50 protein-coding genes are annotated in these 46,743 nt (G+C 71.1%); 12 read left to right on the plus strand and 38 right to left on the minus strand.

Annotated features, from left to right (window positions below):
* Positions 1–117 precede the first annotated feature (117 nt).
* The 4 genes from QCD68_RS07815 to QCD68_RS07830 all read right to left on the minus strand — a co-directional run bounded on the left by QCD68_RS07815 (position 118) and on the right by QCD68_RS07830 (position 5,669).
* Positions 118–2,664 carry an OpgC family protein gene (locus QCD68_RS07815; RefSeq protein ID WP_301222614.1) on the minus strand — a complete coding sequence of 849 codons (2,547 nt, stop codon included), beginning with the start codon at positions 2,662–2,664 and terminating at the stop codon, positions 118–120.
* Positions 2,652–3,062 carry an ATP-binding protein gene (locus QCD68_RS07820; protein WP_111075821.1) on the minus strand — a complete coding sequence of 137 codons (411 nt, stop codon included), beginning with the start codon at positions 3,060–3,062 and terminating at the stop codon, positions 2,652–2,654. Before QCD68_RS07820 ends, QCD68_RS07815 begins: the two co-directional genes overlap by 13 nt.
* Entirely contained in the window at positions 3,059–5,083 is a 2,025-nt protein-coding gene (locus QCD68_RS07825; RefSeq protein WP_301222615.1) for a glycosyltransferase, read from the minus strand. Before QCD68_RS07825 ends, QCD68_RS07820 begins: the two co-directional genes overlap by 4 nt.
* A 262-nt stretch (positions 5,084–5,345) precedes the next feature.
* A complete protein-coding gene (locus tag QCD68_RS07830) occupies positions 5,346–5,669 on the minus strand; it encodes a hypothetical protein (RefSeq protein ID WP_253467519.1) in 324 nt (107 codons plus the stop codon).
* Positions 5,670–5,691: 22 nt separating this feature from the next.
* Between QCD68_RS07830 and QCD68_RS07835 the strand changes: the two genes are divergently transcribed.
* Positions 5,692–6,108: a hypothetical protein gene (locus QCD68_RS07835; RefSeq protein WP_301222616.1), complete on the plus strand. Its 417-nt coding sequence runs from the start codon at positions 5,692–5,694 to the stop codon at positions 6,106–6,108.
* A 7-nt stretch (positions 6,109–6,115) separates the two neighbouring features.
* Here QCD68_RS07835 and QCD68_RS07840 read toward each other — a convergent pair whose 3' ends face one another.
* The 5 genes from QCD68_RS07840 to QCD68_RS07860 form a co-directional block, all read right to left on the minus strand.
* Positions 6,116–6,439 (minus strand): hypothetical protein, encoded by a 324-nt coding sequence (locus QCD68_RS07840; RefSeq protein ID WP_290157754.1) that lies wholly within the window; start codon positions 6,437–6,439, stop codon positions 6,116–6,118.
* 38 nt (positions 6,440–6,477) lie between these two features.
* On the minus strand, positions 6,478–11,898 hold the full coding sequence (locus QCD68_RS07845; RefSeq protein WP_301222617.1) for a DUF6531 domain-containing protein: 5,421 nt from the start codon (positions 11,896–11,898) through the stop codon (positions 6,478–6,480).
* 151 nt (positions 11,899–12,049) lie between these two features.
* Positions 12,050–12,331, minus strand: coding sequence for a pyrophosphorylase (locus tag QCD68_RS07850; protein WP_111075815.1), 282 nt, complete (start codon positions 12,329–12,331; stop codon positions 12,050–12,052).
* Between the two features lie 204 nt (positions 12,332–12,535).
* Entirely contained in the window at positions 12,536–14,377 is a 1,842-nt protein-coding gene (locus QCD68_RS07855) for a DEAD/DEAH box helicase (protein ID WP_111075814.1), read from the minus strand.
* Positions 14,378–14,472: 95 nt separating this feature from the next.
* On the minus strand, positions 14,473–15,231 hold the full coding sequence (locus tag QCD68_RS07860) for an SDR family NAD(P)-dependent oxidoreductase (protein ID WP_301222618.1): 759 nt from the start codon (positions 15,229–15,231) through the stop codon (positions 14,473–14,475).
* Positions 15,232–15,298: 67 nt separating this feature from the next.
* Between QCD68_RS07860 and QCD68_RS07865 the strand changes: the two genes are divergently transcribed.
* Entirely contained in the window at positions 15,299–15,871 is a 573-nt protein-coding gene (locus QCD68_RS07865; RefSeq protein WP_301222619.1) for a TetR/AcrR family transcriptional regulator, read from the plus strand.
* Positions 15,872–15,874: 3 nt separating this feature from the next.
* Here QCD68_RS07865 and QCD68_RS07870 read toward each other — a convergent pair whose 3' ends face one another.
* Complete coding sequence (locus QCD68_RS07870; protein WP_301222620.1) at positions 15,875–16,474, minus strand: MarR family transcriptional regulator; 600 nt, start codon at positions 16,472–16,474, stop codon at positions 15,875–15,877.
* 247 nt (positions 16,475–16,721) lie between these two features.
* Here QCD68_RS07870 and QCD68_RS07875 point away from each other — a divergent pair, with 247 nt between their 5' ends.
* Together QCD68_RS07875 and QCD68_RS07880 are read left to right on the plus strand one after the other, a co-directional pair.
* Entirely contained in the window at positions 16,722–18,788 is a 2,067-nt protein-coding gene (locus QCD68_RS07875) for an MDR family MFS transporter (RefSeq protein ID WP_301222621.1), read from the plus strand.
* 85 nt (positions 18,789–18,873) lie between these two features.
* Positions 18,874–19,488: a TetR/AcrR family transcriptional regulator gene (locus QCD68_RS07880; protein WP_301222622.1), complete on the plus strand. Its 615-nt coding sequence runs from the start codon at positions 18,874–18,876 to the stop codon at positions 19,486–19,488.
* Positions 19,489–19,539: 51 nt separating this feature from the next.
* On the opposite strand, the gene QCD68_RS07885 is transcribed toward QCD68_RS07880, so the two are convergent.
* The 6 genes from QCD68_RS07885 to QCD68_RS07910 all read right to left on the minus strand — a co-directional run bounded on the left by QCD68_RS07885 (position 19,540) and on the right by QCD68_RS07910 (position 24,820).
* Positions 19,540–20,166 (minus strand): LppP/LprE family lipoprotein, encoded by a 627-nt coding sequence (locus QCD68_RS07885; protein WP_301222623.1) that lies wholly within the window; start codon positions 20,164–20,166, stop codon positions 19,540–19,542.
* Positions 20,167–20,224: 58 nt separating this feature from the next.
* Complete coding sequence (locus QCD68_RS07890; RefSeq protein ID WP_301222624.1) at positions 20,225–21,037, minus strand: AAA family ATPase; 813 nt, start codon at positions 21,035–21,037, stop codon at positions 20,225–20,227.
* Positions 21,034–22,437, minus strand: a complete 1,404-nt coding sequence (locus tag QCD68_RS07895) for a Mu transposase C-terminal domain-containing protein (RefSeq protein ID WP_071301383.1) — start codon at positions 22,435–22,437, stop codon at positions 21,034–21,036. The genes QCD68_RS07890 and QCD68_RS07895 overlap by 4 nt, the downstream gene beginning before the upstream one ends.
* Before the next feature lie 6 nt (positions 22,438–22,443).
* Positions 22,444–23,046 carry a recombinase family protein gene (locus tag QCD68_RS07900; RefSeq protein ID WP_055960814.1) on the minus strand — a complete coding sequence of 201 codons (603 nt, stop codon included), beginning with the start codon at positions 23,044–23,046 and terminating at the stop codon, positions 22,444–22,446.
* Positions 23,047–23,186: 140 nt separating this feature from the next.
* Positions 23,187–23,615: a uracil-DNA glycosylase gene (locus tag QCD68_RS07905; protein ID WP_228506156.1), complete on the minus strand. Its 429-nt coding sequence runs from the start codon at positions 23,613–23,615 to the stop codon at positions 23,187–23,189.
* Between the two features lie 140 nt (positions 23,616–23,755).
* Positions 23,756–24,820, minus strand: a complete 1,065-nt coding sequence (locus tag QCD68_RS07910; RefSeq protein ID WP_240614499.1) for a TDT family transporter — start codon at positions 24,818–24,820, stop codon at positions 23,756–23,758.
* 165 nt (positions 24,821–24,985) lie between these two features.
* Here QCD68_RS07910 and QCD68_RS07915 point away from each other — a divergent pair, with 165 nt between their 5' ends.
* A complete protein-coding gene (locus QCD68_RS07915; RefSeq protein ID WP_208385475.1) occupies positions 24,986–25,918 on the plus strand; it encodes a LysR family transcriptional regulator in 933 nt (310 codons plus the stop codon).
* On the opposite strand, the gene eno is transcribed toward QCD68_RS07915, so the two are convergent.
* The 10 genes from eno to QCD68_RS07965 all read right to left on the minus strand — a co-directional run bounded on the left by eno (position 25,903) and on the right by QCD68_RS07965 (position 33,432).
* A complete protein-coding gene (eno, locus tag QCD68_RS07920) occupies positions 25,903–27,237 on the minus strand; it encodes a phosphopyruvate hydratase (protein WP_083393829.1) in 1,335 nt (444 codons plus the stop codon). The genes QCD68_RS07915 and eno overlap by 16 nt on opposite strands.
* A 145-nt stretch (positions 27,238–27,382) precedes the next feature.
* The gene (locus QCD68_RS07925) at positions 27,383–27,868 is read right to left on the minus strand and encodes an inorganic diphosphatase (protein WP_055960822.1); all 486 of its coding nucleotides are present in this window, start codon (positions 27,866–27,868) and stop codon (positions 27,383–27,385) included.
* A gap of 26 nt (positions 27,869–27,894) precedes the next feature.
* Positions 27,895–28,266 (minus strand): fluoride efflux transporter FluC, encoded by a 372-nt coding sequence (locus QCD68_RS07930; RefSeq protein ID WP_055960823.1) that lies wholly within the window; start codon positions 28,264–28,266, stop codon positions 27,895–27,897.
* Positions 28,263–28,673 (minus strand): CrcB family protein, encoded by a 411-nt coding sequence (locus QCD68_RS07935; RefSeq protein ID WP_055962328.1) that lies wholly within the window; start codon positions 28,671–28,673, stop codon positions 28,263–28,265. The genes QCD68_RS07930 and QCD68_RS07935 overlap by 4 nt, the downstream gene beginning before the upstream one ends.
* Positions 28,674–28,762: 89 nt before the next feature.
* Positions 28,763–29,518: a 2,3-bisphosphoglycerate-dependent phosphoglycerate mutase gene (locus QCD68_RS07940; protein WP_171907745.1), complete on the minus strand. Its 756-nt coding sequence runs from the start codon at positions 29,516–29,518 to the stop codon at positions 28,763–28,765.
* The gene (locus tag QCD68_RS07945) at positions 29,503–30,093 is read right to left on the minus strand and encodes a universal stress protein (RefSeq protein ID WP_228506158.1); all 591 of its coding nucleotides are present in this window, start codon (positions 30,091–30,093) and stop codon (positions 29,503–29,505) included. Before QCD68_RS07945 ends, QCD68_RS07940 begins: the two co-directional genes overlap by 16 nt.
* Before the next feature lie 304 nt (positions 30,094–30,397).
* On the minus strand, positions 30,398–31,591 hold the full coding sequence (locus QCD68_RS07950; protein WP_301222625.1) for a helix-turn-helix transcriptional regulator: 1,194 nt from the start codon (positions 31,589–31,591) through the stop codon (positions 30,398–30,400).
* A gap of 65 nt (positions 31,592–31,656) precedes the next feature.
* The gene (locus tag QCD68_RS07955; RefSeq protein WP_111075808.1) at positions 31,657–31,917 is read right to left on the minus strand and encodes a hypothetical protein; all 261 of its coding nucleotides are present in this window, start codon (positions 31,915–31,917) and stop codon (positions 31,657–31,659) included.
* Between the two features lie 112 nt (positions 31,918–32,029).
* The gene (locus tag QCD68_RS07960; protein ID WP_301222626.1) at positions 32,030–32,197 is read right to left on the minus strand and encodes a hypothetical protein; all 168 of its coding nucleotides are present in this window, start codon (positions 32,195–32,197) and stop codon (positions 32,030–32,032) included.
* A 269-nt stretch (positions 32,198–32,466) separates the two neighbouring features.
* Positions 32,467–33,432, minus strand: a complete 966-nt coding sequence (locus QCD68_RS07965) for an AraC family transcriptional regulator (protein WP_301222627.1) — start codon at positions 33,430–33,432, stop codon at positions 32,467–32,469.
* A 108-nt stretch (positions 33,433–33,540) separates the two neighbouring features.
* Between QCD68_RS07965 and QCD68_RS07970 the strand changes: the two genes are divergently transcribed.
* Positions 33,541–33,903 (plus strand): hypothetical protein, encoded by a 363-nt coding sequence (locus QCD68_RS07970; RefSeq protein WP_111075806.1) that lies wholly within the window; start codon positions 33,541–33,543, stop codon positions 33,901–33,903.
* Positions 33,904–34,046: 143 nt separating this feature from the next.
* Here the strand turns inward: QCD68_RS07970 and QCD68_RS07975 are convergent, their stop codons facing one another.
* The 9 genes from QCD68_RS07975 to QCD68_RS08015 form a co-directional block, all read right to left on the minus strand.
* The gene (locus QCD68_RS07975; RefSeq protein WP_111075805.1) at positions 34,047–34,316 is read right to left on the minus strand and encodes a GlsB/YeaQ/YmgE family stress response membrane protein; all 270 of its coding nucleotides are present in this window, start codon (positions 34,314–34,316) and stop codon (positions 34,047–34,049) included.
* A 360-nt stretch (positions 34,317–34,676) separates the two neighbouring features.
* Positions 34,677–35,099, minus strand: a complete 423-nt coding sequence (locus QCD68_RS07980; RefSeq protein WP_301222628.1) for an MFS transporter permease — start codon at positions 35,097–35,099, stop codon at positions 34,677–34,679.
* Positions 35,096–36,169, minus strand: coding sequence for an Asp23/Gls24 family envelope stress response protein (locus tag QCD68_RS07985; protein WP_301222629.1), 1,074 nt, complete (start codon positions 36,167–36,169; stop codon positions 35,096–35,098). The genes QCD68_RS07980 and QCD68_RS07985 overlap by 4 nt, the downstream gene beginning before the upstream one ends.
* Before the next feature lie 86 nt (positions 36,170–36,255).
* The gene (locus QCD68_RS07990) at positions 36,256–36,429 is read right to left on the minus strand and encodes a CsbD family protein (RefSeq protein ID WP_111075803.1); all 174 of its coding nucleotides are present in this window, start codon (positions 36,427–36,429) and stop codon (positions 36,256–36,258) included.
* Between the two features lie 110 nt (positions 36,430–36,539).
* Positions 36,540–37,103: a hypothetical protein gene (locus QCD68_RS07995; protein WP_301222630.1), complete on the minus strand. Its 564-nt coding sequence runs from the start codon at positions 37,101–37,103 to the stop codon at positions 36,540–36,542.
* A complete protein-coding gene (locus QCD68_RS08000; RefSeq protein ID WP_301222631.1) occupies positions 37,100–37,675 on the minus strand; it encodes a DUF6286 domain-containing protein in 576 nt (191 codons plus the stop codon). Before QCD68_RS08000 ends, QCD68_RS07995 begins: the two co-directional genes overlap by 4 nt.
* Positions 37,676–37,687: 12 nt before the next feature.
* Positions 37,688–38,005, minus strand: coding sequence for a hypothetical protein (locus tag QCD68_RS08005; protein WP_111075800.1), 318 nt, complete (start codon positions 38,003–38,005; stop codon positions 37,688–37,690).
* Positions 38,002–38,193, minus strand: a complete 192-nt coding sequence (locus QCD68_RS08010) for a DUF2273 domain-containing protein (RefSeq protein ID WP_111075799.1) — start codon at positions 38,191–38,193, stop codon at positions 38,002–38,004. The genes QCD68_RS08005 and QCD68_RS08010 overlap by 4 nt, the downstream gene beginning before the upstream one ends.
* Positions 38,190–38,648, minus strand: coding sequence for an Asp23/Gls24 family envelope stress response protein (locus QCD68_RS08015; protein WP_253467481.1), 459 nt, complete (start codon positions 38,646–38,648; stop codon positions 38,190–38,192). The genes QCD68_RS08010 and QCD68_RS08015 overlap by 4 nt, the downstream gene beginning before the upstream one ends.
* A 342-nt stretch (positions 38,649–38,990) precedes the next feature.
* Between QCD68_RS08015 and QCD68_RS08020 the strand changes: the two genes are divergently transcribed.
* The 3 genes from QCD68_RS08020 to QCD68_RS08030 all read left to right on the plus strand — a co-directional run bounded on the left by QCD68_RS08020 (position 38,991) and on the right by QCD68_RS08030 (position 43,127).
* Entirely contained in the window at positions 38,991–40,340 is a 1,350-nt protein-coding gene (locus QCD68_RS08020; RefSeq protein WP_301222632.1) for an alpha/beta fold hydrolase, read from the plus strand.
* Positions 40,337–41,926, plus strand: coding sequence for a GMC family oxidoreductase (locus QCD68_RS08025; protein ID WP_253467476.1), 1,590 nt, complete (start codon positions 40,337–40,339; stop codon positions 41,924–41,926). Before QCD68_RS08020 ends, QCD68_RS08025 begins: the two co-directional genes overlap by 4 nt.
* A 193-nt stretch (positions 41,927–42,119) precedes the next feature.
* Complete coding sequence (locus tag QCD68_RS08030) at positions 42,120–43,127, plus strand: helix-turn-helix transcriptional regulator (RefSeq protein WP_301222633.1); 1,008 nt, start codon at positions 42,120–42,122, stop codon at positions 43,125–43,127.
* 42 nt (positions 43,128–43,169) lie between these two features.
* On the opposite strand, the gene QCD68_RS08035 is transcribed toward QCD68_RS08030, so the two are convergent.
* Positions 43,170–43,880: a TerD family protein gene (locus tag QCD68_RS08035; protein WP_301222634.1), complete on the minus strand. Its 711-nt coding sequence runs from the start codon at positions 43,878–43,880 to the stop codon at positions 43,170–43,172.
* A gap of 197 nt (positions 43,881–44,077) precedes the next feature.
* Here QCD68_RS08035 and QCD68_RS08040 point away from each other — a divergent pair, with 197 nt between their 5' ends.
* The gene (locus QCD68_RS08040) at positions 44,078–44,590 is read left to right on the plus strand and encodes a DUF427 domain-containing protein (protein WP_301222635.1); all 513 of its coding nucleotides are present in this window, start codon (positions 44,078–44,080) and stop codon (positions 44,588–44,590) included.
* Entirely contained in the window at positions 44,587–44,904 is a 318-nt protein-coding gene (locus QCD68_RS08045) for a hypothetical protein (RefSeq protein WP_146248215.1), read from the plus strand. Before QCD68_RS08040 ends, QCD68_RS08045 begins: the two co-directional genes overlap by 4 nt.
* A gap of 27 nt (positions 44,905–44,931) precedes the next feature.
* Here QCD68_RS08045 and QCD68_RS08050 read toward each other — a convergent pair whose 3' ends face one another.
* Both QCD68_RS08050 and QCD68_RS08055 read right to left on the minus strand, forming a co-directional pair.
* The gene (locus QCD68_RS08050; protein WP_111075790.1) at positions 44,932–45,225 is read right to left on the minus strand and encodes a hypothetical protein; all 294 of its coding nucleotides are present in this window, start codon (positions 45,223–45,225) and stop codon (positions 44,932–44,934) included.
* A gap of 293 nt (positions 45,226–45,518) precedes the next feature.
* Positions 45,519–45,962, minus strand: a complete 444-nt coding sequence (locus tag QCD68_RS08055; RefSeq protein ID WP_301222636.1) for a MarR family winged helix-turn-helix transcriptional regulator — start codon at positions 45,960–45,962, stop codon at positions 45,519–45,521.
* A 37-nt stretch (positions 45,963–45,999) separates the two neighbouring features.
* Between QCD68_RS08055 and QCD68_RS08060 the strand changes: the two genes are divergently transcribed.
* On the plus strand, positions 46,000–46,635 hold the full coding sequence (locus QCD68_RS08060) for an MBL fold metallo-hydrolase (protein ID WP_301222637.1): 636 nt from the start codon (positions 46,000–46,002) through the stop codon (positions 46,633–46,635).
* The last annotated feature ends 108 nt before the right edge of the window (positions 46,636–46,743 follow it).

Raw genomic sequence — 46,743 nt, forward strand, 5'->3', positions numbered from 1 at the left:
CGGGAGGCTCGTCACCAGCTGGTGACGGGCCTCCCGTCCGTCTCGTGGCCCGGTTGGTGCCGGGTGTGTGCCGCTGCCGGGCGTGTGCCGCTGCCGGGTGTCAGCCGCTGCCGGATGTCAGCGCGGGATGACCGAGAACAGGAACTTCCGCCGGATCATGTACCAGCTGAGCAGGATCAGCGCGGTGTGCACGGCGGTGCCGATCCAGACGTTGCCGTAGTCGAGGGGCAGCGACGCGATCACCAGCGCGAAGAAGACCTGCCACACGAACACGTAGAGGCTGGCCTGCCCGAGCGGGATCCACAGCCACCCGATGACGGCGTTCACGGGCTTCCAGAACACGGTGAGGATCGCGTACGACACGATCGCGAAGAACGCGATGTCGATCAGACGGCCCCACTGCAGGTCCACCCGCTGGTACGCGGTGTTGTAGAGGTCCTGGTACATCGAGGCCGGGAACGGAGTCGGCGTGAAGTCGAAGCGGTCGCCGGCCCAGACGTAGACCAGGAAGGCTGCGTACCCGCAGATCAGCACGCCGATCAGGACCTTGCCGAGCCGGCCGGTCAGCGCCCGGGTGATCTGGCGTCGGTAGTACCCGAGGACCAGTCCATGCGTGAAGACCACCTGCCAGGTCAGCAGCGGGAACACCGCGTCGAACTGCGAGTTCAGCGGTTTGAAGTCGGGGTTCACCGCCTGGAAGACGTAGAGCGCCCAGCTGACGACGAGCAGCGCCCACCAGTAGCCGCGTCGGATCACCCACATGAACACCGGGATGAACAGGCTGAGCACCACGAACAGGCCCATGATGTTGAACGGCCACGGGCCCATCTCGAGCAGCAGGAACTGCCGGATCGCGTACCAGGGCGGCGGGTACGCCAACAGCTGCATCGCGTTCGGGTACAGGTCGTAGACGCGACCCTCGGCCTGCACGCCGTCGAGACCCGTGCCCCGGTCGGTGAAGGTCGTGATCGCGTCCGTGTTCAACAGCGGCACGAAGCTCAGTGCGAAGACGATGAGGATCACTGCGAGCGTGACGAGGTACTGCTTCCGGGCACGCTTCCACGCACCGATCGCCGACGCCCACTCGCCGAACCGGGCGATGCCGAGCGGGTAGACCATGCCGAGCACCATGCCGGAGAGGAACACGAACATCTCGGCACCGGTGATCGCGCCGACCGCGTGCAGCGTCAGGTACGAGTACGGGCCGGAGACCTCGATGTGGGTGATCACCACGGCGAGGATGATGAACCCGCGGAACAGGTCGAGTCGCAGATCGCGCCCCGGCTTGCCGTCGTCCGGGTAGCGCCAGCTGGGCACGAGCCGTCCGACCAGCCCGCTGACCACGAACACGAGCGCCAGGCCCGCCGCCAGCCAGACGATCCACGCCATCTGGTCGCCACCGGTGTCGAGCTGCTGGTTCGTCGCGGCGGCGCCCTGCTGCGGGGTGACCCGGTCGGTGACCGGACCGAACACGAACTGGTCGGCGTCCTGGAGGTCCGTGCGGAATGACCCGGCGATCCCCGGGGCCTTCGCGAAGCGCCAGTCGGCCACGCGGTTGCCGGCCTCGGGTTCCCGACGGTTCGCCTCGATGTACGTCACCCCGCGGATCTCGGGGGTCTCCCGCACCTCGGCGAACACCTGCCGCCACCAGCTCTGCTTCACCTGCAGCTCGCCGGCACCACCGAGGGAGTGGTCGTAGAGCGCGCCCGTGTCGAGCAGCATCGGGCGGTCTCGGTCGACGGCGAACCGGTCGACGAAGGACCGGGGCTGCTGCTGGTCGTAGCCCCAGCGTTCGGCGAAGCGCTGTGCGACCTCGTCCGACGCCGGCACGTCGTTGCGCGTCAGCGGGACGTCACGGCCGGCTGCCTCGGTCGCCTTGCCCTTGCCGAAGAAGAACATCGACAGGCCGACCCAGTCGACGGACGACGCCCCGGGCCAGTACGGCTCGTAGGGGTCGTCGGCGGCGGTGAGCCGGCCGTCGCCGTTGGTGTCGAGCTTCTCGGTGTCGGTCGCCGACAGGTCCGCCAGACGGCCCGCGGACGAACCGAACGGGTAGCCGGCGCCGTAGGAAGGCGACCACACCATGCGGGCATCCGAGTCCCCGGCGTGCACCTGCTTCGCGACCGTCCGGAAGGCCCGCACGAACTGCGTCGGCTGCTGTCCCCAGCGCACCCACGTGCCGTTCATCTGCGGGGCGAAGCGGACCAGGAGCTGGGTGTCGTACTGCCGGTGGGCTCGCTCGAACAGGGTGTTCGCGCGACGGGCGTCGGCGGTCGTCAGGGATCCGAGCGACTGGTCGGGCACCAGGCTGACGACCAGCACGGCACCCTGGGCCGCGGCGGCCCGGGTGGAGCGGAGGAACTGCTGCTGAGCACCTGCGTCGAGCGGGTAGGCGATCTCGACGCCGTACATCGACGGGGTCGCACCGAGGCGGCCCTCGTAGCCGTCGGGAGCGTCGGAGCCCCAATCGAGGTCGGGGCCGAACCAGGTCCGGCCGGTCGGCGGGTCGACGGCACCCCGCGGGCCGGCCGTCGGAGTACTCGTCGCGGCGGCCGTCGGGGTGCTCGTCGCGGCGTTCGCCGGCAGGGCTCCGCCGAGCAGGAGCACGCCGATGACCATGAGGAAGGCGACGACCCGCGCCCCGAGCTGTGTCACCGGTCGCACACCAGCACCCAGACGTTCCGCCCACCCTCGTGGTGGTGTTCGAGGCGGTCGAGCGCCGCGATCGCCAGGGCCAGGCCGCGCCCGCCCTCGTCCTCCGGGTCGGCCATCGTCACGGCGCTGAGGTCGATGTCCACGGGCATGCCGTTGTCCGACAGCACCGCGACGAGCTCGGTGTCGTGGGCGGTCAGGTCGAGGACGAACCGACGCCCCTCGTGCGGGTCCGACCGGCGGGTGTGCTCGATGACGTTCGCGGCGACCTCCACCAGGGCGGTCTCCAGTCGGAACCGCAAGGTCGGGTCGTCGATCCCCTGGCCGTCCCACCACGCGGCGAAGGTGTCCTGCACGGTGTCCAGCGACGCCGGGACCGCGGGGACGTCGATGCTCGCGTGCGTGCTCACAGAGGTCCTCCGACCGTCGTGGACTCGTGTTCCAGGGCCACCGGGGCGTCAGGGCCCTTGTAGCGGACCGCCCGGATCACGATGCTGAAGATGAAGAGGTCGAAGACGACCCACGCGGTGTTCACCAGGGGCGCGATCCCCTCCGCCTGACCGGTCAGGTACCGGATGCCGATCATCACCAGAGCCGCGGCGAGCGCCGCCATCGCGATGAGCTGCGGCTTCACGAGGTCCCAGCGCGGCTTGGCGGCACTGGCGTCGCGGACCTTCGGCGTCACGCGGAAGCCGAGCGGCCGGCCGCGGAAGACGTTCTCGAACGCGCTGGTGACCGACTCGATCCACACCGGGAAGAGCGCCAGCGAGTACTGCTGCCCGCGCCACGTCGGTCTGCCCGCGGCGACCACCCAGAACAGCAGCTGGTTGAGCACCAGGAACGGGATGAGCCGGGCGAAGAAGTCGGTGCTGTAGGCCTGGACCGGCACGACGCCGAACGACAGGCAGAGCACCGGGGCGGCGATGTACACCACGGCGGCGAAGCCGGACAGGTAGCTCCACATCGTCGAGAAGTACATCAGGCGCTGCCCGAACGACAGGCCCTTCTGCACCAGGGGGTTCTCGCGGAAGAAGACCTGCATGGTGCCCTGTGCCCAGCGGAGCCGCTGCACGAGCATCGTCTCGAGGTCCTCCGGCGCGAGCCCCTTCGCCAGGATCTCGTCGTGGTAGGCCGAGCGCCAGCCGAGGCCGTGCAGACGCATCGCGGTCGCCATGTCCTCGGTCACCGAGATCGTGGCCAGCGGCATGATCGCCTGCGCCTCGTCGTCGCGGTTCACGTCGAGCGCCCGGGCGAGCACCGCGATGGACTCGATCGCGGCCACCGGCGACGCACCCCGCTGCCCGAGGACGTCGAGTGCGGCGTCGTCGAGGCCAGCGAAGGTGTTCGCGTCGGTCGACATCGCCGCGAGCTCCTGGAGGTCGGCGCGCACCGACTCGAGGTCGGCGGCGGCGAACCGGAACGCGATCGCGTCGATGCCGCGCTGGAAGCGGTAGGTCACGTCACCGAGCGGCTCCCCGGACGCGATCTCGTCCCGCGCCCTGTCGACGACCGCTTCGGCGTCGTCGAGGGCGACCAGGACACGCTCGTCCGTCTCGGTCTCGCGTGCCCGCCCCAGGAGCTTCCTCGCGGTCTTGATGGTGCGCTGGACGCTCGTCTCGACCTCCCGCACGTACCGCGTGATGCCGAGCTGCATCAGCGCCTCGCGCCGGAGGATCGCGTTCGACCCGCAGAAGAACGCGGCGTTCCAGCCGTCCTTCGACTGCTGGATCGGTCCGTAGAACAGCGGCGCCTGGCTGCCGAGCGGGTCCGAGTCGGGCACGTTCTCGAACCACTGCGGGGTCTGCACGAGCGCCATCCGCTCGTCCTTGAAGTAGCCGAGGGTGCGGTCGAGGATCGAGGGTTCCGGCACTTGGTCGGCGTCGAGGATGAGCAGGAACTCCCCCTGCGTGGCGAGCAGGGCGTTGTTGAGGTTACCGGCCTTGGCGTGCCGCGGACGGTCCACCCAGTCCTTGCCTCGGGTGATGACGCCGAGCCCCGCGGCCTCGGCCGCCGCACGCATCTCGGGGCGGTTGCCGTCGTCGAGCACCCAGGTCGTGTGCGGGTGCGTGATCGCCTTCGCCGCGAGGGCAGTGCGCATCACCAGGTCGATCGGTTCGTTGTACGTGGTGATGAAGACGTCGACCGTGACGTCGGTGCTCGGCTTCGTCGGGGGCTCGCCGCGCTCGCGGAGCCTCCACGCCCCGAACGCGAAGAGCACCGAGTCGATCACGCTGTACGTCTCGGCGAGGATCAGTGGCACGGCGATCCACCACGAGTGCCAGTTCACCGAGGCGATCCAGCGCCAGCCGACGTAGTTCAGGCCGGACACCGCCGCGAGCACGGCGACGGTCCGGACGGCCAGGAGTCGGCGGCGGGGCGTGCCGACGGTCAGTCGACGACGGTCGCGTCGACCGACGTCCAGCGCCGTCATCGGCGCACCCCTGCTGACCCGTCGCTGCGGTGCACGGCGTCCCTCCTGATCCCCGAAGTCCCGCGCACGCGGTTGCCGCGCACGGGTATCCCATCCGGTGCCGTCGGCGGATCCAGGGTCCACGGGCGGCGCCGTCCGCTCGGCGTCGTTCGGGTCGACTCCGGCGTGCTGTCTTGTCTACCGCAGCGGGGCGACACCTGTCAGCAGGATGCCCCGATCTGGGGACGCCGGAGGTGCTGCTCGACGCTGTGCAGGACGGCGGTCAGAACGGCAGGTGCCGGAGCCACCAGGCCTGCGAGCGGATCCGCGCGACGAGCTCGGTGAACGTCCGCGACCGCTCGAGGTCGGGTCGGCCGTCGTCGTGCACCAGGTAGCGGTCGGAGAGCCGTCCGGACCCGGCCCCGAGCAAGGCCTCGAGATCACGGAGAACCGTGTTCCGATCCGCTCGGGTGAGTGGGACGCTCCGCAGCCGGTCCGCGGCGGCCTGGAAACGCTCGGCGTTCCGACCCCCGACGTCGTCGACCTCACGCACGAGCGGCACGATCGCGTCGACCGCATCCGCCAGTCGTTCCACCCGCCCCCGCACACCGCGAGCCTAGACTCACCCCATGTTCGGACGAACACGACGTGACGCGGAACCGGTCGACCTCAGCACGCTGGCACCCTGGCAGTCGGACGGCGTCTCGGCGCAGTGCGTGCCGCTGCCGATCGGCCGCAAGGGCAAGACCATCCCGGGCGTCATGGTCTTCGACGGGACGGTCTCACCGGTGTTCGCGGTGCGTGAGGTCCAGCAGCTCGTCGACCACGACCTCAACACCGTCGAGAACGTCATCCAGCCGCCGATCGCCTTCCTCATGTGGCCGGACGACGCCGCGGACGACTCCATCGCAGGGCATTGGCTCCGCGGTGCGCCGGCGGAGAGCCTGACCCTGCTCGTCGAGCCGCTGGAGGTGTCGCCGACGGTGCAGCTGCTGGGACCGGCACTGAAGTCGTTCCGCGAGTGGGTGCACACGCTTCCTCGCTGAGCGCAGGTCAGGCGCGGCGACGCTCGACCATCCACCGCAGGTGCGCGCCGAAGACCGACCCCGCAAAACTGCTGGTGATCCACGGCAGCAGGGCCACATCCCACCCGTCCAGGACACGGGTGAAGAGGATCATCGCGCCGAAGATGCCCACCACGAGGAGCAACGACGCAATCACCGGTCGGAGCAGTGCGAACACACTCCCTGCCCAGATGAGTCCGGCGACGAAACCCACCGCCAGGTACGGAGCGAGAACGTCGGCGTGCCCGCCCGCGATACCGATCGGGACCCCGATACCCACAACGAGCAGGCACGCCGCCGCGATCAAGTTCACCGGATGCTGTCGCTGTCCGCGCCAGCGCTTTGTCTGTGTCATTTCGGGTAGTACCCAATGTTCTGGAGCGTGTGGTGCGCGGTGTCGGTGACGATGCCCGTGACGCCGCCGACACCGGCAGACGCGTTGAGCCTGATTGCGTTGGCACCCCCGCTGAACACCCCGCTCAACGACCGGACGTTGTTCACAGCCAGGTTGTTCAACGAACTGCTTGACGACTGACCGCCAGGGACCATCGTGCCACCCGCTCCCATCGCAGCGTTCCACGTCGCGTCCCAACCCGACAGCTGCTTCCCGCTGACGAGGTCACCGGCTGCGCCGCCCGTCACGCTGCTGCTGGCGCCGAACCCGAGCGTCGCCATCCGAGCCGTCATCGAGTTGGTGGCCTGCCCGAACCGTTGCGCGAAGGTCCCACCGGCCGGGCCTGCGAGACTCCCGAGAGCGGAGCTCGCGCCACCGCCGACCATCTGGCCGACGAACTCGCGGTTGTCCCACTTTCCGTCGTGGTTGATCGCGTAGGACACCCCGCTGCTCGCGGCACCGGCGACACCGTTCACTGATGCGTTGACCGTCGCAGCGCTGACCATACGTGACGCTGACGCGGCAGTGGCGGCGCGCGCTGCGGCACGGCCTGCCACCATCATCCCGCCGCCGCCGAGGGCGCCGGTGATCCCGCCGACAGCCGTGTCGACAGCGACCTGGCCCCAGTCGACGCTGCCCTTCGTCGCCTTCTGGGAGGCGGTCGAGATCGCGCCGCTGACCATCGCGCCGGATGCCGCCATCAGCGCGATGCCGGCCGGACCGCCGACGCCGGTCGCGAGCAGCGCGACACCGAGGATGACCCCGGCGCCTCCGACGACGCCAGCCGCCACGTACTCCCAGTGACTGCCGTGCTCGTCCTGGTACGCCTGCAGGTCGGCATCCGTCGCCGGCCGGAGCCCGAGCGGGTCGACGGCGTGCAGCGGGTCGTTCCCCGCGTAGGCGTAGGGGTTGCCGGACCAGGCGGTACCGATGACCGGCGGCAACGGGTCGACCGACAGGAACCCACGGGCCGACGGGTCGTACACGCGGGCACCGAGCCACTCGAGCCCTGCGACGGCGAGCCCGCCGGTGGCGGTCAGGTCGACGCCGGCCGGGAGGCCCGTGGCCGCGTCGAGCGCGCTCCACGGGTCCGCCGTGTCGGTGGCGCGGGCAGCTCGCCACGTGGGCTGGGCCCAGTCGTCGCCGACGGCCGTGATCCCGCCCGGCAGGCCGAGGACGTGCACGCCGCCGATCGACAGCAGCGACGGGGTCGGGGACGCGGTGTCCCACCACGTCTCGGCGCCGTCGACCTCGAGCGGTTCGCCGAGCACGTCGACGCGGAGGCGGTGCGCGCCCGTCTCGGTGTACGCGGCGTCTCGCTCGACGACTGCGCTCAGGTGTCCGAGGTCGTCCCACGCGTACTCGGTGGTCGTGCCGTCGGCGGCCGTGCGGCGGACGCGGCGACCGAGCCCGTCGGAGACGTACTCGACGCGTTCGTCCGTCGCGTCGTCGGTGCTCGCGAGGAGCGTGCCGGCGGCGTCGTGCTCGTGTCGGCGCCCGGTGTCACCGACGTGCTCGGCGACGAGGCGACCGGCGTCGTCGTACGCCCACGTGGAGGACGACCCGTCCGGGTGTCCGGCACGGACGAGCTGACCGGCCTCGTCGTGCTCGTAGGTGGTCGTCAGGCCGCCCTGCACTACGGCGCGGATGCGGTCCTCGGCGTCGTGCTCGATCCGGGTGGTGTCGGCGCCGTCGGTCGTCGTGGTGGTGTGGGCGACCAGACGGCCGTTCTCCCAGCTCCAGGCGTGCACGACGTCGCCGACCGCGGCCTGGACGGGGCGTCCGGCCGGGTCGAGGACGAACGAGACGACCGGCAGGCCCACCCGCTCCACGGCGACGAGCCGACCGGCAGCGTCGCGACGGTAGGTGGTGCGGGTGCCGTCGGGCTCGGTCCGGGCCGTGCGGTTGCCGTCGGCGTCGTACTCCCACGTGACGGACCGGTCCCCGCGGCTGCGGCGGACGAGCAGCCCACGGCCGTCGTGCTGGAGTTCGTGGTCGAAGGCGCGGCCGTCCCCGCCGCTGTGGTCGGTGACCACGACGGTGCCGGCGGCGCGGTCGAAGCGGACCTCGGACACGGTCCGTCCGTCGACCGCCACGGTGTGCTGTCGCCCGGATGCGTCGAACGACCAGGTGGTGGTGTGCCCGTCGGGGTCGGTCTGCCCGGTCTGGCGGCCCGCGGCGTCGTACGTCGCCGAGGTCTCGCGGCCGAGCGGATCGGTCACGGCGACGACACGGTCAGCACCGTCGTACCGGTGGGTCGTCACACCGCCGAGCGGGTCGGTGACGCTCGTCACCCGGCCGCGGAGGTCGTGCGTGAACCGGGTCACGCCGCCGAGTCCGTTGACGGCCTCCACGAGCTGCCCGGCCGCGTCGTAGCGGAACCGCCGCTGCCCGGAGCGGACGTCCTGGGCGCTGACGAGTCGACCGGCGGCGTCCCATCGGTAGCGGGCCGTGCCGGCGCCGGGGGTGCTCCGCGTGGTCACCCGCCCGACGGCGTCGTACGCGGTGCGCTCGACGTCACCGGTCGGCAGGGTCCGGGTGACGATGCGGCCGTCGGCGTCGTACCCGAGCACCGTCCGCGCGCCGAGGGGGTCCGTGCTGGCGGACGGGCGTCCGCAGACGTCGTACTCGTAGGTCGTCCGGGCGCCGGACGGGCTGACGACGGCGAGGACACGGCCGGCGAGGTCCCGCTCGAAACGGGTCAGACCGCCCTCGCCGTCGACCAGCTCCACGGGTCGGCCGCAGCGGTCGTAGGTGATGAGTTCGGCCTGGCCGTCGTCACGGGTGGACTCGATCGGCCGGCCGTACTCGTCGTGGCGGACGATCGTGGTGCCGAAGGCGTCCCGGAGCGTCGCGACGCCCGTCGTCACGTCGGTGTCGCCCTCGACTCGGACACCGGTCGGGTCGGTGACGCCGGTGAGCGCACCGTTCCGGTCGTGGTCGCGTCGCCAGACGTTGCCCTCGGGGTCGACGGTCTCACGCAGCCGGGACAGCGGGTCGTGCACGAAGCTCCAGCGACCGCCGTCGGGCAGGTCGAGCGCGGCGACGTTGCCGAGGTCGTCGAACGTGCGGGTCACGGTGCGTCCGAGCGGGTCGGTGGTGCGCTCGGCTTCCCCGTTCGCCCCGTAGCCGTAGGCCGTGCGGGCACCGGTGGGGTCGGTCACGGCGACGATCCGGGAGCCCTCGTGTTCGAAGGTCCACTCGGCGCCGTCCGCGTCGCGTCGGGAGGTCAGGCGGCCGGCCGCGTCGTACCGGTACTCGGTGCGGGCACCGGAGGGGGTGGTCATCGCGGTCGGTCGTCCGGCGGCGTCCCGCTCGACGCGCAGCACGTCGCCGAGGGCGTTCCGGGTCGCCACGAGTTCGCCGTGTTCGTCGTGCTCGAGCTCGACGGTGACGCCGGTGGGGTCGACCGCACGTCGGAGCAGTCCGCGTTCCCAGGTGAGTTCGCTGCGCCCGCCCTCCGGGTCGACGACGACGGACGGGTCACGCTCGTCGCCGGTGTACTCGTAGGTCACGACGGAGCCGGTCTCGGTGACGACGGTGGTCACGCGGTCCTGGTCGTCGTACCCGTAGGTGATGTCAGCACCCGAGGGCGTGACCGTCCGGGTCCGCCGGCCGCGGTCGTCGACGGCGTGCACGGTGACCGAACCGTCGCGGTCGGTGACCGAGACGAGGCGACCGCGGGCGTCGTAGTGCATCGACTGCCGTGCGTCGTCCGTGTCGACGACGCCGACGAGCCGGCCCTTCGCGTCCGCGATCCACGTGTTCGACCGGGAGCCGTCCGGGTCCGAGACCACGGTGACGCGGCCGGGCAGGTAGGCGAACCGGACGGTGCGGCCGTGCGGGGTGACCTGCTCGACGACGCGACGGTCGCCGTCGTAGGTGTTGCGGGCCTCCACGACGCCGTGCTCGTCGACCACCGCGACGACCAGGCCGTCGTCGTTCCACTCGTACGAGCGGGTGCCCGTCGGACCGTGCACGTGGGTGAGCTGTCCGGCGTCGTCGTGCTCGTACTCGACGCGACGGCCGTCCGAGCCGCGCGCCACGACGACCCGGCCGTCGAGCGTCTCGACGTCGATCCAGCGGCCTCGCTCGTGCGCCAGCCGCGACACGGTCCCGTCGGCGCTCCGCTCGACCCGGACCGTCGTGCCCGGGCCGCTGCCGGCTGCCAGCCAGGTACCGGACGGCGTGAACGCCCACCAGCCGCCGTCGGAGTCGCGGACGACCAGGCGTTCGCCCTCCTGCGCGAGTCGGGCGTACTCGCCGACGGCCTGGTCCCAGCCGTCGCCGTCCCGCGGGAACCGGAGCACGCGGCCGTCCGCCTGCGTCAGGGTCGCGCCCTCGTCGTCGACGGTCAGCGCGGTCTCGAGCACGGACGCCCATCCGCGGCCGAACACGCCCACGCGGTCGTCGAGCGAGTTGTACATGCGGGTGAGTCGGAGCTGCTCGGACGCCCCGGTGAACCCGAGGTCGAGTTCCGACTCGAGGAAGTTGCCGGTCGCGGTGTTCACCGGGTCGAGCGAGTAGCCGGTCGTCGGCGGCGCACCGAAGGCCTGCGGCGGCTCGATCGTCAGCCCGGACCGGTCGGCGGACACCCCGGCGCCCTGCAGCGCGGCGGCGAGGGCGACGTCGGACACCGTGGACACCGTTCCGCTGCCACCGGCGGCCTCGAACGCGGCGGCGACGGTGTTCGCCCACGTGACGTCGGCGTCGTTCGCGGTCAGCCAGCCGTCGATCGCGCTGGCGACGCCGTGCGCGCTGATGGAGCCCCACTTGCAGCGGGACGCGAAGTCGTCGAGCTTGCCGCGGAGCGCCGAACCACGGCCGGTCAGCTGCCCGTTCAGGTCCCCGGAGCCGGTGGCGAAGGACCGGAGGTCGTCGGGACGGGCCGACGACGTCCCACCGCCCCCGCCGCCACCGGAGCCCGGCGTCGGCGTCTGCCGCGTGCCCGCGGGCGGCGTGCTGGACTGGAACACCGGCTCGGGTTCGGGCGCTTCCGACGGCGGCTTGTCCTCGCCGAACAGCCAGTCGTGACCGACCTCGAGCAAGTTGCGGTCGTCGTGCTCCTTCTGCCAGTCGCGGGCGCGCTTGCGACGCGCGTTCTCCTGCTCGGCAGCGGTCTTGAGGATCCGGACCCATCCCGCGACCTCGCGGAGGGTCCCGGTCAGCCGGGTGGCGTCGGTCGCGGCGGTCGTCGCGTTCTGGCCGAAGAGGTCGGCGAAGTGACCGCGGAAGTCCGTGGCGGCGGTCGTGACGTAGGACGCTCGACTGGCGGACTGCCCCTCGATCGTGTCCGCGGTCGACGTCAGCTCGGCGATGAGCGCGTCGGCCGTCGCGTTGTCGAACTCGAGTGGTGCTGCCCCGTGCAAGTCGCTCATGTCCCGTCCCCCGGTCGTCGTCCTGGTCGTGCTGGTCGTACTTGTCGTACTTGTCGTGCTGGTCGTCCCGGGAGCTCAGCCCGCCCCCACAGACGACAGCGGCCCGGTCCGTCGAACTGGTCGACGGCCCGGGCGCTGCGTGAACGGCTGCTTACGCGCCGCCACCCGCCGTGAAGATGTCCTGCGAGATCTTGTCGAGCTGCGTGCGGAGCTGCTCGAGTTCGGTCTTCGCCTTGTCCAGCGCAGCCTTCGTCTCGGGCCAGGTCGACCCACGGAAGTTCGACGCCAGCGGGCCGTCCCACACGTTCGAGTCGGACAGCACGCGCCCCTGGGCGTCGAGCTGCGAGATCTGGTCCGTGAAGCCACCGTTCACGATGGACTGGATCTGGCGGATGGCGGTCTTCGCCTGTTCGGTCGAAAGCACACGCGACATGGTGAACCCCTCTTCTTCTCTTCGTACCTGCACCCCCGCGCAGAAGATCCCCCGGAGGCTCTGACGTCGTCAACCATACCGGGTCGCCGGGCCGACGGGCCAGGTTCTCCACAGACATGACCGGAGGCCCGACACCAGCTGGTGTCGGGCCTCCTGTCAGACCGGTGCGCGCGTCACCACGCGACCGACTCGGACGTCACTGCGTCAGTCGCGCGTGTGGCGCGGCTTGCGGTCGTCGCCGTAGCCACCGCGGTCGTCACGCGAGCCACGGTCGTCGCGGTCGCCGTAGCGGGCGCCGTCACGACGGGTGCCGCTCTCGCGACGCACACCGCCCCGGCTGTCCGGACGGATCTCGATGAGCTTGCCGCTGATGCGGGTGTCGCGCAGACGGTCGAGGACGCCGGAGTCCATGTCGGCCGGCAGCTCCACGACGGAGAAGTCCGGACGGATCTGGATCGCGCCGAAGTCGTCGCGGCGCAGGCCGCCCTCGTTGGCGAGTGCACCGACGATCTGGCGCGGCTCGACGCGGTGGCGACGGCCGACCTCGATGCGGTACGCGGTCATCGGCACCGAGCGACGGCGGCGGTCGCCACCACCGCTGTCGCCGTCACGGTCACGATCACGGGCCGGACGGTCGTCGCGGCTGCGACGCTCGTCGCGCTCGATCTGCTGGCGCGCGCGGTCGTCCGCGGGGTCGAGGAGCAGCGGGGTGTCCCCCTGCGCCACGACGGCCAGGGCTGCGGCGACGTCGGACTCCGGCACGTCGTGGTGCTCGACGTAGTGGGCGATGATGTCGCGGAACGCGCTGACGCGGGACTCCTGCCCGAGGGCGGCAGTGATCGCGTCGTCGAAGCGGGTCAGGCGGGTCGAGTTGACGTCCTCGACGCTCGGCAGCTGCATCTGGGTGAGCGGCTGACGGGTGGCCTTCTCGATCGCGGTGAGCAGGCGACGCTCACGCGGGGTGACGAAGCTGATCGCGGCACCCGACCGGCCGGCACGACCGGTGCGGCCGATGCGGTGCACGTACGACTCGGTGTCGATCGGGATGTCGAAGTTCACCACGTGGGTGATGCGGTCGACGTCGAGCCCGCGGGCGGCGACGTCGGTGGCGACCAGGATGTCGAGCTTGCCGGACTTCAGCTGGTTGACGGTCCGCTCACGCTGGGCCTGGGCGACGTCACCGCTGATGGCGGCGGCGGCGTACCCGCGGGCGCGGAGCTTCTCGGCCAGGGTCTCGGTCTCGCTCTTCGTGCGGACGAAGACGATCATGCCCTCGAAGTCCTCGACCTCGAGGATGCGGGTCAGGGCGTCGACCTTCTGCGGGTACGACACGACCAGGTAGCGCTGCGTCGTGTTCGCCGAGGTGGTGGTCTTCGCCTTGACCGTGATCTCGGCCGGGTCGTTGAGGTACTGCTTCGAGATGCGACGGATCTGCGCGGGCATCGTCGCGGAGAAGAGCGCGACCTGCTTCGTGTCCGGCGTCTCGGCGAGGATCGTCTCGACGTCCTCGGCGAAGCCCATCTTGAGCATCTCGTCGGCCTCGTCGAGCACCAGGTACTTCAGCTCGGACAGGTCGAGGGTGCCCTTGGCGATGTGGTCCATGATGCGACCGGGGGTGCCCACGACGACGTCGACGCCGCGACGGAGGGCGGACAGCTGCACGCCGTACGCCTGGCCGCCGTAGACCGGCAGGACGTGGACGTGCTTCATGTGGGCGGCGTACTGCTCGAACGCTTCGCAGACCTGGAGCGCGAGCTCACGGGTCGGGGACAGGACGAGTGCCTGCGGCAGCTTCGAGCCGGCTTCCATGCGGGACAGCACGGGCAGCGCGAACGCGGCGGTCTTGCCGGTACCCGTCTGGGCGAGGCCGACGACGTCGCGGCCCTCGAGCAGGATCGGGATGGTGGCGGCCTGGATCGCGGAGGGGGTCTCGTACCCGATGTCCTTGACGGCCTTGAGGACGGGGTCGCTGAGCCCGAGGTCGGCGAAGGTGATCACGGGCTCCTCGTCGACGGCTTCGGCGGGGGTGGTGTTCTCGGTGCTCATGGGGAGAACGGTATCCCGTTTTCGGGCTGGACCCCAGACGGACGGGAGGCGCGTGGCGGCGTCACCACGTGCCTCCCGTCCGTCTGGGGGTCGGTTCAGACGACGGACCAGCCGCCGTCGCTCGGCAGGACCGCCCCGTTGACGTTGGCGGAGTCGTCGCTGAGGAGCCACGTGATGGCCGCCGCGAGCTGCTCCGGCTGGGCGACCGGGGGGATGGTGGTCTGCATGATCGGGCCCACGCGGTGGGCGGCGTACTCGCTCTTCATGGGCGCCTCGATGTTCGTCGCGACGGCTCCCGGGGCGACGGCGTTGGCGCGGATGCCCTGGGGACCATGGAAGAACGCGACGCTCTTGGTGTACCCGGCGATGGCGTGCTTGGACGACGTGTACGCGGCACCGGCGGCGGAGGCCTTGAGCGCGGCCTCGGACGCGACGTTCACGACGGAGCCCTTGCCGGCCGCGATCATCAGCGGCAGTACGGCGCGGGTCAAGCGCATCGGCCCGGTGACGTTGACGCTGAAGACGCGCTCCCAGGTGGCGTCGTCGACCTCGTCCGGCGGCAGGAACGCGTCCATGATGCCGGCGACGTTGGCGAGCCCGTCGATGCGGTCGCCCGCTGCGGCGATGAGGGCGTCGATGGTCGCACTCGCGGCGACGTCCCCGACGACGGTGTGCACGTCGAGGCCGCCGAGCTCGGTGCGGAGCGCGTCGAGGCGCGCGGCGACGACGTCGGTGGCGATGACGCGGCCGCCCTCCTGCGCGATGCGGGTGGCCGTGGCGCGTCCGATGCCGGATCCCGCTCCGGTGACGATGATGGTCGAGCCGGCGAACCGTCCGGCGGTGGTGTCGGTCATGGGGTCTCCTCACTGAGTCGCGCTGCCTGCGCACCACAGTTGTAGCACTCAGTGCCGAAAGGGGAGCATGAACGACCGACCTCCGGGGCGTCCGCGCACGATCGACCCCGATGCGGTGTCCCTCGTCGCCCTGCGGCTGTTCGACGAGCGCACCTACGACGCGGTGTCGATGGACGACGTCGCCGCCGAGGCCGGGGTCAGCCGCCGCTCGCTCTTCCGGCTCTTCCCGACGAAGGGCTCGCTGGTCTGGGGCGGTCTCGACGAGTTCCGGGAGCGCTTCGAGGACGCCCTCGCCAGCCGACCGTACGACGAGTCCTCGGGCGACGCGCTCCGGGCCGCCTACCGGATCGCTGCGACGTTCCCCGCCGAGGCGGTCGACCTCACGCGACGGCGCCTCCGCGTGATCCGGGCGAACCCCAGCCTCGGGCAGGAGGGTGCCTTCTTCATCACCGAGCTCGAGCACACCCTGGTGGCGTTCGTGGCCGGGCGCGACGGGGTCTCCGAGGAGGACCTGGCCGTGCAGGTGCGCTGCGCGGTGTTCGCGGCAGCGGCGGACGCGGCCCTGACCTGGTGGGCCCTGAACGGCGGCGCCGGCGGACCGGCCGAGGTCGTGGACGGGGTGCTCGCCGGGCTGGTGTGAGCCCTAGCCGGCGGCCGGTCTGTCCGGGTCGGCCTGGCCGCCCGGGGCGACCGGGCCATCCGGGGCGAGCGGGCCACCCGGGGCGGCCTCGCCACCTGCGCCGAGGACCTCGGCCGCACGGTCGTTGAACCGCGCCAGCAGCCGGGCGAGGTCGCGCAGTTCCTGCCCGTCGAACACGCTCGTGACGTCGTCGAACACCGCGTCCCCCTGCGCGTCGAGGCCGTCCAACAGGGCACGTCCGGCCGGCGCCAGTGCGAGCAGGGCCGCGCGACCGTCGTCCGGGTCCGGGGTGGTGCGGACGTAGCCGGCGTCGACGAGCCCCGCGATCCGCCGGCTGACCACCGGTCGCGACAGGCCGGTGCGCTCGGCGACGGCGGTCGAGCGGACCGCGCCCAGGCGCTCGACGGCCCGCAGGATCACCCGGGCGGTCGGGTCGAGTCCGCCGGACTGCTCGATGAGCACCGTGCGCAGCGTCTGGCGCACCCAGAGCCGGTCGAGCTGCCGACGGAGCAGCCGCTCGGCCTCGGGCCGGTCGTCGCCGGGCCGGTCGTCGTCCGGCTGTTCGTCGTCCAGCTGTTCGTCGGGGCGTTGGTCCTCGGGCACGGCGTCATCGTACGACGCGCCAACTAGTTGCTTGCAGAACGCAATCGATGTAAAGTTGCGGAGCCTGCAATGTTTCAGGTTGCGCAGCGGCCCCTCGGTGGCCCCCGCACCCGCCTCGCCTCCGCCCGACGACGCACTCGCCGTCCGGCACGTCGAACCAGAAGGACCCGCATTGTCAACAGCCACCGCACAGACGCCGGTGTCGGGCCGGAGCGCCACCACCGGTGCGCCCGGTCAGCAACCCCTGATGACCCACCGTCAGATCCTGCTCGTCATCTACGGGCTGATGGCGGGCATGTTCCTGTCGTCCCTCGGACAGACGGTCTTCGGCACCGCGATCCGCACCATCGGTGACGACCTGCACGGGCTCGACCAGCAGGCGTGGGTGACCACCGCCTACCTGATCACGTCGACCATCGCGACGCCGATCTACGGCAAGCTCTCCGACATCTTCGGCCGTCGTCCGCTCTACATCTTCGGCATCGTGGTCTTCATCCTCGGCGCCGTCCTGTCGTCGATGTCCACGTCGATGCTCATGCTCGCCGCCTTCCGCGCCGTGCAGGGCATCGGTGCCGGTGCGCTGATGTCGCTGCCGCTCGCGATCATGGGCGACATCCTCGCCCCGCGTGAGCGTGCCAAGTACCAGGGCTACTTCCTCGCCGTCTTCGGCATCTCCTCGGTCATCGGCCCGCTCATCGGCGGCCTGCTCGCCGGCGCCTCCGAGATCCTCTTCATCACCGGCTGGCGCTGGGTGCTCCTCATCAACGTGCCGATCGGCATCGCCGCGCTCGTCATGGTGATCGTCTTCCTGCACCTGCCGAAGGTGCACGACAAGCGCGACAAGCCGATCGTCGACTGGTGGGGCGCGACCTCGGTCATCGTCACCCTCGTCCCGCTGCTGCTGGTCGCCGAGCAGGGCCGCACGTGGGGCTGGGGCTCCCCCGCCGCACTCGCCTGCTACGTCATCGGCGCGGTCGGCCTGGTCGCCCTGCTGATCATCGAGTCGAAGATGGGCGACGCGGCGATCATCCCGCTCAAGCTCTTCCGCTCCGGCACGTTCTCGATGGCGACGATCATCGGCTTCCTGGTCGGCTTCGCGATGTTCGGCGCCATGCTGACCATCCCGCTGTACCTGCAGATCGTCGTCGGCCTGAGCCCGACCGAGTCCGGCTTCGCCACGCTGCCCCTGGTCGGTGGCCTGATGATCGCCTCGATCACCTCGGGTCAGATCGTCGCCCGCGTCGGCCGCTACCGGGTCTTCCCGGTCATCGGCACCGCCCTGGTCTCCGCCGGCTACGTCGTCCTGACCTTCATGACGATCGACAAGCCGCTCTGGTTCCTGATGATCGGCATGTTCCTCATCGGTCTCGGACTCGGTTCGGTCATGCAGTCCCTGACGCTCGCGTCGCAGGGCTCGGTCGAGGCGAAGGACATGGGCGTCGCGACCAGCTCGGCGACCTTCTTCCGCCAGATCGGTGGAACGCTCGGCACGGCCGTGCTGCTGTCGATCCTGTTCTCGGTGATGCCCGCCAACATCGTGCACGCCACGGCGAACAAGGCCGACCTGACCGACGCCCTCGACGCAGCACTGAACCCCACCGTCGCCAGCGCGAAGGCGAACCAGGGCGTCATGGACCAGATCTGGGACCCGATCGTCGGCCCGATCCAGGACAGCATCGACTCCGGGCTCGACCGCGGCACCACCGCCGCCAAGCAGGCCGCCGACCAGGCCGTCACCCAGCAGGTCACCGCCGCCGTCCAGGCGCAGGTCGACGCCGGCACGATCCCGGCCGCCGCCGCCGAGACCGTGATCGCCCAGCAGGTCGCCGACGCCACCCCGCAGGCGGAGACCACCGCTCTGGCGACGGCCGCCGACCAGGCGCACGCCAGCGTCGTCGACGGACAGCTCGCGGTCGACTGGAAGGACGCCGGACAGCGCGGCTACTGGGTCGACCAGGTCGTCCCGGACCTCGTCAAGCAGATCGACAAGGGTGCGAACGACGACTCGAGCGCCTCGGCCACGAACGACACTTCGTTCCTGACCGGTGCCGACCAGCGCCTGACCCGTCCGTTCATGGCCGGCTTCAACGCCTCGTCCGTCACGATCTACTGGGTCGGGCTCGCCGTGATCCTGCTCGCCTTCGTGCTGACCTGGTTCTTCAAGGTGCCGCCGCTGCGCCAGCGTTCGGCCCTGCAGGAGCAGGCGGACATGTCCGCCGAGGCACAGCTCGAAGCCGAGGCCGGCATGGCCGCGGCCGAGGCAGGCTCCTTCACCGGTCCGATGACCGGTTCCACGTCGACCCAGCGTCGGTGACCACCCGGGCCGCCCGCACGTCCGCCGACCAGTGTCGGCAGCGTGCGGGCGGCCCGTCCCTCCACTCCCCCACCGGAGGTCGCCCGTGACCACCACGGCAGCACCCGCACCCGCACCCGACAGCGCCGTCGGCAGCACCGAGCCCTGCACGCTCCGCGAACGGAAGAAGCAGCAGACCCGGCAGGCGATCCACCACGCCGCGCTGACCCGCATCACCGACCACGGCCTGGACGGCGTCACGGTCGAGCAGATCTGCGCCGATGCCGACGTCTCGCCGCGCACGTTCTTCAACTACTTCTCGTCGAAGGCCCACGCGGCCATCGGCCTGGACACCGTCGAGGTACCCGACGCCGCCCGTGACCGGTTCGCCACCGCCGGCGGGCCGCTCATCGACGACGTCTGCGACCTGGTCGCCCACACCGTGCCGCTCTCCTCGGACCGCGCCCGCGCGAAGGAGCTGCTCGTCCGCCGCCCGGAGATGACGTCGATGGTGATGCGGTGGATGGCCGAGTCCCGGCAGTCCCTCATCGCCGCCGTCAGCACCCGCACCGACGAGGACACCGCCCGCACGGCGGTCGCCCTGGTGATGGCGGCCCTGACCGAGGCGGCCCACCGCTTCAGCGTGCAGGACCAGGCGGACCTGTCCACGCGCCTCCGCGCCGTCGTCGCCGAGATGGTCGCGCTCGTCACCGACCGCTGACCGATCGGCCACTGACCGGTGGGCCGCTGACCGGCCGAGGCGCCCAGCGGGTCACGGGACGGGAGGCACGTCCCCGGTCATGACGACCCGTCCGGCCGCGTCGTCCCAGCGGTAGGTCGCGTCGGCGCGACCGCTCGCCTCGGCGTTCGACTCCCCGTCACGCGGGTACCGGTACGTGACCGACACGGCAGCGTCCGAGGTGCGCGTGACCTCCGGCGTGAAGGGGTACTGCACCTTCGTCGCCGTGCCGAGGTACGTGCCGTCGTGGAACAGCAGGATCGCCGACGGCGAGCTGCCGGTCGAGTCGGTCGGGCGCAACACGACCCACGACAGGGCCGCGCACGGGTCGTACCCGCCGCGAGCGGCCCCGGCGGTGTCCCACTTGGCCCCCTCGATGCCGGCCGGTGCGCCGAGTCGGGCGGCCGCCTGCTGGATCGCGCTGGTCGGGTCCTCGCTGCCACACGTCGGGGTGGCGGTCGGCTGCGGCGTCTGCACCGGTGCCGGCGTCGCCGCCGCGGCTGGGGTCGGGGTCGGGGTCGAGGTCGGGGTCCCCGTCGACTCCGCCGACGGCGCGACGGTCTGCGTCACCGTCTGCGTCGGTGCCGGGTCACCCGACCCGGTCGAACACCCGGTGAGGGCGATCGAGACGAGCCCGAGCGGGACGAGGCCGCGCAGCACGGCGGGACTGTGAGCAGCCTCGCTCTGTGTCGTCGTTTTCGCTGCGATCGGTGTCGGGTCAGGTGGTGCCGATGACGAGGGTGCTGCGGGCGGCCTCGACGACGTCGTTGGTGATGACGTCGAGCTCGTTGATCTTCAGGACGCGTTGGATCTGAGGGAGGAGGCGCTCAAGGAGCCGGAAGTTGCCGCGGGTGATGCGTTCGACGGCGGCGATGGCTTGCGCGTCGGTGAAGTCGTCGGGGTCGAGCGTCTTGCCGAGCTTGCGCCATTGACGTTCGAGGACGAAGAGCAGCTCGTCGTGGCCGAGCGGACGGTACTGGTGGGCGAAACCGAGGCGGCTGTAGAGCTGCGGGTAGTGGCTGAACTGCTTCTCGATGCCGGGCATGCCGATGAGGATCATCGCTATGCCGGTGCGGTCGTACTGGTCGCGGAGCCACTCGATCGCGTTGCCGGTGAGGCGTTCGGACTCGTCGATGATGATCAGCTCGAGCAGGGACGGGTTGGGGCCGTGTGCGTGGTCGAAGTGGCGACCCTGGAGCAGGAAGTGTTCCTCGATGCAGCGTTCGGTGCGGAGCATGTCGTGCCGGAGGTCGTCCTGCAGGGCGCGCATCGTGGCGGAGACCTCGGGCGTGTAGAAGACGGTGCGGGCTCGGTGGGCGGCGGCGTAGATCTTCGTGTCGTCTTCGCTGCGTGCGGCCCATCTGGCGATGAACGGGCCGATGCTGTCCCAGTGGGCGTAGCGGCGTGCGGAGAGGGTCTTGCCGACGCCAGCGGGGCCGAAGCAGACGCCGATGGTGTTCTGCTTCCGGACGGCGTCGGCGAACTCCGCGAACCGACGGTGTTCCTTCGTGATGATGAACTGGCTCGTCATGACCGGTCCTCCTCGTAGGTCATCAGTCGCGGTTGATCCGGTGCCGGTGCGGGTGCTGGTGGGGTGTGATCATCGGGTGTGGGGCGGACGATCGCGATGCGTTCGCGGATCTGCCCGCGCAGGGCTCTTCGTTGCGCGTTCCGGGCGGCCTGGATCTGCTTGAGACTGATGGTCTCGGTCTGATGCGCGGTACTGATCGCGGTGCACAGGAACGCGTCGCGGTGAAAGACACGGATCTCGGTGACGTCGCGGGGGTCGTACCGGACGCTGACGGTGCTGCCCACGAAGGGTGCGAGAGTGGTTGCGGTGTAGCGGAGCCCTTCGAAGTGGATGCCGTCTCGTTGCACGACACGCGTGGTCGGGACGGTGAGCAGGAACCCGTCGAGCTGCTCGAGGGAGTCCGGCATTCGTGGCAGCCACCCGTCTGCGATCCACGCTTCCAGTGGGCTCTTCCGGAGCTCGCGGTGGATGCGGGCGTTGTAGCGGCGGATGAACGTGTTGATGGCACTGTCGACACCGGCGAGATCCAGCGCCGGCGTCGGCGCCGGCGCCGAGGATCCGGGTGCGAGGTGGCCGGGGAGCGTTGGGAGCAGCTCGGTGTTGATGGTGCCGAAGAACCGCTCGATCTTCCCGCGGCCCTGGGGGCGAGCGACCTGCGAGTGGATGATGCGGAGGTGCAGCACGGCGGCGGTGTCGCCGATTCGGTGGCTGGTGAAGTCGGACCCGTGGTCTGTGTAGAGCACGTCTGGGATCCCGCAGACAGGCCAGTCCGGTTCCGGCTTGTGCCAGATCGCTTGCCGGAGCGCGAGCGCGGTGTTCGCGGCGGATGGGGCGCCGAGGAACACCATGTACCCGCAGACCGCGCGGGAGTAGTCGTCGAGGATCACCGTCAACCACGGCCGTTCGGGCTTGCCGTCGGGTCCGACGATGAGCAGATCGAGCATCGTGTGGTCCGCCTGCCAGATCGCGTTGGGGCGATCCGCACGACGTCGGAGCAGCAGTTCGTGCTTGTCCCGATATGACGCGGGCCCCTCAAGCGCGAGCGTCACCATCCCGGGATCAAGCCCGTTCACGATCGACCGCACAACGGAGTACGACGGCGCTGAGAGACCTCGTTTGGTGCAGTAATTGTCGACCTGGCGGTGAATCGTGGCGATCGAAGGTCGTGGCTTGGTGAGTGCGAGCCCCTCAATCAGGCGCACCAGTTCCGGTGCCGTCCGTCGGGCGCCGTGATCGGTGCGGGTGCCGTCGGCGAGAGCCGGGTATCCGCCGGTTCGGTAGCGGGCCAACCAGCGTTGCAGGGTGCGCTCAGCGACGCCCGTGGTGCGGGCCAGGGTGGCGAGCGGGATGGCGTCCTCGACGTGCAGTCGAAGGATGCCCCACCGCTCGCTCGCGTCCATAGCCAGCTACATCGTTGGGGAAGGCTTGGTTCGTCGCGCCGCGACGGGCTCGGCGTGCTTCGCGAGTGCACGGTAGATGGTGGTGCGGCTAACGCCGAGCACGTCGCCGATCTGCGCGACGGTCATGTCCTGCTGTTCGTAGAGCCGGCGTGCGGTGCGCACCTGGTCCGCGGAGAGCCGAGATGGTCGGCCGCCGGTGCGGCCGCGGGCTCGAGCGGCGGCGAGGCCGGCGTTGGTGCGTTCCTTGATGAGGTCCCGTTCGAACTCCGCCAACGCGGCGAAGACGTGGAACACGAGCCGGCCGCCGGGCGAGGTGGTGTCGATGGTCTCCTGCAGGGACCGGAACCCGATGCCGCGCTCGGCGAGAGCGTGCAGCTGATCGATGAGGTGCCGGATGGACCGGCCGAGCCGGTCGAGTCGCCAGACGACGAGAGTGTCGCCGGGGCGGAGCTGGTCGAGGAGCTTGTCGAGCTCGGGCCGGTGTTGGAGCGACCCGGACATGGTGTCGACGAACACGCGGTAGCAGCCAGCGGCGTTGAGCGCGTCGATCTGCAGCGACGCGTCCTGGTCTGTGGTGGACACGCGCGCATACCCGAGAAGGTGACCCATGAAGAGAACGTAGCGAAACTCGACCAGGAGGGGTAGTGGCGGCACGTAGATTCTGGGACTGGGTTCCGCTACAAGACACGGCGCCTCGCACCCGGACTGAGCGCCGGTACGGATAGTTGTAGCGGAATCGTTCGTATTTGTTACGTCTGCCGCGCTCGCGCGGCGAGCCGGAGTGCTTGCACGGAACGGAGGTGTTGTTCCGATCGGTGGCGGCCGTTGGCGGGAGACGGATGTGGTGCTGCGATGACCGGAAGGAGTCGGGGGTGCTCGTCCAGGGTGAAGTGTCGCATGACGCCGTCGAGGGCAACGGCCCCGTACGTGACGATCGCAGTGAGAGCGGGGAGGGCCGCGAGCAGTGTGGCGAGGGCATGCCGCCCCTCGTCGATGTCCTCGAGTCGCACGCGGTCGGGCAGTTCCCATGGGACAAGGTTCCAGCGGACGTACTCGCCGCGTGCGAGTCCGGACTCGATACGGGCTGCTCGGAACGCGGCCGCGGTCGGGCCCGGGTTGTCCTCGCTGCAGATCGCTGCGTGCGCTGCGGCGATGGTCTGGGGGCCAGGCGACTGCATCAGGACCAGGACACGGCTGAATCTGCCGCCGGATCGTGGGTCGAAGCTCGGGACGAACCGTCGGCTGCCGTCGGGCGCGGTCCGCCACGTCTCCGCGAGACAGTTCAGCGATCGAACGTCAGCGAGTTCCTCGGGGGTACTCATGCCGGCTGTGGCGGTGCCAGCAGGGTGCCACGGATGACGGATCCGTGAAAGGTGCGAAGGGCAACGGTGATCCATGCGGCGACGAGGCCGGCGTAGTAGATGACGGCGAGGACGGCAACGACGGTCAGGCCTGAGTGCAGGGCGAGCCCGTTCAGGCCGGTGACGCAGGTCCCGACGGGGAACGTGAAGGACCACCAAGTCAGGCTGAACGGCAAGTGTTCGCGGGCAGTGCGGATGGTGATCGCGAGGGCGATGACGGTCCACAGCAGCGCGAAGCCGAGCATCGCGAACCCGTACACCAGCGCCACGACCAGCAGGGCATGCGCGGTACTCGCATCGACAACGGTGGGGGCGTTCGATGCGAGGAGGTTCACCGCGGTGATCGACTGTCCGACCGGCCCGAGGACGATCCACAGAGTCGGGACCATGCCGGCGGCCCCGACCTTGTGCTGCGCGAGACGGTTCCAGATCAGCGTGATCACGACCAGCGACGTGATGAGGCTGAGGCCGAAGAAGCCGTAGCAGGACCACAGCAGCGTCTCCCGCGCCTGCCCGGCGGGGGCGTACGGCAGCAGGAGCGCACCGGTGGAGGCGGACACCATCGGCGGGACGATCGGCATCAGCCAGCCGCCGAACGCGGAGTCGGGCTTGTTCTCGTGGCGGGTGAACGCCAGGTACGGCACGAGCACTGCCGTGAGCAGTCCTCCGATGGTGCCGATGGTCCACAGGACCCAGTCGATGGTGACGGCGGCGGGCAGGCCGACCCAGTCCTTGCCGAGCAGGAGTGTCCCGGCGCCGACGGTGAGGAACGCCATCGGTGGTGCGCCGTAGAAGTGCGAGATCACCGGGTTGAGCTGGTGCCCGGCTGCAGTGCTCCGGTAGCGGATCCAGTGCAGCACCGTCGCGGTCGTGAGGGCGACGAGGAGCACCGCGGCGATCGCCCACACGACCGTCGCCGCGAGGCGCAGCCCGGGGAACTGCAGCGGCAGTGACGCAGCTGCGACAGCGACGATCCCCGTGCCCATGATCGACGCGAACCAGTTCGGTGTGAGATTCGACACGATCAGGCCTGGCCGCTCCAGGTCACGGAACAACGCCGTCTGCGGCCGTTGGGGCAGCTGGCTACCGTTCGCGGGTGCAGGGTCCGTGCGGAGCGTTGTCATGGGCCAAGCCTGCGCGAATCCTGCCTCTGGCGGTACCCGGAACCTCTTGGCAGGGCACAATCAATGATTGTGGCACTACGGCGACTCACGGACCGAACCCTCGACCTCGACACACTCGACGTGCTCGCACGCGTCGCCGAGACCGGCTCCCTCTCCGCTGCCGCTGGAGCGCTCGGCGTCACGCAACAAGCAGTGTCTGCTCGGATCCGGGTCGCCGAGCGCATGGTCGGTCACTTGTTGGTGCACCGCTCGACCACGGGGTCGGTGCTGACCGAGACCGGCAGGCTCGTCGTCGGGCTGGCCGGACCGGTCCTCGACGCGTCTCGCCACCTCGAAGCAGGAGTGGCTGCGCTGCGGACTCCCACGGGTTCGCTCGTCGTCGCAGCGTCACAGACGATCGCGGAGCTGCTGCTGCCGGGCTGGCTGCTCGAATTCCGCCGCCGCGAACCCGACGTGCGGGTGCGCCTGATCGCGGGCAACTCCGCCGCGGTGACGGACCTCGTGCAGTCGGGTGGCGCGAACCTCGGGTTCACGGAGACCCCGGTGACGGCGGCAGGTGTGTCCGCGCAGGTGATCGCGGACGATGAGCTCGCGGTCGTCGTTGCGCCGGAACATCCCTGGGCTCGGTCGACCGGGATCACTGCGGAGGTCCTGGCGGCGACGGCTCTGCTCCTGCGGGAAGAAGGTTCCGGAACTCGCGCGACCCTCGCCGCATGGCTCAGGGAGGCCGGTTTGAGCATGTCGGTTCCGGCCGCGGTGCTGGAGACCACGAGCATCATCCGGGCGAACGCGCAGGCTGGAATTGCACCGGCGGTGATGAGCCTTCGCACGGTCGCCGCCGACATCAACGACGGGTCGCTGGTGCGGGTCCCGCTCGCTGGGCCGCCACTTGCCCGGCCGTTGCGGGCGATCTGGTCGGGAGAGCCTCAGCCAGCTGGTTCTGCTTTCCTGCGCGTCGCCCACGAGGTGACCGGTCGGGGTCAGCGCAGCCCGTAGGGCAGCTCCGGATTGTTCTCCGCGATCTCGGTGAGCCGGTTGTACTTGGCGACGCGTTCTCCGCGGGCGGGTGCGCCGGACTTGATCTGTCCGGTTCCGGTGCCGACGACGAGGTCCGCGATGAACGTGTCGGTGGTCTCGCCGGACCGGTGCGACACCATGCTCCGCATCCCGAGCGAGCGTGCGACGCCGATCGCGTCGAGGGTCTGGGAGACGGTGCCGATCTGGTTCGGCTTGATGAGCGCCGCGTTCGAGAGCCCGTCCTTCCCACCGTCGCGGATGCGCTGCGGATCGGTGACGTAGAGATCATCGCCGACGATCTGGAGCATGTCGCCGAGCGCGAACGACATCGCCTTCCAGCCGCCGTGGTCATCTTCGGAGAAGCCGTCTTCGATGCTCCGGATCGGATACCGGCTGATGAGGTCGCGGTAGTAGTCGACCATGCCTGCGCGGTCGAGCCGGCGGTCCACGACCCGGTAGCTACCGTCACCGAGCGCGAACTCGTTCGCCGCCGGGTCGAGTGCGATCGCGACGGTGTCCACGCCGGGCTCGTAACCGGCGGCACTGATCGCGGCGACGAGGAGGTCGAGGGCCTCCTCGGGCGCGGCGATCGACGGGGCGAAGCCGCCTTCGTCCCCGAGACCGAGACTGCCGAACCGTTCCCGAACCAGTGCCGCCAGCGCGTGGTAGACGTCCGATCCGATCCGAACCGCGTCGGTCATGGTCTCGGCGTTCACCGGGGCGATCATGAACTCCTGGAAGTCGAGCGCGTTCGCTGCGTGCGCTCCGCCGTTGAGCACGTTGAAGTGCGGGACGGGCAGGCGGGGCGTGCTGCCGGTGACGTCTGCGATCCAACGCCAGAGCGGCAGCTCCGCTGCGGCGGCGAGAGCGCGTGCCATCGCGATCGAGGTCGCGACGACACTGTTCGCGCCGAGCCGGCGGTGGTTCGGGGTGCCGTCGAGGGCAGCGAGGGCGGCGTCGGCCTGCCCGATCGAGGTCCACGACTGGCCGGTGATCATCGGTGCGACGTCCGTCGTGATGAGGTGCAGTGCCTGGCTCACGTCGCGGCCGCCGTAGCTGCTGCCGCCGTCGCGAAGCTCGACAGCCTCATGCGCGCCAGTGGATGCGCCTGCGGGGGCGTCACCGGTGACGACGGTGCCGTCCTCGAGCTCGAGACGCACCTGGATCGTCGGGTAGCCGCGGGAGTCGAGGATCCGGGAGCCGTGCAGGCTGCTGATGGTGACGGGGCGGCTGGTGTGGGTCACGTACTCGCCCTGATGGTGGGTGGTGTGGTGGACGTTGCTGATGTAGTCGTTCACGGCGGTTGTCGCCTTTCGGGTTGGTCGTGCGGGTGTGGGCCGCGGGGAGGCGGAGGGACGACCTCCTGGCGATCACTGGGCGCCAGTTGCCTCCCCACGGCGGTTCAGGGCGCGCACTGGATGGTGTCGGGTGCGCGGGTGCCGGTCAGGGGTGCGGGGTGAACCGTTCCTGTGCGGCGCGGATGATGGCTTCGGCGTCGACACGGTTCGCCCACCCGTTGGTGGTGACGTGCTTGCCGTGCTCGATCTCCTTGTAGTGGGCGAAGAAGTGCTCGATCTCCGCCAGGACCGGCTCGGCGACGTCGGAGATGTCCTGGACGTGGTCGAAGCGGACGTCTCCGGCGGGGACGGTGAGGATCTTGTCATCGCCGCCGTTCTCGTCGACCATGCGGAGCATCCCGACCGGGCGGACGTCGATGACGACGCCGGGGAACGTGGGCCGGGGCAGCAGCACGAGCGCGTCGAGGGGGTCGCCGTCATCGCCGAGAGTGTCGTCGATCGAGCCGTAGTCCTGCGGGAACACCATGCTGGTGAACACCGCCCGGTCCAGGCGGATCCGTCCGGTGGCGTGGTCGACCTCGTACTTGTTGCCGCTGCCGCGGGGGATCTCGATCGTGATGTCGAAGTGCATGAGCTGTTCGTCTCCCAGTCGGATGGTCAAGTGAGGGTGCCGAGGGTGACGCCCCCGGCGGCTGCGGCGACGGAGACGACGAGCATCCCGAGCCCGTTCACGGCAGCCGCGGTGGTGCGGCCAGTGCGTGCGAGGCGGACGGTCTCGAAGCTGGCGGTGCTGAACGTGGTGTAGCCACCCATGAGCCCTGTTCCGAGCACCGCGACGGGGGTGGCGCCGAGGTGACCGGCGGCGCCGGTGATCAAGCCCAGCAGGAACGAGCCGGTGATGTTGATCGTCAGCGTCCCGACCGGGAGCCGGAACTGCCGACCCCGGTTGATCGCACCATCCACGAAGAACCGTGCGGCCGCGCCGACACCGCCAGCGACCGCGACGCTGAGGAAGGCCAGGGCGCTCATGATGTGGCCCCGTTCGGTCGGACCAAACCCGCGATCGCGAGGCCGCTACCGGTGGCGATCGCGCCGGCGAGGACCGTCAGGAGCGCGTACCCGGTGCCGGCCAACCCGCGGCCAGCGAGGAACAACACCGCGGTGCTGGTCGCGAGGGTGCTGTAGGTGGTGAACCCGCCGAGGACACCGGTTCCCAGAAGCAGGCGCAGTGTCCGGCGGCGACCCTCGTCAGGTCCGCGATGCGCGAGGTGTTCCAGCAGCACACCCAGTAGGAGCGCGCCGGCGATGTTGATCCAGAAGATCGCCCAGGACACCTCCTGCTGAGCGGGGAACGCGGTGCTGAGTCCGTCGCGTGCGGCGGTACCGATGGCGCCGCCGAGTGCGACGACACCGAGGTACCGCCACCGCAGATGCACTGGCCGGTCGATACGTTCCGGGTCGTTGGCGTCGATGTCTGGGTCGGGCGGGAGCTGCCCATCGGGCAGGTGCGTGTCCGTTCGGGAGGTCATGTTCCACCTTCCGCAGCGACCGCTGCCGCTGCTGCTCGTGCTGCCGGATGCAGGTACTCCCCACCCCGCGGACAGAACCCACCGTCGCCGTCGAACCGGTAGATCAGGGGTTCGCCCGTGGGGAGGTTCAGGTCCGCGAGCTCACCGTCAGTTAGGCCGTCCATGCAGGCACACAGTGCCCGCAGTGAGTTGCCGTGCGCGACGACGAGCACTGTCTGCCCGTCGCGGAGTGCCGGGGTGATGCTGTGCGACAGGACGGGTTGGACCCGGCGGATGACGTCGGAGAGTGTTTCGGTTCGACGAAGTGCCGCCCACGGCAGTCCACGAAGCGCCGGCGTCCGCCGGAGCGCCAGCCACGCGCGGATCGACATGCGTGGTGGCCGTCCCGTGCGGGTCCGACGAACAGCGAAGAACTGCTCCGCCCCCAACGCCGCTTGCGCATTCTGCTTGGACATGCCGGTGAGGGCGCCGTAGTTCCGCTCGTTCAACCGCCACGTCGACTCGATCGGCGCATCACGTCCGAGGACGTCGGTGACGAGCTCCGCCGTGTGGAGCGCCCGCTCGAGCGTCGACGTGAGCACGAGGTCCGGTCGGATGCCGGCATGCAGAAGTAGCAACCCAGCCCGATTCGCTTCGGCGCTGCCCTGTTCGGTCAGCGCGACGTCTCGCAAGCCGGTGAAGGTACCGGCAGCGTTCGCAGTGCTCTGTCCGTGGCGGAGCAGAACAAGCTGGCCGGTCACGGGGTGTCCCACGGCAGTGGGGCATCGAACCCGACCGGATCAACGGGCACTACGAGCACTGAACGGTGCTGCTGATGGGTCAGCCGTACCGCGACCGACCCCGTGAAGAACTCCGCGATTCGACCCGCTCCCGTCCTGGCCCCGACGACCAGCATCGCCGCGTCGCGGTCTTCGGCCACCTGCGACAGTGCCCGGCTCGGATCCCCGACACCCGGGACGAACGTGACGTCGACGCCGTAGGTCGTTGCGGCAGCACGTACTGCCGCCTTGTCACTGTCCGACAAGCCCTGCGGTGTCGTGTCAGCGGTGTCAGGGTCGATCGGTTCCACCATCACCGACCCGTCCGAGCGCGTACCGGCATCGAAGAGCGATGCATCCACGCTGACGCACACCAGCGTCGTACCGAAGCGCCGCGCGATAGACGACGCAACCTCGATGACCCCCGGAGCGAGGCCGGGCAGGACGCCGACGACGACCGGTCCGGAACCGATTGGTGCTGTCATGACACTCCCTACCTCAGGCGCGCAGAAGCGCGACCAGCTGAGATAGGGACTGTTGTCGACAACTGTCGAGGTTGGGTCCGGCAAGCCCCACTACCGGGTCCGAAGACACCACCATTATGCACCCGAACCCCAAGTCACGCGGGCCGTCTCGCGCACCCGCGACGTCCCGACACCGAAGGAAGCGATTCCGACGACACGGAGCGAAGCTGCCCACAGCGGGACGGAGTCGCGAACTGGTTCCCATGTGGAACATCCTGCCGGGCGCGTCCGGCGCATCCACAGACGGCGTTGAGGTCGGCAGACCGCCCAGCCGGGAGGCCCGTGGCGGGCGGGATCCGCGCCTCCCGTCCGGCAGCCGGTCACGTGGCGGACGACCACCGACGAGATGTCAGGAGCGGTCGCCGGACCGCCGCAGTGCACGCAGGTCGCGGAGGAAGGCCGTGGGCGTCGTGCCCCGCTCCTCCTTGAAGAGCTGCTGGAGTCGCCGGGGCCGGAGACCGGCGGCCGCGGCGATGTCCGCGACGGTGCAGACCTCGTCGAGGTGCGTCTCGATGTAGGCGACCGCCTGACGGATCCGCCAGGACGACCGGCCGTCGGGCCGCTGCGAGGTGGCCGCACGCAGGGTCGCCGAGGGGTCCTCGCCGAACCGGGCGCGGTAGGCGGTGGCGAAGCGGCTCGGGTTCGTGAAGCGCCAGCGGCGGGCGACCTCGAGCACGCTGTTCGGCGACTCCCCGCGGAGCAGTTCGCGCCGGACCTCGTCCAGGCGCTGGTCGCGGAGGAAGCCGTTCGGCGTGACACCGAGCGTGCGGGCGAAGACCTCCTGCAGCCCGCGCTCGCTGAGTCCGGCGGCGGCGGCGATGGCCGGCACCGAGGGGCGGTCACGCGCGTGCTCCTCGACGAAGGCGATCGCATCGCGCAGTCGGCTGGCGGTCGGGACGTCGTCCCCACGGTCGCGGAGCGGGAAGGTGTCGAGCACGACCGTCGCCACGCGGCGGTTCAGCGCCGTCCGCATCGCACCGCGCACCCGGTCGTCCATCAGGGTGGGGCTGACCTCGCCGAGCAGACGACGGAGCGGCTCGCGTCGGGCGATCCGCTCGTCCTGCTGGTCGAACAGTACCGGCCCGTCGGGCATCGGATAGCCGAGCTCTCCGGCGGTCTTGCGGAGGAACGCGTCCGAGATGTGCACGCCGTTGTAGACGGTCTCCTCGGACTCGAAGCGGTACGCCTCGGACGCCGAGGCGATGTAGGGGCTGCCGGGCTCGATCACGCGGGACCGGTCCGCGAAGTGCATCTCGAGTCGACCGTGCTGCAGCCAGAACACCACGTGGTCGTCCCGGGGGCCGATCACGCCGCCCCGTCGACCACCGCGGGCGTTCATGGTGCGGAGCGTCAGGTCGTCGTCGCCGATGACGAAGTACTCGTACCGGGTGCCCTGGCTGGCGAAGGTCTCGGTGGCGGTGGTGGTGTCCCGCCGCAGGTCCTGGCCGGAGTACTCGGTGCGGAAGATCGCGGTGTAGTCCGAGCCGCCCGCGTCCGTGAACCGCTGCTTGCGGAACCCGTTGTCGTGGTGGATCGGTGGCACGCGGCCATCTTCTCATCCACAGAACGCGGAAGTCCGAGGTTCACCCGGACTGGGGTGAGGTCCGCTCAGTTGCGGATGAGGGGTGCCCAGAACGCATCCGGGCCGTCCTGCTGCACCGCGTCGCCCTCGAACCGCCAGCCGTACCCGCCCGCGAAGTCCTGCGCGGCGGTGAGCTCGTCGACCCCGTCGTCCTCCGAGCGGTCGAACAGGTGCACGCCGTGGCCGATCGCGACACCGCTGTCGCTGATGAGCGTGAGGTCCCAGCGGCCCTCTTCGGAGCGTTCGATGCGGACGACGGCGGCCTGGTCTGCGGAGAAGTCGGACATGCCGTCGAGCCTACGCACGCCGCCGTGGGGCGGTGTCGGGCGGCCGGCTGGCGCGCGTGGTCCTCCACGCACGGTCCGCGGCGTGCGGTCCTCCGTGTGGGGTCCGCCGTGCTCAGACGACGGTGAAGAAGTCCGCGTAGGTGGGTTCGGCGGGCGTGGACCCGGCCGTGCGACGGGAGACCATCGCGTCGATCTCGTCCGGGTGGCTGAGCCCGCGGCGATGCCATTCGTCGACCTGCAGCCGGAGTTCGTGGAGGGAGGGTCGGATGCGCTCGTTCACGGTGCGCTCTTCCTGCTGGTGCGCCCGACCCGAGGGGTTCGGAGGCGCATGACCAGCATCCCCCGCGGACTGCGCGGGGCCAAGCCCGGACGAGCCCCGAGTACGCCCGTTGGACACGGTGTCCGGTGCGCGCACCGGCAGGCGGTCGGGTCGGACGCGCGGCCATCGTGGACCTCCGGAGACGCCCGGCACGGAGCTGGCCGCGGCCGGCTGCGGGACGGTCAGGACCGCCCCGGCGACGGCAGCTGGCCGGGCCGACGGGAGGCCCGTCACGCGCTCCGTCGACGGCGGAGCGTCACCGACGGCGGCTCCCCGAAGGTCGCCGCGTAGGTGCCGGAGAACCGCCCGAGGTGGCCGACACCCCAGCCGACCGCGATCTGCGCCACCGTGGTGGTGTCCGGGTCGGCCGCGCTCAGTTCGGCGCGCACCCGGTGCAGGCGGACCTGCCGGAGGAAGTGCATCGGCGACGACCCGGTGTGCCGACGGAAGGACGCCTGCAACGACCGCACGGCGACCCCCGCGGCGACGCTGACGTCCGTGATCGTGATCGGCCGACGGGCGTTCGCCACCATCCACTCCTGCGCGAGCCGCATGGTCGCCGGGCCGTCGCTGAGCAGGCCGGTCGGCGGCACGGGCCGGGCGTCGAACGTGGCGGCGACCGCTTCGGCCACGGTCGTGTTGAGGACGGAGCGCCGGTCGCGGTCGGTCGTCGGGTCGAGCAGCGCCCCGGCCGCCGCGGCGATGACGGCACGGAGCTGCCGGAGGGCATCGGGGTCCGGTTGCCGGGCGAACTGCAGCGGCGCCGGCAGGTCGCCCTGTCGCGCCGCGGCGACGGACTCGAGGAACGCCCGGTCGAAGCGGATCAGGTGCTGCACGGTGGGAGCGGCGCTGAACGTGAAGTCCCGCCCCGCCGGGTACATCACCGGGACCCCGGGCAGCATGTCGACGGGCGCGGACGACCCGGTGTCGAGACGGATGCCCGGCGCGGAGGCCCAGGCCAGCACGTAGTCGTCACCGGGGTCGATCGTGCCCCAGCGCCGGGCGGCCACGGACGAGGTCCCGACCGTGACGTCGCCGTCCCCGACCGCCCGGTACCGCCACGAGAACCCCTCGGTCGCGGCGTCCCCGATGTGGATGTCCTGGCTGCCGTAGACGTGCTCGTAGAACGCGACCGCTTCGTCGACGGCGGTGCCGTGACGGTCGACGTGCTGGAGGGGTTGTTCGACGGAGTCCATGCACTCCGAGTCTCACGCAGACCACCGACAATCCGTACCCCGGATCGACCGACCGGCTGAGGCGGGCCCACGGTCCGTCCGGTTGGCTGGATGCATGGAGAGCATCTGATGAAGTACATCGTCTACGGCGAGAACCGGATCATGACCGGCGACGCGATCGCAGAGGCCACCTTGGCCTACGCGGCGGCGCTCGGTGAGAACGGCACGACCGACATCGTCGAGGTCCCGACCGCCGACGAGGACGGGACCGGGGTCAAGTCCGAGATCCTGCTCGGGCCCGCATCGCAGATCATGGTCGAGACCGCGCCGGACGACGAACTCGAACCCGAGGACGAGGAACTGGTCGCCGAACTGCAGCGCCGGACGGCAGAGGTCGGCGGCGGACGGTTCATGGACGCGGCGTCGTCGCACTCGGACGAGCCGGCCGCGAAGACCCTCCGCACCGACCCGCCAGCACCCCACCGCGACTGATCATCCCGCCCGGGTCGCCGCAGTCTCGCGGCCCGGGCCGGGATCGCGAGGCCGGACGAGAGACCCGGGAACACGGAAGAGCCCCGCACCAGTCGGTGCGGGGCTCTTCCGTGTTCCCGGCGTCGGACGCCGGTGGGGTTCGGTCAGGCGCGGGCGCCGCGACGACCGGTGATCGCACCCCAGATGAGGAGGACGATGATCGCGCCGACGATCGCGATGATCCACGACTGGATGCTGAAGAAGCCGTCGTAGCCGACGTTGAAGATGAGGCCGCCGAGCCAGCCGCCGATGAGGGCGCCGATGACACCGAGGACGAGCGTGGCGATCCAGCCGCCACCCTGGCGACCGGGGAGGATCAGCTTGGCGATGGCGCCGGCGATGAGGCCGAGGAGGATGAAGCCGAGGAAGCTCATGGGAGTGCCTTTCAGGACGGGCACCGCGAGGTGCCGTTGTGGAGCAGGTGTGCCGCCCCGAGGGGCGGCGGAGCGGTCGAGTTCGACGCTCCCGGATGGGCGGTACCGGTCAGGAACCGACCGGCTGTGCCGATCAGATGCTGTCGAGCAGACCGTCACGCGACTGCTCTGCGAACAGAGCGGTCATGTCGATGGCTTCGGTCGGGGTGTCCCCGTCCACGAAAGCGTTGTTCGCGGGCGTCGAGTGCATCTGACCGGTCCTTCCGAGGTGCTGCATGTACCGCTCCACTGTGCTCGCCGAAAAGTAGTTAGGCACACTACACAGTCGATGTTGCGCTATGCGGACAATCCCGAGGGAGGTCAGCCGACGAACCGCGTCCACAGGCCGGAGATGACGGGCCAGACGTCACCCGCCCGGTCTGCCGACCCGATCGCGACGGCGACGAGCGGGAAGACCGTGACGCCGACGGTGACGAGGAGTGCGAGCACGACGGCGGTCCACGCGGTCGCTCCGTGTCGCCGCGTCACCGCGAGGAGCAGCAGCGCCAGGACGACGACCGCGCCGACGAGGGTCACCAGCGTCACGCGGAGGAACGGGAACGGGACGAGTCCCGCCGTCGTCCCCGTGATGCCGGCGAGGAAGCCGACGAGCGGCAGGAACGCGCCGAACGCCAGCAGCAGGACGGCGACCAGTCCGATGCCGCTCGCGACCCAGACGCTGCGCGGCCTGGGCCGGGAGGCGGCCATCTGGCGGCGGATCCGCCGCTCGGCCCAGGCGCTCACGGTCGGTCCGTGGCGGTGTCGTCGGCCGTGGCGGTGTCGTCGGCCGTGGCGGTGTCGTCGGCCGTGCTGCCGCGAACGGCCTCGGCGGCGCGGCGCACGTCGTCCGCCGCGTCCTCGAGTGCGTCGGCCGCGGCCTCCGAGCCGGAGACGGTGGAGGCGTGGACAGCCGGCTCAGCGGCGTCCGACGGAGCGGCCTCGCCGGACGCGTCCTCCGCGTCGGCCCGGTGTCGCGCCTCCGCCACGCCGTCCGCGACGTCGTCGCCGACCTGCTCGGCTGCAGCGATCGCCGCCTCCTGTGCAGCGTCGGCCGCATCACCCGCACGGTCTGCGACGTCCGACGCGGTCTTCCGCGCCGACGCCACCGCGTCGGAGGTCGCCGCACCGGCAGCGTCGGCCGCGTCCGAGATCGCGTCGCGGGCGTGTCCAGCCGCGTCGCGTGCCGAGGCGGCAGCGTCCGAGGCGGTCGCCGACGCCGCGGTCAGGGCGTCCGACGCGACGGACCCTGCCGTGTCCGCCACCGATCGCGCGCCGTCCGCTGCGGACTCCGCCGCGTCGGAGACGGTGTCCGCCGCGGTCGCGGCAGCGCCTCGGACGGAGTCGACGGCCTCGTCGAGCTTCGAGGGCTCGTCGTCGAACGGGCCGTGCACGTCGAGGACCCGGACGTCGACCTCGACGTGGTCGGGCAGCTCGGCGAGCTGGTGGAGGGCGGCTCCGACCTGCGAGCGGACCTCGGCGGCGACCTCCATCACGGGGTGCGGGTAGCTGACGACGACGGCGACCGCGACGTCGAGCGTGCCGTCGGTGTCGTCGACGCGGACGCCGAGGGCGCTGCCGCTGCGACCGAGTCGGCTGCGGACCTGGTCGGCCGCCCGTTCGGCGAGCCCGCCGAGGTGGTGGACCCCGTCGACACCGAGGGCGGTGACCGCTGCGGTGCGGGCGGCGACGGTGACGGCCGCGGCGTCCTCGGGGAGCGGGTCGGTCAGGGACGCCGGCAGGTCAACGGGGGTGAGCTGCGTGTGCGCGTGCGTGTCGTGCTGCACCTGCGTGTCGGTCTGGGTGTCGTGCTGCATGGTTTCCTCCTCGGTCGAGCGTGCCGTGAGCGCACGACGGGGCACCGCGCTCGAACGCGCGCGTGCCCCGTCGTGTCTGCTGGTCGCTACTTGCGGAAGACGTCCTTGACGTCCTCGCCGGTCTGCTTCGCGCTCGCGGCGGCCTGGTCCTTCTTGCCCTCGGCGACCTTGGAGTCGTCGTTGGTCGCGTTGCCGAAGGCCTCCTTGGCCTTGCCGGCGATGTCCTGTGCAGCGTTCTTGATCTTGTCGTCGAGTCCCATGACGGGCTCCTTCCGGTCGTGCGGTCGAGGGTTCGACCGCGGTTGCGTGGTGAGGGTCGTACTGGTGGTGCTGGGTGGTGCCGCCGGCCGGGAGGCCCGTGGCACGTCCGTCAGGCGACGCGCTTGGCCTTCGAGAGGGCCGAGCGGGTGCCGCCGGTGAGGTGGACCAGGACCGGCACCTCGCGACCGAGGGTCCGGTCGAGGGTGGCGATCGCCGAGTCCACGGCGTCGAGGACCGTGACGGCGTCCCCGCCGCGGCGGACCGCGACACGGAGCCGTGCCGCACGGTGCTTGCGCACCATGTACATGTCGACCTTCGACGAGACGACGTCGTGCACGCCGGCCAGTTCGTGGTCGATGACGTCACGGACCAGGGCCACGTTCACGGTGACCTCGTCGTCGCCCTGGGCTTCACGGACGGCGACGGCGGTGCCGCCACGGCCACGTGTGAAGACCCAGACGAGCGCGAGGACGACCACGACGAGGCAGACCGCCGCGACGATCCACAGCGAGGTCGCGGGGACCTCGACGCGGTCGGGGAACGTCAGGTACGGCTTGAGTGCGTCGCGGACGGCCGGCAGGACACCGGCGCCCATGGCGAGGCCGACCACGACGGCGACGAGGCCGAGCACGAACAGGATGATCCGGTTCAGGGTGCGGTTGCTCGAGGTCATGACAGGGTGCCCTTCTCGCTGACGCGGACGGTGACGTGGCGGCCGAACCGGTCGTCCAGACGGCCGAGACGTTCGGCGACGGCGTGCTCGACGGCTGCCGAGTCCACCGGGACGCCGGACATCGGGACGACGTGCACCTCGGTGCGGGCGCCACGGGCACTCGCGGTGGTGTGCGCGTCCGGGACACCGGCGGCCAGACCGGCGGCGTTCCGGGCGGTCGAGGCGATGATCGACGAGTCGATCACCACGGCACCGCGGTCGTGCGGCACCACGGAGCGGTGCTGCCGACCGGGCTTGAGGGCCAGGACGACGAGGACCACACCGGCGATGACGAGCACCGCCGCGATGACCTCGACCAGGGTGACGAAGGTTGCGTCCGGCTTGAGTGCGGCGTCCACCGCGGTCTGCGGGTCGGCCAGCAGTGGCGCCGCACCGACCGCACGGAGGACCGACTCGGTGCCGATCCACGCCGCGACCAGCACGAGCACCGCCAACGCCACGGACACTGCCGTGGACCGGGAACGGTGCACGCTGCGGCGACGCAGCCGGCGTTCGACGGAACTGCTGCTCATGGTGTTCTCCTCCTACCGGACCCGGGTGTCGCGCTCGCGCACGATCCCGGTCAACTCGATGCGTGCCGATCCGACACGACGTCCCGTGAGGGCGCTGACACGGCTGCGGACCTCGGCCGCTGCGGTGGTCGCCGCCTGGACCAGGTCGGTGCCGGCGGCGACCGGGCCGGTGATCTCCAGGGCCAACGCCCCGCGGGCGTCGCCGAGCTCCACCCGAACCCGCTTCGCGGGCGCTCCGAGCCGCTCAGCGGCGACGGCGCGCGCGCACGAGGTCAGGGCACGGGTGGTGATCTCGACACGGCCCGGAACGGTGCCCGGGCCGCCGGTCACCGGGAGCTCCGGCGCCCGGTCAGCACGTCGGTCAGGGCGTTCCGGTCGATGCGACCGGTGACGAGGGCCGCGACGAGTGCTCCGATCGCGGCGAACACGACGACCAGGACGAAGCCCCAGAAGCCGAACTGCAGTGCGACGACTGCCAGGATGGCGCCGATCAGGGCGCCGCTCAGTGTGGTGCTCATGCGACTCGCGACTCCTTCTTGTCGTCGTCCTCGTCGTCGTCGCCCGGGATGAAGACGTCCTGGACGGTGACGTTGACCTCGGCGACCTCCATGCCGACGATCTGCTCGAGGGCGCGGGAGACCGACGAGCGGACGCCCTCGGCGACCTGCTGCAGCGGCACCGGGTACTCGGCGACGATGGTGATGTCGGCGGCGACCTGCTTCTCGCCGACCTCGACCTTGACGCCCTGGCCGTGGTCGCGCTGGCCGATGGCGTCACGGATCGCGCCGATGGCACGGGCTGCGCCGTTGCCGAGCGAGTGCACGCCGTTGACCTCGCGGGCGGCGATGCCGGCGACCTTCGAGACGACGGTGTCGTCGATGACGGTCTTGCCGGTGGCGGCGTGGGTGCCGGTGGTCTTCGACGCCGTCGCGCTGGTGGCGAGGGTGTTCGGGGTGGTCGTGGTGTCGGCCATGGTGTCTCCTTCCGAGTGACCCGCCGGGCGTTCCCAGCGGGTGCTGTTCACGGATGAGACGGGCTGGAGAGGACGTTCGTCACGGCGACGTCACGACTTCCAGCCGGATTCCAGGAACGCGTCGTTTCCGGGGCTGGACTTGTACCCCGAACCGTTCCCGGTGCCGATAGCGGCTCCGGTCGTGCGCGGACCGCGTGAACCGGACTGGCCCCGAGATCGGCGTACCGGTGCCGATCGAGGTGCGGCGGGCCTCCAGTCTGGGACGCCTCGCAGACGCCCCTCGCGCGCACGAGGGGTACAGCGGGCTGAGGGGCCAGACGGCTCGACCGGTAGGAACGAGGCATGACGGCGACCGCGTTCTGCCTCCACGCCCTCGGGTCCAGCTCCGAGGAGTTCGCCGCCCTGCGCGCCCGACTCAGCGGCACGCTCGACCTGGTCGGCATCGACCTCCCCGGCTTCGGGTCCAGCTCCGCCGTGACCGGCACGACCGTCGAGGAGATGGCCGTGCTCGTCGAGCGGGCCATCGGCACGAGCGGCGCCACCGAGTGGGCCCTCGTCGGCCACTCGATGGGCGGCAAGGTCGCCTCCGTCGTCGCCGGGCGCACCATGAGCGGTGCGAACGGACTGTTCGGGCTGCGGGCCGTCGTGCTGTTGGCCGCTTCGCCGCTCGCCCCCGAGCCGATGGACGAGGAGCGCCGCGCGTCCATGCTGGCGTGGGCCGCCGACCACGAGATCGGACCCGACGAAGCCGCCGAGTTCGTCGACGCGAACACCGCCGACCGACTGGCTCCCGAGCCGTACGCGATGGCGGTCCACGACGTGCAGCGCGCCGACCCGGGCGCCTGGACCGCGTGGTTGACCCGCGGCAGCCGCGAGGACTGGTCCGACACCGTCGCCCCGAGCCCGGTGCCGGCGCTCGTGCTCGCGGGTGCCGAGGACGGCGACCTGGGCCCGGACGCGCAACGCGAACTGAACCTGCCGCACTGGCCGCGGGGCGAGTTCGACGTCGTCCCCGGTGCCGCGCACCTGCTGCCGTGGGAGCAGCCCGACGCCGTCGCCGACCGCATCCGCTCCTTCTGGGAACGACGGGTCGACCACGGCCCCGTCGTCCCCACCGCGTCGGCACGGGTCATCGCCTCGCCGCGGGTGAGCGCCAAGAACCGCGGGGTCCTGGCCGTTCGTGCGCTGCCGGACGACCCGGCCGCCGAGCCCCGCGCACTCTCCGTCGCGCAGCTCGACACGCTCCGGGCCGTGGCCCGCGTCGTCGTCCCGCAGCCGGCCGGACGCCAGATCGACCTGGCCCTCCGTGTGGACGCGCAGCTCGCCGACGGGCTGGGCGACGGCTGGCGGGTCGACGGCCTCCCCGCCGACCCCGACGCCTACCGGGCAGCGCTCGACGCACTCGCTCCGGAGGCCGCGGTCTCCGACGAGCACCTGGCCGACGTCCTCGACGCGGTCGACGACGGCTCGCACGAACCCGCAGCCGGTCTCCTCGACGCCGGGCAGCTGCGTGCCTGGTTCGAGGACGCCGGCGTCGACCTCGTCAAGCAGTGGCTGGCACACCCGGCCACGATGGCCGCGATCGACTACGACGGCTTCGCCAACGGCGGGGACGGCGTGCGCAAACAGGGCTTCCAGCTGCTGGGAGCCGACCAACGCGAAGCATGGGAACCGGACGGAGCAACACCATGAGGCTCGAACACCAGCGTCGCTACGGCGAGGACGAGATCGTGGACGCGGTCGTCGTCGGCACCGGAGCGGGCGGCGCACCGCTGCTCGCCAGCCTGGCGCGAGCGGGCCTCCGGGTCGTCGCCCTCGAAGCCGGCCGCAACACCGAACCGGGCGACCACCTGCCCGACGAGGTCGAGGCACCGGCGGACATCAACTGGATGGAGGAGCGGATCAGCGGCGGCGGCGCCCCGACCGCCTTCGGTCCGAACAACAGCGGCACCGGAGTCGGCGGCTCGACGCTGCACTGGGGGGCGTTCACGCCCCGTCCGAGTGCCCACGACCTGCACCTGGCGACCGAGTCGGGCAAGGGACACGACTGGCCGATCGACCACGCGGAGCTCATCCGGTACATCGAGCAGGTCGAGCACGACGTGGGGGTCGCCGGCCCCGAGCACTACCCGTGGGACCCGTCCCGTCGGTACTCGATGCGCCCGCCGGGCCGGAACGCGTCGTCCGACATGATGATGCGCGGCGCTGCGGCGGTCGGCATCACCGCCACCGACGCCCCGGTCGCCCTCACCACCGAGGACCGGCACCAGGAGCACCACGGTCTCCGGCACGCCTGTGTGTCGTGCGGCTCCTGCCACCAGGGCTGCCGGAACGGCGCGAAGGTGTCGATGGACACCACGTACCTGCCAGCCGCGGTCGCCTTCGGCGCCGAGATCCGTCCCGAGGCCTTCGTGCACGGCATCGAGCTCGACGCCCGCGGCGAGGTCGAGGCGGTCGTCTACCGCCAGGACGGCCGTGACCACCGGCAGCGCACCCGGGCCCTCGTGCTCGCCGCCGGTGGCGTGGAGACCCCGCGCCTGCTCCTGCACACCGGTCTGGCCAACAGCAGTGACCAGGTCGGCCGCAACTTCACCGCGCACGGCGCCACCCAGGTCTGGGCGCGGTTCGACGAATCGATGCGCTCCTACCGCGGGTACCCGTCGTCGATCATCACCGAGGACTTCGTCCGCCCGTCCGACGCCGACTTCGCCGGCGGGTACCTCATCCAGAGCCTCGGCGTCCAGCCGCTGACCTTCGCGACCTCGCTGGTCCGTGGCGGCGGGCTGCGCGGTGCCGCCCTGGTGAAGGCGATGCGCGACTACCCGCACATGGCCGGGGTCGGCATCAACGCCGAGTGCCTGCCGTACGAGGACAACCGGCTCGTGCTCGGGGACGAGGTCGACGAGCACGGCATCCGGAAGGCCACGATCACCTTCACCCCGGGCGAGAACGAGGACGCGATCGGTCGCCACGCGGTGCGGACGATGACCGCGATCATCGAGGCGGCCGGGGGGAAGGACGTCCGGGTCCTCGAACGGACCGCGCACACCATCGGCACCGCACGGATGGGCGCGGACGCCGACAGTTCGGTCGTCGATGCGGCCGGACGATCGTGGGACGTCCCGAACCTGTGGGTCTGTGACAACTCGGTCTTCCCGAGCGCCGTCATCGCGAACCCGGCGCTGACGATCATGGCGCTGTCCCTGCGGACTGCCGACCGGATGCTCCGAGGCGACGCCGCTGCGGACCGCGCGGCGGGGCTGGTGGTCGCTGCCTGAACCGAGCAACGTCTGGTCACTCGCCCCACACTTCCGTGACGAGAACGTCAACCCCCTGAACGTCTGACGGACATCTGCGTACCGTCCCAGTCAGCGAGCTCCGCTCGGTGTGCAGTTCCTCGAACGCCGGAGGAGCGCTGACAGGGACAGCTGCGTCCCGACCGTCACGTCGACGGTCGACAGGGAGACGATCATGACCAGCACGCTCGACGTCACCGCCCGACGCGCCCAGACCACCGCGAGGTCGGCCGATTCGGTCGGACCGGTCCGGATCGAGGCCTCCGGGACCTCGAGCGACGCGGTCGTCGCGGACATCGGACGTCTCTACGACGGCCGCGAGTGGCAGGCCCGCACCACCGACCACGCGTTCGCCTACCGCTACAGCGCGGTCGGTGACCACGACGTCACGCTCCGCCGGTCCCAGATCGGCGGCCACATCCGGGGGGCCATCCCCCGCTCCCCCGACTACGTCGCGCAGTGGATCACGTCCGGAGAGGGCGTGCCTGACGTCACACAGGACCGGGTGCCGCTCCAGCTCGACGTGCCGATGCTCTTCCCGACGTGCCGGGAGTTCGTCTTCGAGTACGAGGACCACGACCAGCGGCTCGTGCACATGTCCCGTCGGCTCGTGCACGAGGTCGCGGACGAGATGTTCCACACCGGGCAGGTCACGGACCTCGGCATCGACCACCTCCGGCCCCTCGACCCGACAGCGATCACACAGTGGCGGAGCAGCCTGTCGTTGCTCTCGCGGGAGCTCCGGACCGGTGGGGTCGACACCCTCCTCTGGCACACGCTGACCCGCGGGACCGCGGCCGCGTTCCTCCGGATGTACCCGCCGACGGTGACGGCGCTGCCGCCCGCCGTGCTGCTGCCCCGACGAGCCCGGTTGCGTGCCGCCGTCGAGTACGTCCACGAGCACGTCGCCGAGCCGTTGAGCGTGTCGGACATCGCCGGTGCCGCCGGACTCAGCGTCCGGGCCACCCAGGAGGCGTTCCAGCGACACCTGGACCAGACCCCGATGACGTACCTGCTCCGCACCCGACTCGAGCGCGTCCGTCGGGACCTCATGCAGGCGGGCCCCTCCGGCACCTCGGTGCAGACGATCGCCCGACGCTGGGGGTTCGCCCACCTCGGCCGGTTCTCGGCGGCCTACCGGAACGAGTTCGGCGAGTACCCGCGGGCCACGCTCCGGAGCTGATCCGAACGCGCCGGGGCCACGTCCGCGCCGCCACCGGATCCCCTACTTGTACGCGTTCACCGGACCGGCGTCCATCGTCACCGTGCCGTCCGCGTTCACCACCGGCCGCCGCTCGGACTTCGGCGCCGAGTACAGCTCGACCTTCTCGACGTGCACCTGCTCGCCGTTGGTGATCACACCGGGCACGCACGAGTACACCTTGTCGTTGCTGTCGGCGTCACGCGCCGCGATCTCGACGACGTCGCCCGCACCGTTGTCGATCGTCATGCCGACCTTGTACCGCCGGAAGGAACCGGTGCCGTTCGACTGCGCCGAGTAGACGACCGGCACGATGCGGTCGATCTCGGGCGTCAGGGTGATCTCGACGACCTCGTCCGCCATCGTCGTCGCGCCCCGAGCACCGCGCCGCTGGTCGCCCAGGTGCACCACGGCGCCGTCGGCGGTGCGCGGGGTGAACGCACGGTCGGTCTTGGTCCCGAACTGGGACACGGTCTCGACGTGGCCGTCCCGGTAGCGCACCAGGGCGTACACGTCGTAGTCGGTGCTGTTCGGCCACGAGATCGTCACCGTGGTCTTCTGGGTCTTGCGCAGGCTGACCGTCTGACGCTTCTCGAGGCTGATGCGTCCCGACACGACGCCCAGGTCGGTCACGGGCCCGGCCGCCGCCGGCGCAGCTGCCGGTGCCGGTGCCGGTGCCGGTGCCGCCGTGCCGGCTGCGTCGTCCTGCTTGTTCTTCTTGCCGATCCCGAACATGTCGTCCCCCGTCGTCGTGGTGGTTGCCGTCGGCGTCGTCCGCCGCTGACCATCGTGCCGCGGATGCGCGCGCGCGGCCAGCATCTGGCACGGGCTGTGCAGAACCGTCCGGACGCGACCACCTGTGGAGGGTGGGTCGACGTGCCAGCTGGTGGCGAGCCTCCAGTCCGTCAGTCCCGACGGGTAGAACTGGTGTCATGACCCGACGCAGCCCCGGCCACCCCACCCCCGACGTCCCCGGCCCCGGGCAGGAGTCGGTGTGGGACTACCCGCGCCCACCCCGGGTCGAACGGACCCCCGCCCGGGTCGTCGTCCGGCTCGGCGGACAGGTGATCGCCGACACGACCGGCGCGGTGCGCGTGCTGGAGACGAGCCACCCGCCGGTGTACTACCTGCCGATCGCGGACTTCGCGCCCGACGCCCTCGTCCCGACCAGCGGGTCGAGCATGTGCGAGTTCAAGGGCAGCGCCTCGTACTTCGACGTGCACGGCGGCGACCAGGTCGTCGGTCGAGGGGCCTGGACCTACCGCACGCCGTGGCAGGGCTACGGCGAACTGCGCGACCTGGTGGCTGTGTACCCGTCGCAGATGGACTCGTGCGAGGTCGCCGGCGAACGCGTCCGCGCGCAGGAGGGCGACTTCTACGGCGGCTGGATCACCGCGGACGTCGTCGGGCCGTTCAAGGGCGAGCCCGGGACGCTCGGGTGGTGACCGAGGCTCCGCTGCCGTCCGGCACCACCCGCCGCCGGGTCGGACTCCGCCTGCAGAAACCGTGGTTCGCCTGGGGTGCGCGGCCGACCGTCAGCGTGGACGGCGTCGGCCAGCCCGCGCAGTGGGGCGCCGGCACGTGGGTGCTGCCGGACGAGGGCAGCGTCGAGTTCGCCGTGTTCTGCATCAACCGCAGCTGGCGCTTCGGTGCGGCCTCGGTCCGGGTCGACGCAGCGAGTGCTGCGGGTGCAGTGCTCGAGTACCGGGCCGGGGCGCTGCCGTTCGGCGCCGGGTCGTTGGTCCTCCGGAGCAGCTGACCCGACCCGGGCCGGGCCGGGCCGGTGTCAGGCTCGCTCGGACGGCCGTCCCGTCAGGAGCCGGGTGCGCTCGGCCAGTTGGTCGACGAACTCCTGGTGCTCGGGCTCGAGCAGGTCGTCTGCGGCGGGCTCGGCGAGGACGGCGATCCCCGGGCCGAGGAGGACCTCGACGGCGATCGGCACGCCCGCGATGTCGACGGCCGGGATCGCGACGAGGTCGCTGGTGCCGGCCCGTCCGACGGCGACCGCGTACCGCATCACGGCGGAGGCGGCGGCACTGCTGGTGAGGACGGATGTCAGTCCGTAGACGACGTACTTCATGGTGAACCGGTTCTGACCAGTTCGATGCGTACACGGCGGAGGCCGGCGGTGGTGTGCACAGGTGTGGACCCCCAGGGAGAGGCGGGGCACCCGCAACCGAGTCAGGGCAACGGTCTCGTCGGGAACGCACGCATCGGGATGGTCCGTACGTGGCTCAATGTACACCGCTGGTACCGGGTCACCGGCGGCGGGCGCCCAGCGTCCACCCGAGCGACGGTGGGGGCCGCCGGCAGCTGGTGGGACGGACGGGAGGCGCGGTGCGGGCCGGCACTGCGCCTCCTGTCCGTCTCCGGTCAGCTGCCGTCCGTCTCCAGCGCCGCGGTGAGCTTGACGATCGCGTCGGCCGCGTGCGCGAGGGTGGCGCGCTCCTCCGGCGTCAGGGCTCGCTCGGCGGCGGCCAGCACCCGGGCGGAACGGCGGAGCCGGAGGTCGTCGATCGTGGTCCGGCCAGCCTCGGTGAGCGAGACGAGGACCCCGCGTGCGTCGGCGGGGTCGGGGGTCCGCTCGACGAGCCCCTGCGCCTCGAGGTCGGCGACCGTGACGCGCATGCTCTGATGCCGCACTCGGCGGAGTCGGGCAAGCGCGGCGATGCTCTGGGCGCCGTCACGGGCCAGGAAGCCGAGTGTCTCGACCTGGCCCTCGGGTGTGGTCTCGGTGCGGCGGACGGCACGGGTGCTGTCGCCGATCGCGCGGCGCAGCGCGTTCGCGTCGTCGAGCGTGAAGTCGCGCAGGGCCATGGGCAGAAGTGTACAGTTCGGCTGTACTCTTCTGGTCATGGAACTCACCAAGCACACCCACGCCACCGTGGTCCTCCGCGACGGCGACCGCAGCGTCCTGCTCGACCCGGGTGCCTACACGTCGGCGTCCGCGGACCTCGTCGCCGCAGCCGATGCCGTGCTCGTCACCCACGACCACCCCGACCACTTCGACGCCGAGGTCCTCAGCGCAGCACTCGACGCGCAGCCCGAGCTCCGCGTCTGGGCGCCGGCCTCCGTCGTGGACGCGCTCGGTGCGCACGACGGCCGGGTCGTCGCCGTCTCCCCCGGTGACACGATCACGGCGGGCGGCTTCGCGGTCCGCGTGTTCGGGGGCGACCACGCCGTGATCCACGCCGACCTGCCGCCGATGACGAACGTCGGCTTCCTGGTGGACGGCCGCGTGTTCCACCCGGGCGACGCGTACTCGGCGCCGGGGGTACCGGTGGAGACGCTGCTCGTGCCGACCTCCGGGCCGTGGGCGAAGCTCGGCGAGCTCGTCGACTTCGTCCGCGCCGTGCGGCCGGAGCGTGCCGTGCAGATCCACGACCTGATGCTCAGCGAGGTCGGCAAGGGGTCGTTCGCGCAGTTCGCCGGGCAGCTCACCGGCATCGACCTGGTGACGGTCGCCGACGGCGAGACGATCACGGTCTGAGCACCTCGGACGTCGAACGGACCGCGGGGGCGCGCCCGGGGGGGGGGGGGCCCGGGGGCGGGGGGGGGGGGGGGGGGGGGGGGGGGGGGGGGGGGGGGGGGGGGGGGG

The organism is Curtobacterium sp. PsM8, assembly GCF_030433875.1.
In the GTDB taxonomy this organism is placed as follows: Bacteria; Actinomycetota; Actinomycetes; order Actinomycetales; family Microbacteriaceae; genus Curtobacterium.

Excerpts from the sequence above, each read along its gene's own strand:
- QCD68_RS07855 (WP_111075814.1), bottom strand. The coding sequence starts at position 14,377 with ATGAGCACCGAGAACACCACCCCCGCCGAAGCCGTCGACGAGGAGCCC.
- QCD68_RS07955 (WP_111075808.1), bottom strand. The coding sequence starts at position 31,917 with ATGTCCGACTTCTCCGCAGACCAGGCCGCCGTCGTCCGCATCGAACGC.
- QCD68_RS08040 (WP_301222635.1), top strand. The coding sequence starts at position 44,078 with ATGACCCGACGCAGCCCCGGCCACCCCACCCCCGACGTCCCCGGCCCC.
- QCD68_RS07835 (WP_301222616.1), top strand. The coding sequence starts at position 5,692 with ATGTTCGGACGAACACGACGTGACGCGGAACCGGTCGACCTCAGCACG.
- QCD68_RS07995 (WP_301222630.1), bottom strand. The coding sequence starts at position 37,103 with ATGACCTCGAGCAACCGCACCCTGAACCGGATCATCCTGTTCGTGCTC.
- QCD68_RS07865 (WP_301222619.1), top strand. The coding sequence starts at position 15,299 with ATGAACGACCGACCTCCGGGGCGTCCGCGCACGATCGACCCCGATGCG.
- QCD68_RS07860 (WP_301222618.1), bottom strand. The coding sequence starts at position 15,231 with ATGACCGACACCACCGCCGGACGGTTCGCCGGCTCGACCATCATCGTC.
- QCD68_RS07930 (WP_055960823.1), bottom strand. The coding sequence starts at position 28,266 with ATGAGCGCCCTGGCCTTCCTCAGCGTCGCGGTCGCTGGCGGTGTCGGC.
- QCD68_RS07825 (WP_301222615.1), bottom strand. The coding sequence starts at position 5,083 with ATGACGGCGCTGGACGTCGGTCGACGCGACCGTCGTCGACTGACCGTC.
- QCD68_RS08020 (WP_301222632.1), top strand. The coding sequence starts at position 38,991 with ATGACGGCGACCGCGTTCTGCCTCCACGCCCTCGGGTCCAGCTCCGAG.
- QCD68_RS07990 (WP_111075803.1), bottom strand. The coding sequence starts at position 36,429 with ATGGGACTCGACGACAAGATCAAGAACGCTGCACAGGACATCGCCGGC.
- QCD68_RS07900 (WP_055960814.1), bottom strand. The coding sequence starts at position 23,046 with ATGGGTCACCTTCTCGGGTATGCGCGCGTGTCCACCACAGACCAGGAC.
- QCD68_RS08025 (WP_253467476.1), top strand. The coding sequence starts at position 40,337 with ATGAGGCTCGAACACCAGCGTCGCTACGGCGAGGACGAGATCGTGGAC.
- QCD68_RS07915 (WP_208385475.1), top strand. The coding sequence starts at position 24,986 with ATGATTGTGGCACTACGGCGACTCACGGACCGAACCCTCGACCTCGAC.
- QCD68_RS07845 (WP_301222617.1), bottom strand. The coding sequence starts at position 11,898 with ATGAGCGACTTGCACGGGGCAGCACCACTCGAGTTCGACAACGCGACG.
- QCD68_RS08055 (WP_301222636.1), bottom strand. The coding sequence starts at position 45,962 with ATGGCCCTGCGCGACTTCACGCTCGACGACGCGAACGCGCTGCGCCGC.
- QCD68_RS08010 (WP_111075799.1), bottom strand. The coding sequence starts at position 38,193 with ATGAGCACCACACTGAGCGGCGCCCTGATCGGCGCCATCCTGGCAGTC.
- QCD68_RS07925 (WP_055960822.1), bottom strand. The coding sequence starts at position 27,868 with ATGCACTTCGACATCACGATCGAGATCCCCCGCGGCAGCGGCAACAAG.
- QCD68_RS07895 (WP_071301383.1), bottom strand. The coding sequence starts at position 22,437 with ATGGACGCGAGCGAGCGGTGGGGCATCCTTCGACTGCACGTCGAGGAC.
- QCD68_RS07965 (WP_301222627.1), bottom strand. The coding sequence starts at position 33,432 with ATGGACTCCGTCGAACAACCCCTCCAGCACGTCGACCGTCACGGCACC.
- QCD68_RS08015 (WP_253467481.1), bottom strand. The coding sequence starts at position 38,648 with ATGGCCGACACCACGACCACCCCGAACACCCTCGCCACCAGCGCGACG.
- QCD68_RS07875 (WP_301222621.1), top strand. The coding sequence starts at position 16,722 with ATGACCCACCGTCAGATCCTGCTCGTCATCTACGGGCTGATGGCGGGC.
- QCD68_RS07975 (WP_111075805.1), bottom strand. The coding sequence starts at position 34,316 with ATGAGCTTCCTCGGCTTCATCCTCCTCGGCCTCATCGCCGGCGCCATC.
- QCD68_RS08050 (WP_111075790.1), bottom strand. The coding sequence starts at position 45,225 with ATGAAGTACGTCGTCTACGGACTGACATCCGTCCTCACCAGCAGTGCC.
- QCD68_RS07850 (WP_111075815.1), bottom strand. The coding sequence starts at position 12,331 with ATGTCGCGTGTGCTTTCGACCGAACAGGCGAAGACCGCCATCCGCCAG.
- QCD68_RS08035 (WP_301222634.1), bottom strand. The coding sequence starts at position 43,880 with ATGTTCGGGATCGGCAAGAAGAACAAGCAGGACGACGCAGCCGGCACG.
- QCD68_RS08030 (WP_301222633.1), top strand. The coding sequence starts at position 42,120 with ATGACCAGCACGCTCGACGTCACCGCCCGACGCGCCCAGACCACCGCG.
- QCD68_RS07890 (WP_301222624.1), bottom strand. The coding sequence starts at position 21,037 with ATGACGAGCCAGTTCATCATCACGAAGGAACACCGTCGGTTCGCGGAG.
- QCD68_RS08000 (WP_301222631.1), bottom strand. The coding sequence starts at position 37,675 with ATGAGCAGCAGTTCCGTCGAACGCCGGCTGCGTCGCCGCAGCGTGCAC.
- QCD68_RS07905 (WP_228506156.1), bottom strand. The coding sequence starts at position 23,615 with ATGCAGTCGCCTGGCCCCCAGACCATCGCCGCAGCGCACGCAGCGATC.
- QCD68_RS07970 (WP_111075806.1), top strand. The coding sequence starts at position 33,541 with ATGAAGTACATCGTCTACGGCGAGAACCGGATCATGACCGGCGACGCG.
- QCD68_RS07985 (WP_301222629.1), bottom strand. The coding sequence starts at position 36,169 with ATGCAGCACGACACCCAGACCGACACGCAGGTGCAGCACGACACGCAC.
- QCD68_RS08060 (WP_301222637.1), top strand. The coding sequence starts at position 46,000 with ATGGAACTCACCAAGCACACCCACGCCACCGTGGTCCTCCGCGACGGC.